Annotated in this window: 38 protein-coding genes and 2 tRNA genes (2 of these 40 cut by a window edge); 9 read left to right on the forward strand and 31 right to left on the reverse strand. The window is 41.1% G+C overall.

The window, feature by feature from the left end; all coding sequences use genetic code 11:
* Positions 1–162, forward strand: the 3' portion of a protein-coding gene (locus HMPREF1505_RS00315) for a hypothetical protein (protein ID WP_155948897.1). It extends 168 nt beyond the left edge of the window; only the last 162 of its 330 coding nucleotides appear in the window; the start codon falls outside the window, past its left edge; the stop codon is at positions 160–162.
* On the opposite strand, the gene HMPREF1505_RS00320 is transcribed toward HMPREF1505_RS00315, so the two are convergent.
* From HMPREF1505_RS00320 to HMPREF1505_RS00350, 7 genes are all read right to left on the reverse strand, one after another.
* Positions 153–569, reverse strand: coding sequence for a hypothetical protein (locus HMPREF1505_RS00320; protein WP_231480309.1), 417 nt, complete (start codon positions 567–569; stop codon positions 153–155). The genes HMPREF1505_RS00315 and HMPREF1505_RS00320 overlap by 10 nt on opposite strands.
* 864 nt (positions 570–1433) lie before the next feature.
* On the reverse strand, positions 1434–2435 hold the full coding sequence (locus tag HMPREF1505_RS00325; RefSeq protein WP_036920851.1) for a site-specific integrase: 1002 nt from the start codon (positions 2433–2435) through the stop codon (positions 1434–1436).
* 64 nt (positions 2436–2499) lie between these two features.
* Positions 2500–3690, reverse strand: coding sequence for a site-specific integrase (locus HMPREF1505_RS00330; RefSeq protein WP_036920855.1), 1191 nt, complete (start codon positions 3688–3690; stop codon positions 2500–2502).
* A gap of 135 nt (positions 3691–3825) precedes the next feature.
* Positions 3826–3898 (reverse strand) — tRNA-Pro (locus HMPREF1505_RS00335).
* A 75-nt stretch (positions 3899–3973) separates the two neighbouring features.
* Positions 3974–5296 (reverse strand): UDP-N-acetylmuramoyl-tripeptide--D-alanyl-D-alanine ligase, encoded by a 1323-nt coding sequence (gene murF / locus HMPREF1505_RS00340; protein ID WP_036920859.1) that lies wholly within the window; start codon positions 5294–5296, stop codon positions 3974–3976.
* A 266-nt stretch (positions 5297–5562) separates the two neighbouring features.
* Positions 5563–6534 carry a helix-hairpin-helix domain-containing protein gene (locus HMPREF1505_RS00345; RefSeq protein ID WP_036886876.1) on the reverse strand — a complete coding sequence of 324 codons (972 nt, stop codon included), beginning with the start codon at positions 6532–6534 and terminating at the stop codon, positions 5563–5565.
* 239 nt (positions 6535–6773) lie between these two features.
* Entirely contained in the window at positions 6774–8135 is a 1362-nt protein-coding gene (locus tag HMPREF1505_RS00350; protein ID WP_036920863.1) for a sodium-dependent transporter, read from the reverse strand.
* Positions 8136–8207: 72 nt separating this feature from the next.
* Here HMPREF1505_RS00350 and HMPREF1505_RS13235 point away from each other — a divergent pair, with 72 nt between their 5' ends.
* A complete protein-coding gene (locus HMPREF1505_RS13235; RefSeq protein ID WP_036920866.1) occupies positions 8208–8600 on the forward strand; it encodes a VanZ family protein in 393 nt (130 codons plus the stop codon).
* Here HMPREF1505_RS13235 and HMPREF1505_RS00360 read toward each other — a convergent pair.
* From HMPREF1505_RS00360 to HMPREF1505_RS00370, 4 genes are all read right to left on the reverse strand, one after another.
* Positions 8560–9057: a CYTH domain-containing protein gene (locus HMPREF1505_RS00360; protein ID WP_036920869.1), complete on the reverse strand. Its 498-nt coding sequence runs from the start codon at positions 9055–9057 to the stop codon at positions 8560–8562. The genes HMPREF1505_RS13235 and HMPREF1505_RS00360 overlap by 41 nt on opposite strands.
* An 81-nt stretch (positions 9058–9138) precedes the next feature.
* Positions 9139–9276 carry a hypothetical protein gene (locus HMPREF1505_RS13240; protein ID WP_197017480.1) on the reverse strand — a complete coding sequence of 46 codons (138 nt, stop codon included), beginning with the start codon at positions 9274–9276 and terminating at the stop codon, positions 9139–9141.
* A 185-nt stretch (positions 9277–9461) separates the two neighbouring features.
* Complete coding sequence (prfB, locus tag HMPREF1505_RS00365) at positions 9462–10577, reverse strand: peptide chain release factor 2 (RefSeq protein ID WP_004361424.1); 1116 nt, start codon at positions 10575–10577, stop codon at positions 9462–9464.
* 171 nt (positions 10578–10748) lie between these two features.
* A complete protein-coding gene (locus HMPREF1505_RS00370) occupies positions 10749–12557 on the reverse strand; it encodes a long-chain fatty acid--CoA ligase (protein WP_036920875.1) in 1809 nt (602 codons plus the stop codon).
* Between the two features lie 326 nt (positions 12558–12883).
* Here HMPREF1505_RS00370 and HMPREF1505_RS13605 point away from each other — a divergent pair, with 326 nt between their 5' ends.
* The gene (locus HMPREF1505_RS13605) at positions 12884–13009 is read left to right on the forward strand and encodes a hypothetical protein (protein WP_255326815.1); all 126 of its coding nucleotides are present in this window, start codon (positions 12884–12886) and stop codon (positions 13007–13009) included.
* Between the two features lie 268 nt (positions 13010–13277).
* Here HMPREF1505_RS13605 and HMPREF1505_RS00375 read toward each other — a convergent pair whose 3' ends face one another.
* Genes HMPREF1505_RS00375 through dut form a run of 4 tightly spaced genes read right to left on the reverse strand, consistent with a single transcriptional unit; the run spans position 13278 to position 18427 of the window.
* Positions 13278–15323, reverse strand: a complete 2046-nt coding sequence (locus HMPREF1505_RS00375) for a murein hydrolase activator EnvC (protein ID WP_036920878.1) — start codon at positions 15321–15323, stop codon at positions 13278–13280.
* A complete protein-coding gene (locus tag HMPREF1505_RS00380) occupies positions 15324–16235 on the reverse strand; it encodes a DUF4292 domain-containing protein (RefSeq protein WP_036920881.1) in 912 nt (303 codons plus the stop codon).
* On the reverse strand, positions 16232–17968 hold the full coding sequence (locus HMPREF1505_RS00385) for a tetratricopeptide repeat protein (RefSeq protein ID WP_036920883.1): 1737 nt from the start codon (positions 17966–17968) through the stop codon (positions 16232–16234). Before HMPREF1505_RS00385 ends, HMPREF1505_RS00380 begins: the two co-directional genes overlap by 4 nt.
* A gap of 21 nt (positions 17969–17989) precedes the next feature.
* On the reverse strand, positions 17990–18427 hold the full coding sequence (gene dut, locus HMPREF1505_RS00390; RefSeq protein WP_036863029.1) for a dUTP diphosphatase: 438 nt from the start codon (positions 18425–18427) through the stop codon (positions 17990–17992).
* Positions 18428–18628: 201 nt separating this feature from the next.
* On the opposite strand from dut, the gene dgt reads away from it, so the two are divergent.
* From dgt to HMPREF1505_RS13245, 3 genes are all read left to right on the forward strand, one after another.
* Positions 18629–19966 carry a dGTP triphosphohydrolase gene (gene dgt / locus HMPREF1505_RS00395; protein WP_036920886.1) on the forward strand — a complete coding sequence of 446 codons (1338 nt, stop codon included), beginning with the start codon at positions 18629–18631 and terminating at the stop codon, positions 19964–19966.
* 276 nt (positions 19967–20242) lie between these two features.
* The gene (locus HMPREF1505_RS00400; RefSeq protein ID WP_036920890.1) at positions 20243–21238 is read left to right on the forward strand and encodes a YqiA/YcfP family alpha/beta fold hydrolase; all 996 of its coding nucleotides are present in this window, start codon (positions 20243–20245) and stop codon (positions 21236–21238) included.
* Positions 21239–21505: 267 nt separating this feature from the next.
* Positions 21506–25549 carry a DUF559 domain-containing protein gene (locus HMPREF1505_RS13245; RefSeq protein WP_197017481.1) on the forward strand — a complete coding sequence of 1348 codons (4044 nt, stop codon included), beginning with the start codon at positions 21506–21508 and terminating at the stop codon, positions 25547–25549.
* Between the two features lie 184 nt (positions 25550–25733).
* On the opposite strand, the gene HMPREF1505_RS00410 is transcribed toward HMPREF1505_RS13245, so the two are convergent.
* Entirely contained in the window at positions 25734–26222 is a 489-nt protein-coding gene (locus HMPREF1505_RS00410) for a hypothetical protein (protein WP_036920893.1), read from the reverse strand.
* A 625-nt stretch (positions 26223–26847) separates the two neighbouring features.
* Here HMPREF1505_RS00410 and argS point away from each other — a divergent pair.
* Entirely contained in the window at positions 26848–28668 is a 1821-nt protein-coding gene (gene argS / locus HMPREF1505_RS00415; RefSeq protein ID WP_036920895.1) for an arginine--tRNA ligase, read from the forward strand.
* A 231-nt stretch (positions 28669–28899) separates the two neighbouring features.
* The gene (locus HMPREF1505_RS00420) at positions 28900–29367 is read left to right on the forward strand and encodes an RNase H family protein (RefSeq protein ID WP_036921051.1); all 468 of its coding nucleotides are present in this window, start codon (positions 28900–28902) and stop codon (positions 29365–29367) included.
* Positions 29368–29702: 335 nt separating this feature from the next.
* Here the strand turns inward: HMPREF1505_RS00420 and HMPREF1505_RS00425 are convergent, their stop codons facing one another.
* From HMPREF1505_RS00425 to HMPREF1505_RS00490, 14 genes are all read right to left on the reverse strand, one after another.
* A complete protein-coding gene (locus tag HMPREF1505_RS00425; protein ID WP_036920898.1) occupies positions 29703–30560 on the reverse strand; it encodes an enoyl-ACP reductase in 858 nt (285 codons plus the stop codon).
* Positions 30561–31020: 460 nt separating this feature from the next.
* Positions 31021–31641, reverse strand: a complete 621-nt coding sequence (locus HMPREF1505_RS00430) for a DUF2238 domain-containing protein (protein WP_036920901.1) — start codon at positions 31639–31641, stop codon at positions 31021–31023.
* Positions 31642–31840: 199 nt separating this feature from the next.
* Entirely contained in the window at positions 31841–32998 is a 1158-nt protein-coding gene (locus tag HMPREF1505_RS00435; RefSeq protein ID WP_036920904.1) for an FN3 domain-containing metallophosphoesterase family protein, read from the reverse strand.
* A 438-nt stretch (positions 32999–33436) separates the two neighbouring features.
* On the reverse strand, positions 33437–35701 hold the full coding sequence (gene bglX, locus HMPREF1505_RS00440) for a beta-glucosidase BglX (RefSeq protein ID WP_036920906.1): 2265 nt from the start codon (positions 35699–35701) through the stop codon (positions 33437–33439).
* An 18-nt stretch (positions 35702–35719) separates the two neighbouring features.
* Positions 35720–38227 carry a glycoside hydrolase family 2 TIM barrel-domain containing protein gene (locus HMPREF1505_RS00445; RefSeq protein ID WP_081722896.1) on the reverse strand — a complete coding sequence of 836 codons (2508 nt, stop codon included), beginning with the start codon at positions 38225–38227 and terminating at the stop codon, positions 35720–35722.
* Positions 38228–38484: 257 nt separating this feature from the next.
* On the reverse strand, positions 38485–40458 hold the full coding sequence (locus HMPREF1505_RS00450; protein ID WP_036920913.1) for a family 16 glycosylhydrolase: 1974 nt from the start codon (positions 40456–40458) through the stop codon (positions 38485–38487).
* Between the two features lie 143 nt (positions 40459–40601).
* Positions 40602–42620: a SusF/SusE family outer membrane protein gene (locus tag HMPREF1505_RS00455; RefSeq protein ID WP_051412280.1), complete on the reverse strand. Its 2019-nt coding sequence runs from the start codon at positions 42618–42620 to the stop codon at positions 40602–40604.
* Between the two features lie 194 nt (positions 42621–42814).
* Positions 42815–44503 carry a RagB/SusD family nutrient uptake outer membrane protein gene (locus HMPREF1505_RS00460; protein WP_036920916.1) on the reverse strand — a complete coding sequence of 563 codons (1689 nt, stop codon included), beginning with the start codon at positions 44501–44503 and terminating at the stop codon, positions 42815–42817.
* Between the two features lie 29 nt (positions 44504–44532).
* Complete coding sequence (locus HMPREF1505_RS00465; protein WP_036920919.1) at positions 44533–47343, reverse strand: SusC/RagA family TonB-linked outer membrane protein; 2811 nt, start codon at positions 47341–47343, stop codon at positions 44533–44535.
* A gap of 34 nt (positions 47344–47377) precedes the next feature.
* On the reverse strand, positions 47378–49138 hold the full coding sequence (locus tag HMPREF1505_RS00470; RefSeq protein WP_036920922.1) for a RagB/SusD family nutrient uptake outer membrane protein: 1761 nt from the start codon (positions 49136–49138) through the stop codon (positions 47378–47380).
* 11 nt (positions 49139–49149) lie between these two features.
* On the reverse strand, positions 49150–52584 hold the full coding sequence (locus HMPREF1505_RS00475; RefSeq protein WP_036920925.1) for a TonB-dependent receptor: 3435 nt from the start codon (positions 52582–52584) through the stop codon (positions 49150–49152).
* A gap of 39 nt (positions 52585–52623) precedes the next feature.
* The gene (locus HMPREF1505_RS00480) at positions 52624–53589 is read right to left on the reverse strand and encodes a FecR family protein (protein ID WP_036920928.1); all 966 of its coding nucleotides are present in this window, start codon (positions 53587–53589) and stop codon (positions 52624–52626) included.
* A gap of 613 nt (positions 53590–54202) precedes the next feature.
* A complete protein-coding gene (locus HMPREF1505_RS00485; protein WP_036920931.1) occupies positions 54203–54742 on the reverse strand; it encodes a sigma-70 family RNA polymerase sigma factor in 540 nt (179 codons plus the stop codon).
* 836 nt (positions 54743–55578) lie between these two features.
* A tRNA-Leu gene (locus tag HMPREF1505_RS00490) sits at positions 55579–55660 on the reverse strand.
* A 187-nt stretch (positions 55661–55847) separates the two neighbouring features.
* Between HMPREF1505_RS00490 and HMPREF1505_RS00495 the strand changes: the two genes are divergently transcribed.
* Positions 55848–56939: a mannose-1-phosphate guanylyltransferase gene (locus tag HMPREF1505_RS00495; RefSeq protein WP_036920935.1), complete on the forward strand. Its 1092-nt coding sequence runs from the start codon at positions 55848–55850 to the stop codon at positions 56937–56939.
* Positions 56940–57109: 170 nt separating this feature from the next.
* Here HMPREF1505_RS00495 and HMPREF1505_RS00500 read toward each other — a convergent pair whose 3' ends face one another.
* Positions 57110–57671, reverse strand: partial view of a hypothetical protein gene (locus tag HMPREF1505_RS00500; protein WP_155948898.1) — the 3' portion only. The gene runs 140 nt beyond the window's last position; 562 of the gene's 702 nt are visible here — the last part of the coding sequence; its start codon lies beyond the right edge, outside the window — the gene reads right to left on this strand; its stop codon occupies positions 57110–57112.

The following is a 57671-nucleotide window of genomic DNA, read 5'->3' on the forward strand; positions in this document are numbered from 1 at the left end:
ACTCCTCCTAAGAACACAGACCCTTCTGCATATTTCTTGTGGTTTGCTCATAAAGACACGACGCTATATGTTCCAGACGAAAGTGTTGAACTTTACAAACAGGTTCCTTTTTATAGCAAGTTCGCAAAAGCGATACTCCCTATGAGTAAGTATCATTCGTGATACTCGCTCATAGGACGAATAATAGATGTTCCGCTTAATGGAGAAGGGTTACTTGTAAAAGCCTTTTTATACACCTCTAAGCTCTCGTCTGGGACATAGAACTTGCACCCATTAGGTGTGCATGTATCGTAGGTTCCTGTTGTGTTAGAAAATGTCCAGTCGTGCCTTGGAGGAGTCTTTCCATGAAAAACGACAACTGTTGCTAAATTGAAACCTAACACAAAACGACCAAGCGATGTAACGTTCTCTGGTATATCTATTCTTTTCGTATTATAGAAGTATGAACGAGGAGCTGACGATACAGACGGAAGGGACTTGATGGATTTTAAATGCTTCAAGTCTGATAGGTTATCTGTTTTTATATTGTAGAAGATAGTCCCGATGGGATTAAAACACCATTTGAACACCGTTTTAATCCCATCGGGACTAAGTTTTATAATAATGATAAAATAGTAAGCTTAAAGGCTCTACGTTATTTCAATATTAAGGTTTTAAGCAATGACATATTCCGTAAAATGCCTAACTTAAGAGAGGTGTGGATTCCATCTACTGTTAAGTCTCATGCGTATCGAACATTTCTCGATAGCGTCAATATTAAGACAGTGGTAATTTGTAGTGAGATACCATTTACAGATAAAAACTTTTTCCATGTAAACACCTACGGTCATATACCTTCAGATTTAAAAGTATATGTACCAGACTCAGCATTATCAAGATACAAGGAAGCGTGGAAAAACTTTCCTTATCTATCTCGATTGCATCCCTTCAGTGAGTATCACGAATGATACTCGCTAAGGGGATAAATTCTATCTGCAACACGAGACCAGATGTCGGAATGTTTATAAACTTCTATTGCATCGTCGGGTACATATAGAAGGCCGTTACCTTCGAGCGAACGAACTCCAATTTTAGGAGGAGTTTTAGCTCTTAAAATAGTAATCTTTGCTCTCAAAGATGGTTGATACGCTCCAAAAGAAGATATTGTAGAAGGGTAGTCTACGACATCTTTTATAAGATTATCAAAACCTTCTGGTATATTTGACAATAAACCTTCTTCAATAAGGACCTTCTTAAGAGATTTAAGAGGATTATAACTCCAACCTCCGAAGGTGAACCAAGTTATAAGATTTACACTCTTAGGGATAGTAATTGATTCTAAAGAGTCACATCCCTTTAAGTTCTCATATCCAAGGCTTTTGATATTAGTAAAAGATAATATCTGTAGATTTCTTATTTTTCGATTTCCTGCAAATATAGTCCCGATGGAACCCTCACCTAAACGCTCTTCGTATCTCCTTATTAATCGTTGTGTCTTTCACAGCAGAATACACCTGAGTAGTCTTGATGCTCTGATGACCTAATATATGTTGTATAATCGGAAGACTCACACCCTTGCTCAATAGCACAGTAGCGCACGTATGTCTTGCGCAATGAAAAGTAATGTGCCTATGTATATTGAACCGCTTAAGCACACGCTTAAGTACCAAGTTACAGCGAGCGTTACAAGGCAACTGAAAGAGTTTACCTGTCGTAGTCTTGTTCTCTTGCACCAGCGCAGCAGCCTTTCCTCCAAACATCTTAGAGATAGGTATTCGCACCTCATGGTCAGTCTTCTGCATTCGCATTACAACCCACTTGTTCCGATATATGTTCTTGACGTGCTGCTTGGTTACCTGTATAATATCCGAGAAACGAAGACCTGAATAGACGCTGAATAGAAAACCTTTAACTACCTTCCTCTCCTCTTCTGTCAATTCTTCCTTCTTCTCCTTATCTTCTATCCTCCTCAGTTCTCTTTCTGTCAGCGATTGCTTCTGAACATTCTCCGTCTTGATATGATACTTGCGAAAAGGATAGACAGTCATCAGTTCCTCGTCGATAGCAAGATTGACAAATCGACGAAATATCTTCATAAACTTTGCAATGGTATTAATCGCATATCCAGCACCTTTCAGGAAATTTTCAAAATCGCAAATGCACTTGTAATCAACCTGAGTAAAGGGCATATCATTCTTAAATCGTCTCAGTACCGCTAATGCAGCCTTATGATTCGCAATCGTCCCTTCTGTATATGTTTCCTTGTCAATCTCACCTTCCATCCAGTCGAGGAAAGAACTATCCTCTTTGTATGCAATCAGAGTAGGGTTGTCGACCAATTTGTTGACGTCACCAATATGCTTGATAACGTATTGCCCATCTACTTGTATCTGTATTAGTGCATTATGCCCTTTTAATTCATTACTAAGTTCTCGGAGGATGTTCTGTATATTCATAATTGTAGGAAAGATGGACTGTAGGACGAGAAGTATCCATCCTACAGCCCTGCTTTTAATAGGATTAAAGCACTCCCTTGTAATTTAATAGCAGTTGATTAGCCTGCTGAATATCCTTGGGAGTGTATATATCTGTAATCAATATTGATGAATGTCGTGCCTGGTCTCTCACGGTAAGTATGTCGGTGTTCGCACGCAGCATATTCGTGATACCTGTGTCTTTGAGACTGTAGAACTTGTATCTGTCGGTCAGATTCAAGCTCGTACGGATATAACGACTCCAGTAATCTCTGAACGCCTTTTCTGTTCGTCGTTCCTTTCCTGGTCTGAAATCATTACTAAAGAGAAAATACTGTCCAGGACTATTGAAGATACGCAGGTCTATCATTAATTTAATGACATGATCAGGAAGCGTTAAGAGAGCGTCGTTATGATTCTTTGCAATTGAACCATGAAGATATAATGTTTTCTTTGCTATATTAAAGTCTCCTACCTTAATATAACTCATCTCTTTTGGGCGCACGAATAAATAATGTAGAATATAGCAGGCAAGCAGGTAATGCTTGTTGTGTTTCATCAACCACCCCTTTATTCGCTCCAGGACATCATCAGGAATAACATCACGGTTCTTAAGCTGACCTCGACGCTGCACGATAGAAAAGTGTTCTGTAGGGTCTGAAGAAATATAGCCTCGCTCCAATAGATACTTACAGAACGTCTTAATCCAAGAGAGGTAATTGTTTCTCGTTCGAAGCGTGTTGTTTCTATCAACAAAAACATACTCTAAGAATTGCCCTACCATCTTGCTATCGAATTGATAAGTGTAATACAGATTGACGTTCTGCTTCTCCTTCCACTCTTTCAGTATCTTAATCCTACTGCAATACGAAACAACAGACTCCTCACGCATGTTGTGTTCCTTAAGGAGTTTGAATAGATAAACCTCGTACTTTGTGCACGCATCATCGAATGATGTGTACTCAAGAGGTTGTACGAGTTCCACCCATGGGTTCCAGCCTTGCATAAGTTTTTCAGTCAACCTTTTTATAAGGGCTTCTCCATATTCTCTCTGATTACGCTTGCCCTTGACGTGGTCGAGCATAAACTTCTTGATACGAAACTTTCCTCTCTCTGGGTCAAATGCAGAGAGAGATACATAACATTCAGAGGCTTGATGAAACTTGGGTGTTTTCCATCCTACAATCTCATTAATAGCCGTTTGTCTGTTTTTTGAAGAAAAATTTTTTTTAGGCATTTTCTAACTTTTGCGTGAAATGCCCTATCGAATACTGTTTGTTCTATTAAATTAAAGTTCACCGACTTTTCGCCGACCACTTTACCGACGACCAAAGATAATTACTTGAAGTTCTGTATCTTCGATTTATTTTAGTCGGGATGACCAGAGTCGAACTGGCGACCCCTACGTCCCGAACGTAGTGCGCTACCAACTGCGCTACATCCCGATAGCTTAAAAGCAAGTGCAAAGTTAACTATTTTCTCGGAACTAACACAAACTTTCTCGCCGTTTTTCTTTCTTGTTATAGCAAGGCTGGAAGCTCAAAAAGCTTGATGCCATTACTACCTTTTATCAAGATATAATGATCCTCTGGACGATGAAGAGCTATCTCCTTTTTCACCTCATCAATGTCGCGGAACTTGCGGAAATCGGTTTGTGTCTTTCCAAACTCCTCTCCAACAAGCCATACATTACGAATGTCTGTAGCCTTAAGCAATTCCACAACCTTCTGATGTTCTTCTGCAGACGCTTCTCCAAGTTCACGCATATCACCGAGGATAGCCATCTTATTCTCTACCTCCATCAGTTGGAAGTTCTCTATCGCAGCAGCCATACTGGATGGATTAGCATTGTAAGCATCCACAATAAGCTTGTTATGTGCTGTCTCAGTCAACTGCGAACGATTGTTATGAGGCACATAGTTCTCCAAAGCATAGTTGATTTGCTGTGGCGTAACACCAAGGTGAAGACCAATAGCAATGGCTGCCAGCATATTATCTAAGTTGTAAGAACCAATGAGATGGGTTTGCACTTCGTAGATAGTAGGTGCTGGCTGATGGGTGTTAAGGCTTGATGACTGCCACTCAAACTTCAAACACGGAGCGCAGCTAACAACATAACCTTGCACATCAGCAGTTTCATCTTGTCCGTAAGTTATGATACGATCAAACGCTCGCTGTTCTGCCATTTCCGTCAAATCGGGATTGCTCTCGTTGAGAAAAAGTAAACAACCATGAGCTTTAAGGAAATCATAAAGTTCACCCTTGGTCTTCTTTACGCCCTCAAAACTACCAAAACCCTGAAGATGTGCACGACCGACATTAGTAATCAAACCACAAGTTGGCTCTACGTATGTAACCAATTTTTCAATGTCACCAGGGTGAGAAGCACCCATCTCGATAACTGCAATCTCATGTTCTGGACGAATACCTAACAACGTACGAGGCACACCTACATCGTTGTTATAGTTCGCCTCCGTATGATGTACATTAAACTTCTCAGCCAATACGGCAGAGATAAGTTCTTTACTTGTCGTCTTTCCGTTTGTTCCTGTAATACCAATCACAGGGATTGAGAACTGACGACGATGCTCGCGTGCCAATTCTTTATAAGTTACAAGGGCGTCATCAACGAGGATATAACGCTCGTCGCCTGCCTTTGCATATTCCTTTTCGTCAATGATCGCATAGCTACAGCCCTTTTCTAAGGCTGCTTCTGCAAACTTATTACCATCGAATGATGCTCCCTTCAATGCCACGAAAATACTTCCTTCAGGACAGTTACGGCTGTCTGTGGTCACAACAGGGTGCGCTTGGTAAATCTTGTAAATCTCCTGTATATCCATTGCGTTTACTTTATTCTTTATGCAAAGGTAAGCTAAATGAAAGACAATGCAAAGCAATGAATGTCTTTTTTTATTATCAGAAATCATCTTCAAGCTGTTGGAATGATTGCTATTAGATTCCACACAACGATAGATAGCAAGGGAATTAACGCCCCGCACCATTGGTGCGGATGGTGAGCACCAATGGTGCGGAGCATCAACACAACGAAAAAAGATAGTAAAGAGTTTCTATCAGAACCCTATAATCGCACATAAAACATGCCTACCTAAAACGCGACATACGGCCGCAGACGTTCGATTGCTTCAGGCGTAAAGTCCTTTAATAAGTGGAGTTGTGAGAGACTGGTTAGTTTTCCTTTCAGCCGTCTATAGTCGCAAATAGCCTTAGCCTGATAGAAATTCACATAAGGATGCTTACGAAGTTGTGCGAGAGTTGCAGTATTTAGGTTTATCTTCTCTGTCTGTGGGTTAGCGATAGAGAAGTAAGGTAGGCTTTCTTCTGGGAATCCTTCAATCTCTTGCAGTTGTCCCACAGCAACGTATCCACCTAATCGTTTACCGTAGTTAAGAATGGCACGTGCCCACCCTGAGCCTATACCGGGGACTTTCTTTAGCTGGGTTGTATCAGCAGTAACGAGATTGATATGTTCACCAACTTTTAGCTTCAATGGATAGCGAAGGGTGTCACGGTCATTCCCTCTGTTAGGTTTATACGTGTTTTGTGCCTTATAGGCCTCATAAGCTGCATGAGCAGCCTGCTTATCAGCTTCTTTTTGAGCAATATAAGCTTGTACAGAGGCGAGCGTGGAGGCTGGTTCGTAATCATCACCAATCGTTATATAGGGTTCTAACGCTCGATACTGTTTGCGCGTAAGACCATAGAGGCGGGCAAAGTCCATCGGTGAATGATAGACTCCTCCTTTAGAACGATACTTGATGATATTACGTACTTGGAAAGGAGCTAAACCTAACTGCTGCAGCTGCTCGGCTGTAGCTGTATTTGGATCGAAAGGAAATAGGTGTTTACCTTCAGCTGTTTCAACTATAGGAAGTTGCTCTTTACGGGAGAAAGAAGTGGGTTTATTCTTACTTATACTATCGCTTTTCACAGCAGAAGTTTCCGTTGTTTGATTGCCAACAAAGATAATCAAACCAATGCTACCAACGATAAACAGCAAGAGTAGCAACAGCACTTTTCGATCGGAACGATGAAGATAGAAAATTGATTTTAGGTTCATAGTATACAATGTTTAAACTCTGATGAATCCTTCAAAAGAAGAAATCATTATATATATAAGGGAGGGTTAGAGGATTATTAAGTATTAGTTGGTAATAATAGGTTGTAAATTAATGTTGGAAGTTAATACTTCGTTTTTTCTTACCCATCCCCTCTCCTATTGGAGAAGGGTGGGTATAGGATTTCTTCTCATACTTTTCAAGGATAGAGAAGATAGAGGAAAATTGCTTACCTAATGGCTTAGAACACACCTAACTGATGTAGGAAGATTGCGAGAATAGCCAATGGACAAACAAAACGGATGAGGATGTAATAGGCACCAAAGAAGATACCACGTGTGGTTCCCCAGTTGGTAAACTCGTCCTTCACCAGTTTCTTTGGTACATACCAGCCTATGAATAGGCAGGTGAGAAGTCCTCCTATAGGTAGGAAGATTTGTCCTGTCACAAAGTCGAAGACATCGAAGAGGTCGACACCTGCCACCTTGAGGAAACTCCAATCGCCCAATGACAGCGAGCAGACTGCACCAATAAGCGAACATCCAGCCGTAACAATCATTGCAGCACGTGGACGGCTGATGTGTAACTCCTCTTGGAAGAAGGCTGTACTCACTTCGTGTAGGGATATCAACGAGGTCAACGCTGCCATTGAAAGCAGCAGATAGAATGCCATTGAAATGATATAGCCAACTATAGGCATACTTGCAAAGGCCTGCTCAAAGACATTTGGAAGGGTGATGAAGATAAGAGATGGTCCACTATCAGGACTTACTCCCACAGAAAATGCAGCTGGGAAAATCATCAAACCTGCAAGAATAGCAACGCAGGTGTCAATGAAACCAATCTGTACTGCTGAGTTCAATAACTTTGTATGACGACTATAATAAGAGGCGTATGTACAGATACACCCCATCGCAATACTCATCGAATAGAATGATTGCCCTAAAGCGCCCAAGAATACATCGCCTGTTACCTTACTGAAGTCGGGCTTCAATAGGAATTCTACGCCCTTACTTGCGCCTGGAAGAAGGCAAGATGCAACGACAATAGCCACCAAAAGCACAAAGAGGGCTGGCATCAGAATCTTTGAAGCACGCTCGATACCATTCCTAACACCATGAATAATAATGTAGTGGGTGAGAAACAGAATAGCTACGGTCCATAAAACAGGTTTCCAAGGATTGGTAGAGAAGTCTGTAAAATAAGACTTGAAATAATCTGGTGTACCGTGCAGATGATTCATTACGGAGGCTACTCCATATTGCAAACACCAACCCGAAACGACAGCGTAATAGCCCGTAATGAGGAAACCAGTGAGCACTCCTAAGTAACCTACCCACTTCCAAGCACTCCCATTAGATAACTTTGTATAGGCTCGTGCCGTATTTGAGGCTGCATGACGACCGATAATGAACTCGCTAATCATACAAGGCAAGCCCAATAACAAGATACAACCAATATAAATAAGAATGAAAGCAGCACCACCATTCTGACCTGCCATATAAGGGAAACGCCATACATTACCCAAACCAACAGCACCGCCTGCAGTGGCAAGAATCATACCTAACTTGCTTCCAAACTTTGCTCTTTTTTGTTCACTCATAGAAATTTGATTTGAATATATGCGCAAATTTACGAAAAAATATCTACTTTTGTGTCAAATTAGAAGTAAAATATGAGTATAACAAAACACATCTTAACTAAATACCCATTTAGTTGTATTATTGTAATCGGAACTTGGATATTGTGTTTTATGACTATTCCAGAAACGCCACTGAGCTCTGTTCGGTTTATAGATAAGTGGACACATAGTCTTATTTACTTAGTTTTAGGCCTAAGTATAAGCCTCGAATACTTACGCAATACAAAGCAGCCCAGCCCCAAATTCATCATTGTATGGGTCTGGTTTCTACCTATTATCATGGGAGGACTCATTGAAGTTCTTCAATCCTACTGTACAAATGGGAATCGAAGTGGTGAATGGCTCGACTTCTTCGCAGATGCTATTGGCTCGACAATAGCCCTGCTTATCGGTATTCTTCTGGTACGATATCGCGCCAAAGCTTAAATGGATTGCGACGCATCTGGGAATTATAGAAGTGGCGATTACCCGTAACTTCTAAGCCAATAAAGTCTGGCTTATCAAACGATTCATCCTCACTTCCTAACTCCACTTCAGCCAAGACGAGTCCATCATTATCACCATGAAACTCATCTATCTCAAAGGTATGACCTTCAAAAGGTACAAGATAGCGATGCTTATCAATCACACCTGGCTCGCATAAAAGCATTAATTGCTGTGCTTCTTCCAGTGTAATCTCTTTTTCAAACTCATAACGTGATAGCCCACCTGTACGTGATGGACCTTTGATTGTCAGATATCCCTTATCGTCCCTGATACGAACACGAACGGTATTAACAGCTGCAAAATATCCTTGTTGTATGTGACTACAACTACTTGCATGCTTTTTCCAGTCCATATTCTTATGAACTAAGAACTTTCTTTCAATCTCTAATCCACTCATGAGATCCCTATTGTTAATACAATAAGCGACTGTCACGATCTAAGAGATAACAGTCGCGTATCATTTATATCCTGTTTACTATTAGCTATTTGATGCTATAATGATTGTAAGAACGCCCAAAGCGACTAAAATCACAGCCAACCAAGCAACGACACGATTAGCCTGCTTTTCTTGTTTAAGTTCTCTTTCCTTACGCTTTACTTTACTTCTTTCACTCATAGTTATATTATTTTAAAAGGTTGTATATCATTATTAATAAGGGAATAAACCTCCCTAAGTTCCGCAAAAGGAGGAGAAATATTGGATTACAGTGGGATAATCGCAGTTTTTTCTTTCGATAATCTTTACCCAATCCACTTTTCCTTAGGCTCTTTACTCCCCTCAGAGAAGACAGAAGAAGCTTTCTATTCCTCCGTTGGAAACTCCATCAGATAAGCTTTGATGAAGTCATCAATCTTACCATCCATCACACCATCCACATCAGAAGTCTGATAATTAGTGCGGTGATCCTTCACACGACGGTCATCAAAGACATAACTTCGAATCTGACTACCCCATTCTATCTTCTTCTTACCAGCCTCAATCTTAGCCTGTTCTTCCATGCGTTTCTTCATTGCACGGTCATACAACTGCGACTTCAAGAGCTGCATAGCCTTAGCACGGTTCTTTGGTTGGTCGCGAGTTTCCGTATTCTCAATGAGGATTTCCTCCTGTTCTCCAGTGTCAGGATCTTCATATTGATAGCGCAAACGTACACCTGACTCCACCTTGTTGACGTTCTGTCCACCCGCACCACTCGAACGGAAGGTGTCCCAACTGACGCGAGCAGGGTCAACATATACCTCTATCGTATCATCAACCAATGGCGTAACGAAGACGCTGGCAAAGCTTGTCATACGCTTACCTTGGGCATTGAACGGACTAACACGTACCAAACGGTGCACACCATTCTCACTCTTCAAGTAGCCATAAGCGTATTCTCCACCCTCAAACTTCATTGTCACACTCTTAATACCAGCCTCATCGCCTTCCTGTATATCAGAGATAGTAACTCTATATCCCTGTGCTTCACCCCAACGCATATACATACGCATCAGCATAGAAGCCCAGTCTTGACTCTCCGTACCGCCCGCTCCAGAGTTAATTTTCATCACACACTCCATCGGATCTTCCTCCTGACGTAGCATATTCTTAAGCTCTAATCCTTCGATTACCTTAAGAACCTTAGCGTATGCGGTATCAACTTCCTCCTCAGTGACAAGTTCATCTTTATAGAAATCGAACGCCAACTGTACTTCATCAGCCAACGCACGTGCCTTATCATAGTCTTTAACCCATTTCTCGATATCCTTAACTTTCTTCATCTGCTCCTGTGCACGAGCTGGGTCATCCCAAAAATCTGGGGCTTGTGTACGGAGTTGTTCCTCCTCAAACTCTATTCGTTTCTTGTCAATATCAAGGTAACGGTGCAACGCTTCAGTGCGTTCTTGAATATCTTTTAGCTGATCTGCTGTTATCATCTTTATTCTTTTATCGTTGGAATGGGGTTAGAAGAACTGGTAGAACGAGTAAGACTATCAAAAATAGCAAGCCGAATGAAACTGTTAAAGCTGATAAAACCCAGCCTAATTCGTCTTAATAACTAACCTGTCTACACGTCAACACGTCTACTCGTCAACTCATTTACTTCCCTACTCCTCGTACATCTTTTCTATCACATCATGATAGCGGCGGTTTACAACCGAACGCTTTAGCTTCAACGTATTCGTTAACTCTCCGTTTTCCATTGAGAAATGGTGAGCGAGAAGGGTGAAACGTTTAATCTTCTCGTATGATGCCAAACGCTGCTGTAAGGTTTCGATACGCTCACGCATCATCTCGTTTACACGCTTATCTTGGCATAACTCCTCACGATCTTTGAACTCTATGTGATTCTCACTTGCCCACTCTTCCAATACAGAATACTCTGGAACAATCAGAGCAGAAACAAACTTACGTTGGTCAGCAATCACTGAAACCTGCTCAATAAACTTATCTACTAACAGCATCGCCTCCACCATCTGTGGTGCAATATACTTACCATTAGAAGTCTTGAAGAGGTCCTTGATACGCTCTTTTAAGAATAACTCACCATCCTTCATATAACCGGCATCACCAGTATGGAAGTAACCATCCTTATCAAATGCTTCTGCATTAGCAGTATCACGACGGAAGTAACCTGGCATAATCGTTGGACCTTTCAGCATTACTTCACCCTCATCGCTAATCTTTATATTAATACCCTCAAGCGGTCTACCCACAGAACCAACGGTATAAGGCAGTCCTACATGGTCACAGGTAACGGTTGCCAAGCTCTCAGTCAAGCCATAACCAACAATCATGTTAATACCGATGCTATGTACAAACTCCTCTACCTCTGGAGAGACATAGGCTCCAGCTGTTGGAAAGAGATGTGGATTCTCCAAGCCTAACTGTTTGCGAACAAGACTCAAAACAGTCTTATTAACAAACTTATACTCCATCTCCAACGTCAAAGGAACACGCTTTCCACGTGCAAGATACTGTATATTGCGCTTTCTTCCAACATTCAAAGCATGATAGAAAAGCTTACGCTGAACGATGCTTGACTTATCCATACGCTCCTTTACAGCCACATAGACCTTCTCCCAGAAACGAGGTACGGAAGCCATACTTGTTGGATGCGTCTCACGCATACTCTGCTGAATCTCCTTTGGATAAGTGTTGACAATCAATTCTGCACCCGCAGCGAGAGACAAACAAGCCCAACCACGCTCGAAGACATGACTGAACGGCAGGAAGTTGATAACACGGTCTTTTTCATTTACAGGCACACTCTTTCTATTGGCATCCATAGCAGCCTGATACATCTTATAAGTCAAGATAACTCCCTTGCTCTCACCTGTAGTACCACTTGTGTAAAGAATATTACAAATATCATCATAGTTTGCCTGCGCCAAACGCTCTTCTACCTCTGCTTCACGTGGAAAGCCTTCACCTAACTTTAAGAAGTCTGCGAAATAGATAGAGTTTGGATCATGCTGACTAAGGCGTACACTTGAGTCGAAGACAATAATACGTTCCAATGTAGGGCAAAGAGATTGAATACGACGCGCCTTGTCATATTGCTCCTGTTCGCCAACGAAAAGAAACTTTACATTGGCATCTTGAATCATATACTGTATCTGTTGTTCAGAACTTGTTGCATAGAACGGAATGCTAATCACGCGTACTCCGTATGCACCATAATCTGTATAGAGATGATGAATACAGTTTTGTGAGAACACAGCAATAGTCTCTTGTGGCTTCATTCCGAGGTTCAAGAGCGCATTTGACACTTCCTTTACGCGCATTGAGAACTGGTTCCATGACACTGTCTTCCAGTCCAGACTGCCAAAGTTACGGAAAGTGATAGCTGGTTTTGCTCCGTATTTTTTTGCTTGTTCGTGAATAAGAACAGAGAGATGTCCGATTGTCTGCATTGTTTCCTAATTTATCTTCGACCAATCAGCACATATAAAAAAGCCTGAAAGTCTTTTATTCAAATAGCTGATTGTACTTTATTTTCTGCAAATATAAACATTTATCCGCAAAGCAAAAAATAAATTAGATATTAAATTGCAATTTTACCCTTTTGCTTTTCCTCTACCAAACAGAGAAGAACAGGACAATTATTTTCTTTTATAGAACAAAATGAATTCCACATGAGTACCTATTAGAAAGCTAAAAGTCTACGATAAGAATCCACAATAATATCTTCTATGCAATTTTCATTAATTAGTTGAGTCCATTTACATAACATATTTCGATGTATTTAGTACTCCGCACCATTGGTGTTTACCATCCGCACGATATGTGCGAAGCCTTAGCACGACATGTGCGAAGCATCAACACATCAGCTAAAGATGAGAAGAAAGGGGCATTGTGGATATAACAAAGAAGACTGTAAGGTATTGAAAGCTAACCATTAGGAGGAAAAGATTTACCTGACAGCTGCCGAAGAAGGTTTTTCTTCATGATAAAAAACAATCTTCTTCATGATAAAAAAGAATTATCTTCATGAAAAGAAATATTCCTTCTCATGAAGATAATTTAGTTATAACGTACTTATTGAACTTGGAAAGATGCTAAAACACGAAACGAATTATCGTCACTTTCAACTCAATAAGCCCACATTATTAATATATAAGAGAGGATGCTTATTAGCGCAACCACTGCTCTGGATTCAGTTTAGCTGTCTCCTTACGCAACTGGAACTGAAGAATACCAGTCCTACCAACGGTTCCGATGGTCTGTCCCGTACCAACCTTCTGACCCTTGCTGACACCGACAGAACCCAAATTAGCATAAACAGTGATGTAAATACCATGACGAATCATCACGACACTCATGCCGCCTGCCATGAAGACACCGCTCACCTCGCCCATAAAGACACTGCGAACAGCACTGCCAGGAGCACCCTTGATATTGATACCATCATTGTTCAAGCGAATATTTGACATACCAGCCACATTGTACTGACCAAAGTGACTAACTATCTGACCCGACAATGGCATTGGCAATCTACCACGGTTATTGGCAAAGTTACCTGTTATCGCACGATCGGCAGAACTGAGCATATCATTGTTTTCAGCAGCAGAAGCTCTTGCAGCTTCAGCCTCACGAGCAGCACGTTCACGGTCGGCATCAGCCTTGCGTTCGGCAGCCACACGATTTGCTTCAGCCTCACGCGCCATCTGGTCGGCACGAGCCTTCTCAGCAGCAGCACGAGCCTCAGCCTTTTCTTGTGCAGCCGTAGCAGCAGCTTCCTGCTCTTCAGCCTTACGAATAGCACGCTCACGAGCAGCAGCACGCTCCTTCTGCAAAGCCTCTTGACGTGCCTTTTCTGCAGCAGCTCTGGCTGCAGCAGCACGAGCAGCGGCTTCCTGACGAGCCTTCTCGGCAGCCTCAGCAGCAGCACGAGCGGCAGCCTTTGCCTTTGCTTCACGCTCTTTCGCCTCTGCAATACGGCGCGCATTCTCTCGAGCGGCAGCCTCTGCAGCGGCTTTCTTACGTGCCAATTCTTCTGCACGTTTCTTAGCGGCAGCAGCACGAGCGGCAGCCTGCGCCTTTGCTTCTGCAATAGCACGTTCACGTGCCTTCTGTATTTCAATCTGAATAAGTCGGTCAATCTGTGCATTCAGAGCCTGCTGCTGTTGACGACGCTGTGCGATAACACCCTGCAACACCTTTTGGTCGTTTTGCAAAGAACTTACAACCGTCTGCTGTTCAACACGCTTACGCTCCATCTGAGCATGTACCTGACGGTCTTTATAGAGAAGATTACTCTTATTGACACGCACCTGTTTCAGCTGTGTATGCTTCTCATCTACCTGCATCTGCTTAGCCTTGAGCTGTTCACCCTGCGCACGCTGATAGGCAGCATACTCACGTACGAAACGAAGACGACGATACATCTGCGTCAAGTTCTTTGCAGAGAAAACGAACATCAACTTGTCTTGAATACTACGATGACGTGCCATGTAACGCATAGAGCGGATGAAACGAGCACGACGTTCACCCAACTGTGACTCAAGAGAAGCTAACTGACCTTTCAGAATACCGATATTCGAATCCAATCCTTTGATATCTGTGGCGATTGTATCAATCGTTCTTTGGTGCTGACCGATTTCAGTATCAAGGCGTACAATCTTCTGCAGACGGTCATCAACGTCCTTCTGCTTTACTTTCATTTCCTCTTCGTGCTCTGAAATCTCTTTTTGCAACTTCAGGTTTTGCTGTTGCAAGCCTTTGATTTCCTCTGTCGTCACGTATGCAGGACCCTTTGCTCCCTTCTTACCAACATGAGCGTTGCGTACAGCACCCTTACCACGGACAACTTGCTGACCCTTCACTTGAGCAGGTTGACCCTTGAGTTGAGTCTGTTGTCCCTTCACTTGAGGTTGTTGTCCCTTGAGTTGTTGCTGCTGTTGTAACTTACCCTGCTGCTGTTTTCCCTTCGGTTGGGGTTGCGTTTGCAATTTCTCAACTATTGGCTTCTGCCCTTTTATAGGAGTAGCAGGTGCTACAGCGTGGTTGTTATTAATCGCATTTACAGCTTTCTTACCCTTACCTTTTACGGTAGTTTGGGGTTCAACGGATTGAGCCACAGCTGTTTTTTGCTGTTTCCTATGCTTACGTGAATGCTGTGCAGAAACACTCAGCATACACATGATTGACAATATGAATAATAAAGAAAGACGTTTCATTTAAAAGTTCATTAGTTTGCCGAGGATATCCTCTACGCTTACTTTTGTATACTTATCAGATGGTGTGGTAAAAACTTCCCAATCGCTGGCATCGCTGAAGCTCTCAAGATCAAAGCTTGCCTTAAGTGTCTTTGCTGGCTTCTGCCCAAACTTTGGTGTATTGATTGTCAACATCTGACTTGCAGGGAAGAGCTTTGAGCCAAACGCTTTAAAGTCATCATAACTCCATGAGAGCTTTGAAGCACCATGCGTATTGCTATTATAAGTAACAGTTGTTAGGACAATCTGATTGCTCTTAGGATTAACTGACCACTTATAATCCATCTTTCCGTCTTTAAGACTTATCAGAGTAGAACCCTCTGTCTGTGCTTTACTCTCATCAACAGCAAACTGTGAGAGGTCTGCTTCGCTCACCTTTTGTTGACGAGGGATGAACACTTGATTCCAGAAAAGCGACTGGAGTGAATAGAAGTTGATCCCATTATCACGCAAGAAGCCTACCTCATCGTAGCTTGCTTTTACATACTGCTTATGGATGCGATCGATGAAGAGGACATAATCCTTTGCAAACTCGATACGTCCCACCTCACTACGAAGAATTGGAATCAGCAACTGTAGACGGATAACCTCATCTTTACGCATACGCAAAATGCCTGGTACGGTAATATCCTTACGCCCATCATTGAGCGTAAAAGTAAGATTTGAAACGAGGTTCTTTTGGTAAAGTGCATTGTCTGCAACACGCTGCATGACAACAACACTCTGCATCTTGCTATCCTTTGTAGCAGGTGCTGTCTGCTGTGCTACCTTGTTATCCTGGACTGGTTTCTGTTGAATCACAGCTTTCTTTGTACCACATGATGCCAATAGCAGGGCAGTCATGCTTACAAGTAATATCTTTGTTTTCTTCATTCTGCTATGTATTTCTTTAGTTCTATCTTCTTTCTCAATGTCGCATTCTCCTTATTTCCTTCGAGCGCTTTCCTCCAGAACTCAAGAGCTTTCTCTATATCGCCTGTCTGTGCATAGATATCACCAGCGTGTTCCTTGACTACGTTGCTCAGTGTAGAGTCATTACGAATCGCTTGTTCGATATATATCTTAGCCTCTTCGTAGCGCTTTTGCTGGAAAAGAATCCATGCGTAGGTATCAAGATAAGTACTATTATTTGGCTCAGCCTTAATAGTCTTATAGCTCATCTGCTCTGCCTTTGTGAGGTTTTCGTTCGCCTCACTGAGGTAATAGGCATAGTTGTTCAATGCAGCAACATTGTCTGCTTTCCACTGCAAACAGCTGTCATAGGCTTGAAAAGCTTCTTTATTGAGTCCTTTCTCATGCAGGATATCACCCATGATACCGTAGAAGTCTGACACAATACTTGGATCACTGTCTTGCTTTATCTGCCCAACTCCCTTGCGGAAGGTCTCCAGTGCCGCGTCACCGTCGTGCTTTTGGAACTGAGCCATACCTTGGAAGTAATAGAATGCCATCTCATCTGGGTTGTATTCTATGGCTGGTCGGCAAATAGCGATGACCTTATCGTAGTCTTGTGTATCCCAAATATTCTGTATCAATGCTATTCTTGCACGCGAATTATCGGGTTCTACCTCAAGAGCTTGCTCATAAATGCGATTGATTGCAGCCTTTGGTTGCTTGCGAAGTGTCATATATGCGGCTTTAAGCATATAGATATCGGCATCTTCTTGAGGAACAGCTAAGGCTACAGAGAAGAGCCTCATCACCTCAGTACTATCTGGAGTATTATCTTTCTGACTGCTTGTAATGACCTGACGGAGTAACTCTAACTTCGCTTCCTTTTCTGTTTTTGGCGATTGCAAGAGTTCCTGTAGGATTGTTTTTACAGTAGCCTTGTCTCCAATATTATTATAATAATCCATCATGGAAAGCTTGGCAAGCGAGTTATCAGGGTCTTCTTTCAGTACATCACGATACTTTTGAAGTGCTTCCTTCTTCTTTCCATTCTGCAAAAGCCAGTTTCCGAACATCACACGATAGTTAAGATCGAGCGGATGACTGTCAACGAGTGACTTCAATTCATCATACTCCTTGCGCTTTTCTCCCATCTGTTCGTAGAGTTGCATCTTACTAAGTGAAATCTGCTCATTGGTTCCTTCCAGTGTTTCCAGACGTTCCAAGCATTTAATCATCATCTTGTAATCATTCTGGGAACCGTAGAGTTGATAGAGAATTTGCAGTATGTCAGAACGCGTTTTATTGGATTCATAAAGGCGTTCGAAGGCTTTTATTGCATTAGGATAGTCTTTCTGTGACACATAAAGCTTTCCTAATTTCTCTTGATAAGCTGAGTTTTCGGGGTCAAGACTTGCTGCCTTCTCGAAGTATTCACGTGCCACCGCATCCTTCTTCATATCCACATAAAAAGCAGCTAACTGATAATAAACCTCTGGAGCTTGTGGATTGAGGTCGCGTGCATGGCACAGAAGGTCGAAAGCAGCCGTAAGGTTGCCCATTTCTTGCTGCCGTATCGCCTCAAGGAAGAAGTAGTTATAACTTTGAAGGCTATCCTCTCGATCAGCATGCACCGCCAAAGAGCCGCCCAACAAAGCAAGAGCAAGGAGGGTACGGCGCATCTTTGTGACTTTCAATATAACGTTATTGAACATTTATCGTTTCTTTCTTTGTCTTTATTTCACGCCCGTATGGCCATATCCGCCTTCACCACGTTCGGTCTCATCGAGTTCTTCTACCTCAACAAACTCTGCTTGTTCGTGACGTGCAATGACCATCTGCGCAATGCGTTCACCATCATTGATGGTAAAAGGTTCATCTGAGAAGTTAATGAGTAGTACCATGATTTCACCACGATAGTCGGCATCAATCGTACCAGGAGAGTTGAGAACAGTCAGTCCATGCTTCAAAGCAAGACCGCTACGAGGGCGCACCTGTGCTTCAAAACCTACTGGAAGTGCAATATGAAGACCAGTTGGAATAAGTCTTCTCTCCATGGGTTGCAGTACGATAGGTGCATCGATATTAGCGCGGAGGTCCATCCCCGCACTCTGTGAAGTAGCATAAGCAGGAAGCTGCTGATGCCCTTTATTAATTACTTTTATCTGTATCATTGCCATATAATAAGGTACAAAATTAAGCATTTAAAGCCACATTCATACATTTTATGAAGTAAAAAACTTGTTTTTAGCCAATTTTAATTACTTTTGTGTGTAGCTTTCAAGCCCCCAATAAATCATAAACAGAAATCATCAACACCCAACATTCAACATCCAACACCCAATATTCAACACCCATCACCCAAAAATCCCGCAATGAACTGGCAACAACTCATATCCAACAAGCGTCTCGGACAGGAAGAGCGTCACGCCCTTCGACACGATGACCGCTCTGAATTTAAGCGTGACAGCGACCGTTTGATTTACTCTGCACCGTTCCGACGACTGCAGAACAAGACTCAAGTCTTCCCTCTTCCGGGTAGTGTCTTTGTGCACAACCGCCTAACTCATTCTTTAGAGGTGGCTTCCTTGGGTAAATCTTTAGGTGATGACGTTGCAAAAAGACTCATCGAAATACACCCAGAGTTGCGTGGTACGCTCTTTGAAGAGATTGGAACCATCGTACAGACAGCTTGTTATGCACACGACATGGGTAATCCTCCCTTCGGGCATAGTGGCGAAAAGGCTATGCAGGCATTCTTCACAGAGGGGCCAGGGATTAGCTTGAAGGAGAAAGTTAGCCCACACTTCTGGGAAGATATTACTCATTTTGAGGGCAATGCCAATGCCTTCCGCTTACTGACCCATCGTTTCTTAGGCCGAAGAGAAGGTGGTTTTGTGATGACTTATAGCACTTTAGCGAGTATCGTAAAGTATCCTTTCAGTTCTACTTATGCCAGCAAACACGGCAAGTTCGGTTTCTTTGCTACGGAAGAAGAAACCTATAAGAAGATTGCTGATGAATTAGGTATCATTCAAAAGGATAGCTCTGAGGATGGTATCTGTTATGTTCGTCATCCGTTGACCTATCTTATGGAGGCTGCAGACGATATCTGTTACGAGATTATGGATATCGAAGACTCCCACAAACTCAAACTTCTTTCGTTTGAGGAGACTGCCGATTTGCTCCTTGGCTTCTTCGATGAAGAAACCAGAAAGAGCATTAGAAAGCGCATAGAAGACGAGGGTGTGACCGACCAAAACGAACAAGTTGTTTACTTCCGTGCCTGTGCTGTAGGACTATTGGAGGCTGAATGTGTCAATGTCTTTGTAGAACACGAAGAGGAGATACTCAATGGAACCTTCGAAGGGTCGCTCATCAAGCATATTTCTGAGCTTCCCCGACAGGCTTACAAACACTGTACAGAGGTCTCAGTGGATAGGATTTACCGCAGTAAAGCAGTCCTCGACGTTGAGTTATCAGGCTATAAGATTATGGAAACACTGATGGAAGCACTCATTGGTGCTGCTGTTGAGCCTGAACACTTCCACAGTCAGCAGCTCATCCGACGTTTCTCAAGCCAGTATGATATTCAAAGTCCTTGCCTTGAAACACGCATCATGGCAGTCCTCGACTTCATCAGTGGAATGACAGATATCTATGCACTCGACATCTATCAGAAGATAAATGGTATCAGTTTGCCACTGATATAGGAAGCCTCCCCCGACCCCTCCGAAGGGAGGGGAGGCAAAGAGGGGAAAAGAGGGGGTATAGTTATCACACTATTATCTCACAAATAATCATTTAAAAGGGCTTGAAAAAGAGTTCCAAATGGCAAGATTTGAAGTTGTTTTTAATATGGGAAATCAACATAAAGACACCCACAACACATTTGTCTTAACTCCATTTCACTCCTTTAACTCCTTTAACTCCAGATTTATCTCCCTCCATTTCACTCCTTCAACTCCTTTAACTCCTAAAAAGAATCAATGGAAAATCAATATAAAAAGACCTTTCCCGACCTTATGGTAGGAAAGAAGATTATCTACGTTCACGGCTTTATGTCAGCCGGTTCAAGTCATACGGTACAGATACTGAGGGACTATATGCCCGAAGCTACAGTCATTGCGCCCGACCTCCCCATACATCCTAAGGAGGCAATGGAACTATTGCGCAACCTTGTTAATACCGAAAAACCCGACCTTATCATTGGTACTTCAATGGGAGGTATGTACACCGAGATGCTTTATGGTGTCGACCGTATCTGCGTGAATCCTGCTTTTCAAATGGGAACAACCATCAGCGAGACGAATATGATGGGTAAACAGGTGTTCCAAAATCCACGACAAGATGGCGTACAAGAGGTTATCGTAACCAAAGCATTGGTAAAGGAATACAAAGAGATAACTGAAAAGTGTTTCTCACAAGTGACAGAGGAAGAGCAGCAACGCGTCTTCGGACTCTTTGGTGATGCAGACCCTGTTGTCCACACCTTCGACCTTTTCAACGAACATTACCCTCAGGCGATCCGTTTTCATGGTGAACACCGACTCATCGAGAAAGCTGTTTTCCATTACCTCATGCCTGTTATCCGATGGATTGACGACCGACAAGAAGGCCGCGAGCGTCGTACGGTACTCATTGACCAGAACACCCTCGCTGATGGATACGGCAAACCGAAATCAAGTTTAAACAAAACTTACGAGTTCTTACTTGATAACTACAACGTATTCTTCGTGTGTCCTGCACCAACCAACTATCCGTCAGCCATCACTGAACAGCAGGCATGGATAGAAGATGCCTTCAGTGCACCAGCGTGGAACCATACGATCTTCACCAACCAGCCTCAACTTCTCTATGGCGACTACTTCATCAGTAGTACTGAACACGATGACTTCCTCGGCACAAGCCTACTTTTCGGTAGCGAAGAGTTCAAGACTTGGGAGGAAATTTTCACTTTCTTTGAACGCTTAGGAGGACAGTAAGCGAGCTAAAAAGCTTCGCTTTGGTGAATTATTTTCATGAAAAGAAATATTTTTCATCGTGAAAAGAAATATTTATTTTCATGAAAATAAATTCTTCTCTTCATGAAAATAATTCACAACAATAGGCTTTTTACAATAAAGAACGCTCACAACCAACTGATAACTAAGCAATAACACCCACTCAAAACATAACCCAACGAATTAGTCCTCACGCATAGTATAAAAACAATTCTTCTTTATTAAGAGGACTGGGGAAACATTATCATAATGGCACACGAACTTTTCTCACGTATCGCTGACATCCTTTCGGCACCATCTGAAGCACAGGCACTCATCATGCACGAGACGCTCGTCATTGCTTGTCATGAAGGATTAAAGAATACCCGACATGGTTTCGGCAACCTTTCTTCGCAGGTGGAGTCGCTCTGTAGGCAGCATAACATCGCCCCACAGGATATTGTGGCAATCCAGAAAATGCGCCGACATAGTAACTCTTACGCCCCGATTCTCCCTGAAGACGTGGCTTACGACTGTCGTGCCTTGGCTATTTTCGTTTCTGCTGTTGTGCAGGAGGCTATTCCTTCGTTCCTTGTTGGGAAAATTCCAGCACGTGGACGCACAACGGAGAATATACAGATTACGAATTATCGTTACATTCGTTGTATCGTAAGAGAGTGGGACGACAGTACTATTCAGGTAGCTGTAACCAATCAAGACAGTAGCGAAGAACTCTTGATGGTGGACTATATGAACACACCAGACTACATTGATTTCAGCTACTTACGCCCGATGCTACGCGAAGGAATGCAGCTGAATCTTCTTGACTGTACTGTCACCCGAAAGAAGGTCATACCGCGCCTTATCGTCGTTGAGCCAGACTATCTGATAGATATCTCTACCATTGCTAATTGTTTTGAAAGTTATGGACACCATCCGCTGCTTTTCACTGTCAACAGACTTACTCCCCGCCTGAGCAATAAACACATTGTATTAGGTAACTTCGCTGGTTCTGCACTCGATGATATCATCAATCATCCTGCAGGATACGACATTAAAGAAACCTTCCGTTCTAACTTCAAAGAGAAGGCTTTGGACTATGCGACCTGTCCCGACTTTGATGCAGCATCTTTCAAACAAGATGCAGAACGACAGGTGGAGAATATCAAGGAAATTGTTGATGAAATCTTCCAAACTTTCGACCGTGAGAAAGCGATTCTTGAACCTTCCTTTGTATGCGAACGATTGGGCATACAGGGTCGTGTCGACTTGATGACAACCGACTTAAAACTACTTGTTGAGCAGAAGTCGGGAAAGAATACTTTTATTGAACGCAAATATAAAAATCCGCATGGCTCACTCCATGTTGAGAAACACTACGTGCAGGTGTTGCTCTACTACGGTATCTTGCAATATAACTTCCAACTCAGTCCGAAGAATGCACACATCCAACTCTTATATTCTAAATATCCCCTACCCGACGGACTCCTCGAAGTGGAGCCACTGCAAAAGCTGATTCGTGAAGCTATCCGCTTCCGTAATCAAGCCGTGGCAACGGAGTTCTGGATGGCTGAAAATGGCTTTGATAGGATGTTGCCATTGCTCACACCGCAGACATTGAACATTGAGAAGCAAAACGATAACTTCTACAACAGATACCTCTTACCACAACTCACTGAGACACTGGCACCACTTCACCAACTCAACGACCTCGAACGTGCTTATTTCACACGTATGATGACCTTTGTTATCAAAGAACAATTAGTGTCGAAGGTGGGTGTACAGGAAGGTGTAGGAAACAGCAATGCCGACCTTTGGAACATGCCTCTTGTAGAGAAGAAAGAGACAGGAAACATCTATACAGGACTGACTATCATAGAGAAAGAGCGTAGCAGCTCGTTCAACGGCTATGATACGATTACACTCGCTGTACCCCAACAGGGCGAAGATTTCCTCCCTAACTTTCGCCGAGGAGATATGATTTATCTCTATTCGTACAAGAAGAACGACGCTCCTGACGTGAGAATGAGTATCCTTTTCAAAGGTTCACTGCAGGAGATACATGGTGACAGACTTGTTATACACCTCAATGATGGACAGCAAAACCCTGACCTTATCAGCGGAGATTACTTCGCTATTGAGCATACTGGTAGTGACATCGGTGGTACATCGTCTATCAGAAGTCTTTACACCTTCATCACCTCAAACGAAGAACGCCGTCAGCTACTTTTGGGACAGCGTGTGCCATGCGTCGATAAGTCGCTGACCTTATCCCACAGCTACCATCCCGATTATGACGAAATCATCTTGAAAGCAAAGCAGGCACAGGACTATTTCCTTCTTATCGGTCCTCCCGGCACTGGCAAAACCTCGCAGGCTCTGCAATTCCTTGTACGTGAGCAGTTGGCAGAAAAGCCTAAAGTTCAAAACTCAAAGTTCAAAGTTCAAAGTTCAATCCTCCTCCTTGCCTACACAAATCGTGCTGTTGACGAGATTTGTAATATGCTGACAGAGAACGAACTTGACTATATCCGCATCGGTAATGAGTTCAGTTGCGACCCGAAATATAGTGACCATCTGTTGAAGGAAGTGTTAGATGACAACGCAACCCTCAACAGCATAAAGTCTACCTTAGCAGATGCGCGCATCGTTGTAGCCACAACCTCAACAATGAACAGCAATGCTGCACTCTTTAATATCAAGCAGTTCGACCTCGCCATCATTGACGAAGCAAGTCAAATATTAGAACCAAATATTATTGGTTTACTTACAGCCTCACCCCCCGCCCTCTCCTTCAGAGAGGGAGCTGCTGCTAACAACTCCCTCAAAGGATTACAGCGGGGGGACTATAATATGGTAAATAAATATTCTGCAAACATACAACAAAACCTCACCAATCTTGCAACTCACTCTCTCAAGGAGAGCGCAGGGACTAAGACGTCTCCCCTTCGTACAGCCCACCCTGACATCTATCAGATTCTTAAAAACAATGCTGTTAATAACCGTAAGACACCGACTGACGCAGAGACCTTACTCTGGCAGTGTATAAGAGACCGACAGTTAGGATTGAAATTCAGACGACAGCATGCCATTGGGGACTATATAGCAGATTTTATCTGCTTAGAAATTAGTCTTATCATTGAAGTTGATGGTGAGTATCATAATAGTGAAGAACAGCAAGAAAAGGATACTATCCGTACAAAATATCTTAATGAACAAGGTTTTTATGTACTACGATTCACCAATAACGAGGTAATAAACCAGACAGAATGGGTGCTAAAAAGAATTATAGCCTCACCCCCCGCCCTCTCCTTCAGAGAGGGAGCTGCTGCTAACAACTCCCTCAAAGGATTACAGCAGGGGGACTATAATATGGAAAATAAACATTCTGCAAACATACAGCAAAACCTCACCAATCTTGCAGCTCCCTCTCTGAAGGAGAGGGCGGGGGGTGAGGCCATCGGTAAGTTTATACTAATTGGCGACCATAAACAGCTGCCAGCGGTGGTACAACAGGATGATACGGAAGTGCTTGTTGAAGACGAAACACTGAAAGCAATCCACCTTAACTCTTGCGCAAACTCCCTCTTTGAACGCCTTATCCTAACCGAGCGGGCAGCAGGGAGAACTGATTTCATTGGTACACTGCACAAACAAGGGCGAATGCATCCGGATATTGCAGACTTTGCAAACCGTAAGTTCTACGCACGCGAACAACTTGAATGCGTACCATTAGCGCATCAGTTGGAGCAGACATTAGCTTATAACGAAACGAGTGAGGACGAGACGGATAATGTCTTGAAGGCGCATCGTATGATTTTCATCCCTTCAAAGCCGTGTCGACAACTGAATATTTCAGAAAAGGTAAACACGGAAGAGGCGCGTATCATTACCGACCTGCTAAGACGTTTATACCGACAACTCGGCAAAAACTTCGACCCACAGAAGTCTGTTGGTGTCATTGTGCCTTACCGCAATCAGATTGCAATGATTAGAAAGGAGATTGAGAAGCTCGGTATTCCCGAACTGGAAGAAATCAGTATTGATACCGTTGAACGCTATCAAGGTAGCCAACGTGACATCATTCTTTATTCTTTCACCATTCAAAGTCGCTATCAACTCGATTTCCTCACCGCCAACACATTCTACGAAGATGGTCAACCCATCGACCGTAAACTGAATGTTGCCATCACAAGAGCCCGCAAACAGCTGATTCTTACAGGTAATGAGCCGACATTAAGACAAAACCAAATCTTTGCAGAACTCATTGATTATATCAAAGAAAAGGGTGGATATTATACAGAAAAGGCATAGTCTGAACAAGAGGGGATTTACAAACAAGACACACGTTTTCATCTTTTCTCCCTTATCACCTCCTTAATGCGCAGTAAGAGAAAGCAAAAAATAAAAGGAGATTATGCCAGAAATATCAATGGTAGAACCTGATACTCTGGTACAATCTCCTTTTATGATTTCTTCTGAAAAAGCTAATTAGACTTTAATTCAAGCCCTGCCTATGTGCCCAATCAATCGCATCTTGATGCGTTGTCATCTTTACGTTCTTATAGTTTCCCTCTACTGTACGAGTTGCTGTACCTTCTTTCCAAATATATTTATAACGGAGTTCTATCTCATTTGCACCCGTCCTGAGAAGATAAACATAACTTCCCTTCTGGAAGAAATGGTTATCATACCTATACAAACCACCAACGACAGAACCACCAGCTACCCAATCGCCGCCCTTTGTTAAGTCAACAATCTTTCCTGCCTGGCTCTTAGGAATAGAGAAACCAACAAATTTACCTGAGATACCCAATGGATAGTTGACACCGATTTCACCTCCAAAATCACTGTAAAGAACAGGACTTATCCCATTATTTACATCATTGTCATCATCACTACCGCAAGCACTAAGGCTAAAACACATTACCAATGCAAAAACACTGGCTACAAGGGCATAAGTCCACTTCTGAATACTTTTACGCATATGATCTATTTTTTTATAGTTAATCTAATCGCAAAGATAGCGTAAATATTGCAAATAAACAAGAAATAAAACTATTTTTCAACAGAACTCAACACACATAAATACAAGACTTTACAACTAAAAGTAAGCATTATAGCCGATAAAACTTAAATCATATATCCTCTATTATCATCGTTTTAAACTTAAAAAAGTAAGCCCCTACATCGAATAACCATTAATTACTTTTTGACAGTATGATTCTTTTTTAACAACAAGTTGATATCTCCCCCCGTCATACATTGCATGGCGATTAGCGCTCAACACCATTGGTGCTTACCAATAACACCACTCGTGCTGAGCAACAACACGACCGCAAAACACTACTAACAAGCTTACACAAGATTGTTTATTAGACTGCATAAAAGGGCAAACATAATTACAACTGACAAACAATAAAATTATAAAGAATAAGATATAAATTTTGAATTAAAACTAATCATAATTATGAATTATGGTTCATAAATTGAGAGTTAAAACTAATCATAATTATGAATTATGAATTATGAATTATGAATTAACCACCCTCCTCCTGCCGTTATTCAGCTGATTTTCCGTAACTTTGCAGACAGATAAAAAGAAACAAAAGATGAAGATAGAAGAGCAAATTACCGTTGCTGCACTTGCAGCTGTAAAGGAATTGTATGGAACAGAAGTTCCTGAAAAGATGATTCAGCTGCAGAAGACACGCAGCGACTTTGAGGGTAACCTCACACTCGTCACCTTCCCATTGCTGAAGACTTCACACAAGAAGCCTGAAGATACGGCACAGGATTTAGGTGAATACCTGAAGAAGAACTGTAAGGCTGTAGCCGACTTCAACGTTGTAAAGGGCTTCCTCAACCTCGTTATTGCGCAAGCAGCATGGACAGGTCTGTTGAATGATATCAACGCTGACGAGAAGTTTGGCGAGAAGCGTGTGACAGACGAGAGTCCATTGGTGATGATTGAATACTCTTCACCTAACACAAATAAGCCACTTCACCTTGGTCACGTACGTAACAACCTCCTCGGTTGGTCGTTGGCACAGATTATGGAGGCTAACGGTAACAAGGTGGTTAAGACAAATATCGTGAATGACCGTGGTATCCACATCTGTAAGTCTATGTTGGCTTGGCTGAAGTGGGGCAATGGTATCACACCAGAGCAGGCTGGCAAGAAGGGCGATCACTTGATTGGTGACTTCTACGTACTCTTCGACAAGCACTACAAAGAGGAGTGCAAGCAACTGCAGGAGCAGTATGAGAAAGAGGGTATGACAGCCGATGAGGCAAAGGAAAAGGCTGAACATGAGGCTCCGTTGATTAAGGAGGCACACGACATGCTCGTGAAGTGGGAAGCTAACGACCCAGAGATTCGTGCTTTGTGGGAGAAGATGAACAACTGGGTATATGCTGGTTTCAACGAGACTTACAAAGCGTTGGGCGTTGGATTCGATAAGATTTACTACGAATCAAACACTTATCTTGTTGGTAAGAAGAAGGTGGAAGAAGGTCTTGCGAAGGGTCTTTTTATCCGCAAGGAAGACAACTCTGTATGGGCTGACCTCACCGATGAGGGCTTAGATCAGAAACTCTTGTTGCGTAAGGACGGTACATCGGTTTATATGACACAAGATATTGGTACGGCAGAGATGCGTTTCAACGACTACCCTATCGACAAGATGATCTATGTCGTTGGTAACGAGCAGAACTACCACTTCCAAGTTCTCTCTATCCTCTTGGACCGTTTAGGCTTCAAGTGGGGTAAAGACCTTGTGCACTTCTCATATGGTATGGTTGAATTGCCAAACGGTAAGATGAAGAGTCGTGAGGGAACAGTTGTCGATGCAGACGATCTTGTTGCATCAATGATTGAGAATGCAAAGAGTCTTAGCGAGGATAAGGTGAACAAGTTGGAAGGTATCACAGAGGAAGAGAAGAACGAGATTGCACGTATCGTGGGTATGGGTGCACTGAAGTACTTCATCCTTAAAGTTGATGCGCGCAAGAATATGCTCTTTAACCCAGAGGAGTCTATTGACTTTAATGGTAATACAGGACCATTCATCCAGTACACTTACGCACGTATCCGCAGTATCCTTCGTAAAGCTGAGGCACAGAACATCACCTTGCCAGCATCACTTAACGACGATGCTCCACTCAATGAGAAGGAGATTGCACTCATCCAGAAGCTCAATGACTTCGGTGCTGCAGTTGCACAGGCTGGCATCGACTATAGCCCAAGTGGTATTGCAAACTACTGCTATGAGCTGACTAAGGAGTTCAACCAGTTCTATCATGACTACAGCATCCTTAACGCTGACACCGAAGCAGAGAAGATTACCCGTCTGATGATTGCCAAGAATGTGGCTAAGGTCATCAAGAATGGAATGGCATTGCTCGGTATTGAGGTGCCAGAGAGGATGTAGCCCCACCTCCCCCAACCCCTCCAAAGGAGGGGAGACCTAATGGGATATAGATTAATACACCTTGCAAAAAACTTAGTATACAAAAGAATATTAGTCTATTTCTCTCTTTTGGTTTACCTATAACAAAGAGAAAATAGCCATTTGTAGGAAGCAATAAATAAGATTAAGCAGACTATAATGGCTTTGGAGTCAAAGAACAATACAAGACAACAGCATCAAATAGCAAATCCAATGAAGGAACTTGTAAACCCTCCTACCAACCGTAACGATACCGTATTACCGTTGCCACTTGAGGTGCGATGCCCCTCTTGGGCTGTTGACGCTGCTTGTTCTGGCAATCCAGGACCTATGGAGTATCAATGTGTCGACCTACAAACAGGGGCGAGAGTCTTCCATTTTGGTCCAGTTATGGGAACGAACAACATTGGTGAGTTCCTCGCTATTGTTCATGCTTTGGCACTGATGGAGAAGCAAGGTATCAAGGATAAGGTTATTTATAGCGACTCCTACAATGCTATCTTATGGGTAAACAAAAAGCGTTGTAAGACTACTTTTGTCCGCAATGCAGAAACTGAAGAACTCCATCAAGTCATCGCTCGCGCGGAACATTGGCTCCAAACGCATAAGGTTACAACACCTATTATAAAGTGGGAAACAAAGCAGTGGGGTGAGATTCCTGCCGACTTTGGAAGGAAATAAAGCCCCACCCCAACCCTCCCCGAAGGGGGAGGGAGACAAATTAGCGTATGGTTTGGTATGGAAAATGATTTGAGGGAGGCAAACTTGCTTAAGATTTGGTACAATAAGCTATTTCGAGAATAACGATAGAAATAAAAAGCTCCAATAAGTTTTCACTTACTGGAGCTTTTTATTATTTTCCTTAGAACCTTCCTCATCGTAATCATAAAGAGGATTTATATTCGATAGTAGTGGAAAACTATCATAATAAAGATAATCCCTTTATTCCTACCCACCTTTTATTTGCACTCCCCTCCTTTCGGAGGGGTTGGGGGAGGCTTCTGTCGGAGGCTTTACTATCCGTAGATAATATTACCGTTCTCGTCCTTATACTCATCGAGACCCTTCTCGTATGTAGCCATAGCGCGAAGACTCATACCTACATTTGAGAAACCACCATCGTGGTAAAGGTTCTGCATTGTCACCTTACGGGTGAGGTCAGAGAACATTACGATACAATAGTCAGCACACTCATCAGCACTTGCGTTGCCCAATGGAGACATACGATCAGCGAAGTCGAAGAGCTTATCCATACCCTTCACACCTGAACCAGCAGTTGTCATTGTTGGTGACTGAGAAATAGTATTGATACGTACGTGCTTCTCACGACCATAAATATAACCGAAGCTACGACCGATACTCTCCAACAATGCCTTAGCATCAGCCATATCATTGTAACCGTAGAAGGTACGCTGAGCAGCTACGTAAGAGAGTGCAAGGATTGAACCATAGTCGTTGATAGCATCAAGTTTCTTAGCACTCTGAATCATCTTGTGGAATGAAACAGCTGAGATATCCAGTGTAGTGTCAAGCATCTTATAGTCCAAGTCATCGTATGTACGGTGCTTACGCACGTTTGGTGACATACCGATAGAGTGCAGAACGAAGTCAATCTTACCACCCAAAACCTCCATTGAGCGCTTGAATACGTTCTCCAAGTCCTCAACGTTAGTTGCATCAGCAGGAATAACCTCGCAGTTTAACTTCTCTGACAGTGCATTTACTGTACCCATTCTTACTGCGATTGGAGTATTTGACAAAGTGATCATTGCACCTTCCTCAACAGCTCTTTCAGCAACTTTCCATGCGATTGACATCTCGTTGAGGGCTCCAAAAATAACACCTCTTTTACCTTTTAATAAGTTGTAACTCATAATCTTCGTTATTCAAATTTGGTGTAAAGGTAAGCAAAAAAGGTTGATTTGCCAAGAAAATACACATAATTTACATCTAAATGCTATCCACAAGTGACAATTTGCACCTTTTCACATTCCCTCACAAGCCGAACTAAGCAAAACACATCACCCTCTTTTCAAACCATCCTAAGCCTATTTTCAACTTCTCAGAACTATCAATATTCAAAAGACTGTCCCCCTTCTTTCACCATCAGAATAATCCTTTCTCAAATTATTTTCATGAAAATAATTATTTTTCTTCATGAACATAAATATTTCTTTTCATGAAAATAAATTCTTCTTGTCGTGAAAATAATTCCGAAGTGATAATTATCTGTAGTTGCACTGCAATGCTTTCTAATTAATTCAAGGCGTAAAATATATTTTATTTTATGCCCACAAGCCTATGCAGCGATGTAACCTTTCATCTCAGTTTGTCCTATTTGCCCCTTCTAATAAGGCTACGAACCGCATATACTAAGAACATTCCAGTAGACCCAACCAGTGCCAAAGCCATATCCTTCTGTGCATCCCACATATCACCTTGCTGACCATTATAATAGTCAGCTTCCTCTGCAGTCATGACTATCGTCAGTAACCATTCAAACAGTTCGTAAATTAAACTACCCGTTTGAATCATCATCCATGCCATCACAACAGCTACAAACGATTGCTGTTTTACCCATTTCCGACAAAGATAGACGAAGTAAGGGAACAACAACGCACCAAAAGAGAAATGTACTAACCGATCATAATGATTACGTGGGTCATGGAAGAAACCTTTTTCAACCAAACCTAACGATACAGCCCACTCTTTATAAGGCACGTATGAATAAATATAACGTGCGCCAATAACATGAAGCAGCGTAAAACCAACAATACCAATAAACGCCGACATCGGAAGTTGTTTTCTAAAGACATCCATCGTCAGAGGTATCAATAACAGCACAGTACCGATATGCTGCAGCGTCTGTTCATTCGGATAGATTGGATGAATACAAGTAATGACCGTCACAATCACTACCAACAGAACAAGCATCAGTTTCGTTTTATCAATCATTTTACAATTCTATTTTATACGATATCTGAAGGACAAAGATAAGTCTTTTTTTTATAGATTTGGTAATATCCAATTATTATTTACCAAAAGACGATACTCGATTTTGATATCTGAATAAAAAAGTGGATTACAAAATGATAATAAAATATTATCAAATCTGTAATCCACATAAAACCTATATTTAACCTAAAAGAAGAATTTATTTCATTAGGAACGTGAAATGCTTCTTATCCTTATCAGTAAGTCCCACATAATCCACCTCCATCTTGCCGTTTGCAATACGACATAACAAATAGGTGTTATTACTATTAGCCAAGTTAGGGAAGTTTATTATCTCATTTGGTTTCTGATAGCCAAAGGCATGAAGATGACCGGAAAGCATAACAGACACATTCATCTTATTAAGTTCTGGTGTCAATGTTTCCTGCATGTGATATGGACCATGCCAGTTCTCAAGTGTTGGTGGCATGTGCGAAAACACAACCAATGGGTATTTACCCACTTTCTTCTCCTCTCGAAGTTGACGCAACCAACGAGCCTGCTCAACACGATATTGATCATAATCCACAATGCCACTATATTCTATATCCTCATCAGGCTTATCCTCTCCAGAGTCTATGAACAAGAAATCAACACCTGCTACATGTTGCAGACGATAGTATTTACCTGAATTAGTCGGGAAATAACGATAGAGATAATCAGCAAACTGACCACGGAGTTCATGATTTCCACGATTGAAGAATAAAGGAGTATGAGTAGCAAACATGCTCACACAAGTATCCAAATAAGCCTCCATCATGTGTTGCTGACTTCTCAAACGATTTGACATATCGCCATTAAGCAGTACAAAATCAAGTTTTTTGAAGTCGATATTCTTACATAAATCCTTCATAAACTTGGCACGTTCATGAATATCATTTAGTACTAAGAATGTTATTTCACGTGATTGTGCAGGGAAGGTTGTAAACTCATGAGGTTTTCCACGCCATACATCAGTACAAGCTGTCTTACCAAATGTCACCCAATCATCATAACGCCACTCAGCAACTTCCTGTGTGAAAACGCGGTAACGATATTTTGTATTAGGCTTCAAACCTTCAATATGAATGCGGTGAACACTATCGGTGAGCACCTTACGCCCCTCAAGAATATCATAATAACGAGGACGAGCCTTACCATAGAAATGGTCAGGGCCATCTGGTGCTATCTCAACCCACGACTTTCCAGGCTTGTCTGTCACCCAAACAATTGTAACACTTGTACTATCCATGTCGCAAATCCAAGGGCCATGAGTTACCTCAATGCCCTTGGCACTAAATGAAAGCAGCAACAATAAACCTAACAATACATGTTTCATCTACTTTTACTTAAAATCATTAATCGTTTTTCCTAAAAAAAGAATCTATAAATAATACGCAAGACAGCATACAAAGTACTATGTTTTATACAACTTTTTTGATATAAAAAGGTCACTGCACAATCAGCCACAACTATTATACTGGCTTTTCTTCACAAACAAATAGAACTTTATATACCATCTTTTCGTATTAAAGCTGTCCAATATAAATCCGTCCTAACGCAAAGTTTAATCTCCTTTGGAGACATCCTGCATTATGCTTAACCCTCCGCACCATTGGTGTTAACCACAAACACCAATGGTGCTGGGCAACAACACAACTATAGAAGATGATATGTGAGTATCTTGAATGTCATTATAACCCATCATACTATAAGCCACCAAAGATGAACCTATACATAAGAACCTTACCGAACAATTCCTTTACGCTTCTTTTATTTACTTATCTCCTTTCCAAATAGCTTCTTTCTTCTGCAAATCCTCACTGCTACTTCCCACCATAATCTCAAAGATTCCTGGCTCAACTACATATTGCATCTCATTATTCCAGAAACCTAAGTCACGAGCATTGAGAGTGAAGTCTACGCGCACAGTCTCACCCTTTGGTATGAAAACCTTTTTAAAGCCTTTCAACTCCTTCACTGGACGAACCATAGAAGCATGCTTATCTGCTACATAAAGTTGTACGATTTCCTCGCCATCATAACCACCAGTGTTGGTAACATCAACCGAAACCTGTAGTGTACCATCAACATTAAACTCGTTTGCACATTGTATCTCACCATAAGAGAACTTCGTATAACTCAAGCCATAACCGAAAGGATAGAGGTTTCTGTTAGGAACATCAATATGACGAACCGTTGAACTATAAGGCATATCACCTGGTCTTCCTGAACGCTTATAATTATAATAATTTGGAATCTGTCCCTCAGAGAGAGGGAAAGAGGTTGTCAACTTACCTGCAGGAACAGCATCACCGAAGAGAATATCAGCTACTGCATTACCGCATTGTGTACCAGGGAACCAAGCTTCAAGCAAAGCATCTGCCTGCTTATCAACCTTTTCCAAACAGAGAGGACGACCATTCATCAACACAACAACAAGCGGCTTACCAGCCTTTTGTAGTGTGTCAAGGAGTGCTTCTTGCTGACCTGGCAAGCGAAGGACTGCTCTACTGCGTGATTCTCCACTCATCAAAGCCTTTTCACCGACAACAGCTATCACTACATCACTTTGCTTTGCTGCTTCAAAGGCTTTTGAAAACTCCTGCGTTGAAGGGTCTAAGAAGTCGCAACCTTGTACGTAATTGATAGCTACACCACTACCCAACTTATTCTTAATACCCTCTAATACTGTCACAACATCTTTGTCTTCACCACGTGCCTTCCACGATCCCATCACCTCAGAACGATTATTAACCAAAGGACCGATGAGAGCAATGCGGTTTGTATGCTTAGAAAGAGGAAGTGTACTTTGACTGTTTTTCAACAAAACCATTGACGATGCAGCAACTTTTCGAGCCAAATTCATAGCACTATTAGAACGAACTTCAGTACGTTCGCGCTTAGAATCAAGGAAACGATAGGGATCTTCAAAAAGGCCTAAGGCATATTTCGCACGCAGAATACGCTCAACTGATGCGTCAATAGCCTTTATATCGACACGTCCCTCACGTAAGGCTTTTTCCAAACAACGATTATATAAACCGTCTGTCATATTCATGTCTACACCAGCATTAAAAGCCAAAAGGGAAGCTTCTTCATCCGTTGCAGCTACACCATGGTCTTTCAACTCTTGTACAGCATTCCAATCGCTTACTACAAAACCTTGGAATTTCCATTGATTGCGCAGTAGATTGGTCATCAACCAACGATTACCAGTTGCAGGAACACCATTAAGACTATTAAAAGCTGACATAAAAGTCTTCACACCTGCATCAACACAAGCCTTGAATGGAGGCAGGTAAACCTCAGCCAAAGTAGACATTGAAATATCTACTGGTGCATAATCACGTCCTGCTTGTGGAGCACCATAGGCTACAAAATGCTTGGCACAAGCATAAACTGAGTTTGGTTTACCAAGATTCCATTGGAAACCACGCACACGTGCTTCAGCTATCTTACAAGCCAGATAGGTATCTTCACCAGCACCTTCTACGATTCTACCCCATCGTGGGTCACGTGCAATGTCAACCATTGGGGCAAATGTCCAATGAATACCTGATGCAGAAGCCTCTATAGCTGCAGCTTTGGAGGTCTCATACATAAAATCTAAATCCCACGTACATGATTCTGCCAAAGGCGTTGGAAATATCGTTTTATAACCATGAATAACATCGAAAGCAAAGAGAATTGGTATCTTCAAACGTGATAACTGCATATTCTTCTCCTGCAACTTTCGCAGATTATCAACCCCTCCGACATTGAGTATTGACCCCACCATGCCACGAATAAAGAGCGAATCAGAAAGAGCTCCACTCTGAGGACCTGTCAAAAGCGTTCCTCCTACATATTGAGACAATTGTCCTATCTTCTCTGTAAGCGTCATCTTCTGCATAAGTTCATGCACAAACTTTGTCTCATTATCTCCCACCTTAACTTCTTTTTTCTCTCGTTTCTGAGGAAGTTGAGAATTTACATTATGTGCATTACCTACACAGAAACAGCCCATTGCACAGGCAATAGCTACGATAGTTCGTTTCATATAATTGCAGTTGTTATATTATTCAGACTTAATATTTATTGTTTGTGGAGCTAAATCAACTCCCTTAGCAGTGAGTTGAATATTAGAAGGCTTCTTTCCTGCCTGCACCACAACCAAACATTTGCCAAAGAAAGCACGACGTTCATTAGCTTGGAAACGCTCTAATGAGAACGGACTTCCATTGTCTACACCTGCTATCTTCGCATCTCCTGATAATGAAAAATGGATATTATTCTCTGCCCATGGACAAAGGTTACCATCCTTATCAACCACCTCTACCGATACAAACGATAAGCTTCTACCATTCGCTTTTAGCACCTGACGATTTGGAGTCAAACGAATGTGATGAGGACTACCTGCTGTCTTCCGTGTCTGTTCACCAACAACCTTACCATTCTTTCTTGCTACAACGCGTGCTTCACCAGGTTCAAAGGTTACACGCCAAGCCACATGATACTCATGATCATTGCGCTTCTGGCGTACCCCCTGCGACTTTCCATTGATGAATAACTCAACTTCATCAGCTTGATTATAATAACACCAGAGGTCGATTGTCTGTCCTTCTATCCAATTCCAATGTGGGAAAAGATGCAAAACAGGTTTGTCGGTCCACTCACTCTGATACATATAGTAGCAGTCCTTAGGGAAACCTGCTAAGTCGACTATTCCAAAATAGCTACTACGAGCAGGGAAATTGAAAGGCGTAGGTTCACCGATATAATCAAAGCCTGTCCATATAAACTGTCCTGCACAATATGGAGTATGCTTCACAACATCCCATGTTTGCTCATGTGTAGAACCCCAATAAGCGCAAGAATTGTCATAAGAAGAACAAAGGAAAGTAGGATCTGTGAACGGTCGTTTCTTGCCCGGCATGCGGAAAAGAGAATCACTTGGCATCTTATAATAGCCACGTGTTTGCAAAGCAGAAACCGTTTCGGTCATCAGGAAAGGCTTACCAGGGAAATTCTGTGGTACATCTTTCACCTTTTTCTGATGATAGTTAAAGCCTATCACATCTAAGGCTCCGCTCTTAAATAAGTTGTTATTAGGCGATACTTCATTACATCCAGCTGTAATCATTCGGGTCGGGTCATAACGACGAACTATAGCAGCCAAAGCCTGGGTAAGCTTTGAATTAAGATTGAGGGTATCACCCTGTGAGAGAGCGGACTTATCCCTTGTATTATTCAATAGGATATTAACATCCTCCAATGCCATTCCTGAGTTATTTACCTTATTCCATTGCTCCAAGACCTCGTTACCAATACTCCAAAGAATAATCGAAGGATGATTGCGATCACGCAGCACCATATCTCTCAGATCACGCTCAAACCATGACTTGAAATACAATGAATAGTCATAAGGGGTCTTTCCTTGTAACCAACTATCAAAGGACTCATCAACAACCAACACACCCAAACTATCACAGAGATTCAGTAACTCTGGAGCTGGAGGATTGTGTGAGCATCTTATCGCATTAACACCCATCTCCATCATCATTTTAACCTGACGATGAAGAGCATCTTCGTTAATCGCTGCACCTAAACAACCCAAGTCACCATGCAGACAAACACCATTAATCTTGATATTCTCACCATTCAAGAAGAATCCCTTTTGAACATCAAACTTTACAGTACGAAGACCTAAATTGAAAGTGTCACAATCGATGACTCGGTTATTCTCAAGAACTTCTGTTGTAACAGTGTAGAGATAAGGAGAAGAAAGCGACCACAACTTAGGTTTCTGCACACGCATTTGCTGACTAACCATTGTAACTGGAGCCACAACATTAATAGCCTTGGAACTTTGAGCTACAACTTCATGATTCTTATTCCAAACCTTTTGACGAACCATCAAACGACGATTACGACCACTAAGATTCTCTATCTGCGTATTAAGCATTACATTTCCAACACCTTTCTTCACTTCTGTGATAGCTTGTACACCCCATTGGGCTACGCGAACATCCGTTGATTTCATGAGATAGACATGGCGATAAATACCACATCCCGTATACCAACGACTGTTAGGCTGTTGGGAGTTATCAACCTTCACTGCAATAACATTATCTCCCTGCTTATTAAGATAAGGTGTAAGGTCAAAGCTAAAACTAATAAATCCATAAGGTCGAGTACCCACAAGCTGACTGTTTACATAAACAGAAGTGTTCATATATGCACCATCGAAATGAAGCGCATAACGTGAACTTGCATCCTTATCTTGTAAGACTAAGTGTTTTCTATACCATCCCTTACCACCAGGAAGGGCTCCTCCATTAGCCCCCGATGGGTATAGAGCATGGAAGTCTTCTTCTATAGCCCAATCATGTGGGAGGTCTAATAACCGCCAAGCACTATCATCGAATACTGATTGCTGAGGACTATCATCTTGACAAATGGCAAATCGCCAACCATCATCCCATAAGTTACGTTCAAAAGCATGTCCTTCTAAACGATATAAACACAGTAGTAATAGCAGAACAAAACTGCTACGACGCACGAGAGAGAAGGTGGATTTTCTCATATTTTATTAAGTACATTTTTTATATTCTGCTATTGTGTAAAAACTTCTCTTAAAGGGAAACATTAGTATCTTACTATGTACATAATGACATTAATGGTCCTTTCATACAATTTCCTACCTATGTATTGATGCTTAGCACCAATGGTGTTGACGCCCAGCACCAATGGTGCGGAGCCTTACACACATTGCAATTTGTCACCAAGAAAAAAGCACTTCACTTATAGCAATTATATTTATAGAATGTTTATTTTCACAAGTTATTTAATGATTACCTTACGTCCATCAACAATATAGACCCCACGTGTAAGCGTGTTTGTCCCCAACCGATCGGCTACCTTAATCCCATCAAGGGTATAAACAGCACCATCATGCTGAGCTGTGGTTATTATATTGTTCACAGCCGTACTGGCATTATTAATCAGACGAACACTACGCAAGTAATATCCATTACCTGTCACAGCTAAACCGTTATTCTTCAGTTCCTGTGCAGCAGCAGCGTTAATCGTAAACACATAGGCCATCTCGTCAGCACCCTCTGTCAGGTTGATAATATTACCGTATGGTTTATCAGATGAAAGAGCTGGTCTGTCACGCTGTCCCTCCTCTGGATTCTTGTTTTGACGTAAGAAAACTTTTGCATTTGGCTTAACATCTCTTACAATGACTTCTAACTGGTACTTATCTTCTACATCCTTAAATTGCTCTTTAGGGATGAGTGTTTCACCCCAACTAATTTGCTTAAAACCAAGCCATTTTGCAATATCTTTAGAAGAACGGCAAACGGAGAATAGTCGAAGATTCTCACCCTTCAACATACACCCCTCGCTTTTTAGCTTATTGCAAAGTTCTTCTGTATTGACAACAAAAGTCACCTGTGCATCGAGTTGAGCAAGTTCAGGTCTTACTGCAATAATATTTTCACCTTTTTTATCATAGATATCAAGCTTTATTTTACCAGATTCACGATGCTCTGATGCACTCAGCGTATCAATATCCATCACCAGCTGGTCGCCAACTTTCAGATTAGTAAAGCGTTCTGCAGGAATTACTAACTCAACCGTTTTGGTCTTCCAATCCCAACTAACAGGTTTAGAGCCTAGCCACAATGGTTGATTAGCACGTTTATATATACGCATCCAATCAACATTCATCTCATAATTATGAGGAACTTTATTAGGGTCACCACCATACTTAGGATCCATGTGTGGATAAAGAATACCACCACCATCCTCATCAGGCGTACCACCAATTCCACCATTTATAGCTACATCCCAAACACTATCAATGTCTGCGGTATATTTTGTCTTTAGAAATTCATTGTATTTATAAATAGAAGTTCCGTCAATAACATAATCTTTTGTAGAGAATACCGACCGTACTCTTCCATCTAATAAGAAGCTTATAGCAATATGTTTAGACGAATCACCCGGTACAGGGTCCATTTGTACACCGTACACATGGAAATCAGCAGCAGGATCAAAAGAGATTTCTCTTACACGCTCAGAGAAAGGATTATAGTTATATTTGTTTGTGAGCGTGAGCTTTTTATCTTTGTCTTGAAACCAACCCAATCCATGCACAGACTGATGAAGCGTTCTCTTACCCTTGAATTTATAAGTATGCTGTTCCCAATTATTCCATTTATCAGCATTGTCATCATTCACAAAGAACTCTAAAAGGTCTACCTCAAAAGTACTTGCACCTAAGCGATGACGAAGCCATAATGCCATCCAAGTTCCAATTTCATAAGGTACCTTTGCCTTTATTTCGATGCGAGAATAAAGTGGGTAATACCGCTTAACATCCCTACTGGACAAGAAACCTGACCACCATCCTAAGTTTGTACCATTGTGATTAGGCTTTAGTGGATAACGAGGAATAACTCCATAATCCACATAAGGATCTGGAACTTCTGGTTTACTGATTCCCGTATTAATTGGGTCACGTGTAGCTCGAATAGTTAGAATACCATCCTTTACCGTAACCATTTGCTCACGATAAGTCTGTGCCATACCCTGTCCAGGGTTATTACCATAGGCATCATTGGCATAGTTTCGTTTAGGGTCACCATATAGTCCCCATATCTTTTTGTTTACAGAAGTACCATTAAACTCATCACCAGGCAAATTCTTCCACCCTGGTAAAGTAGGAACCTCAGATACTTCCGACTGCGCTCTTACATTGATTACACCCATACTTAGGACGCAAATCATTGAAATAAGAATCCTCATAAGCTTGTTTTATTTTATTTGAAAAGTTTCTTTTTACTTTTATTTTAAGCGACTCTATCCCAATAACAGGGGGAATTTAATGTTATAGGATAGAGTTCGCTTAATCATTTGATAGAGAGTATAAGTTCGTTACATTAAGAACCTTAAGGCTCTACGATGGTAGCTTTCTTTGTTACGAAGTCAATAGTAACCTTTGTTCCTGCTTTCCAAACATAATCCTTATTAGGTTCTCCCTCACCATTCTTACGATAGAGAAAATCCTTTGTTTCTGGATTAACATATACCTCACGTTTCCATGAGCTAAACTTCTTCGCCTTCTTGAACGCAGGAATATCTGGATAAATACGCATTCTACCTCCATTCGTAATCGTTGCACTCATAGTTCTACCATCAGCATTCGCTGCAAATTCTACTGGAGCACCGCCACAATCGCCCGATAACTTAAGTGGCTGAATAGCGATATCACGAGAATCCAAGGCTACAAAGACAATATAAATACCATCACTTGGAACGACTGCACGATTGTTAGCAACAGTATAGTCTGTCAGTGTCTTCAATTGTGCAAAGTTTCCTTTACCGAATGCCTTTTCTGTTGAGAACTCAAGTGCAGTCCCTCCACGAAGATAAGTGATATAGAACCAACGAGAGTCACCCGCATAACCATTCTCAAATGATGCTACCTCTGGAGAACTCCAATCCCAATTACCAAAGTCATCACCAGTCATATAGAGGTGTTTAACACCTTCTGGAATAAGATTCTCAGGAGTTGTACCACCAAAGTCAGCTGTATTATTAGCAATATCAAGGCTTACCTTTGTACCCTTCGCTACAGGCAATACACTTGCTTCACTCGTTGCTACACCAGGATATTCCACCTTTCCATTACGAATTGTGAACATCATAGTTGACCAATCACGTGCATTCTGTTCAGAATTAGCAAAGAAGTTAAGCTGTCCTGTCTCAGTTGTCTCAACAGATAAGTTGCTACCATTGAGTTCTAAAGCCTGTTCCTTATCTCCTAATGCAGTACCCGAAGCATACACCTTCGGTGTTTCAAAAGAAATCAACTTACGGTCTAAATTAACATAAACCAAATAAAGTCCAGAGGTATTTACAGTTGCCTTACCACTACCATCCACAGTAACTCCCTGCATTGTTGCCAATGAAGAGAAAGCCTGTGAACCATCTTTTGACATAGCCCACTCTACTGTTTGTCCTGCCTGCAGATAGCATAAACGCCAGAACTCACCATTGCCAACAGCACCTACAGGCGCCATCTTTACAACTCCATTCGTGTTCCAAGCACCGAAGTTAGAACCACCCATATAGAGTTCGTTGGAAAGTCCAGTAACTTCAACACCCTTACCACCCATACGTGCAGTAAACTTACCAGTCAAAACACTATATTGCACCTGAACACTGTACTGCCCTTTCAAAGGGAACTTCAACTTAACATTTGACTTATTTGTCAATGGCTGATAACTATCATTGAGCTGATTGGCACGTTCAGCCAAAGCAGTACCAGTGAAAACAGCTGACAAAGTGTCAACCTCTGTTTCGCTATCACGCAGATACAAAGTTGTACCATCATTCATATTGAAGACATACTTACTTGGCAAGAGCTGCTGAGTTGAGTCAGCATTGCTCCATGTCACAACGTGTGTAAGCTTGTCATAAGTAACATTATTAAGTGGAATAGCCGTACTTCCATCTGCTGTAAGCGCATTATCACCCTTCATTGTAAACTGAATAGGAATTATGGTCAATTCCTTTCGTTGCTGATTAACAACAATCTGATACAGTCCTTCTGAAGGAACAGAGAAGCCTTCACCACCTTCTGTCAAACTATAAGCTGCCGCCTGAGCGTTAGAAAGCGGAATCTCACTTCCCTTTCCATAAGCAATAGGTTTTCCATCAGTACCCACAAAGGAAATCTGAAAGCGACCATCTTTCTTCAACCAAGCCTTAAGACTTAACATATTAGCATGAGAGCCAGCAATCAGTCGTCCTGTTTCAATTGGGATAGAGAACTCTGATGAAGAACCTGAAAGATAGATTCCCTCTGGCACATTCACAACCTCATCGTAGGCTATATTATTTTCTGTACAAGCTGCAACGCCTAAGACGCACAACATAGTAAAGATATTCTTTAACTTTATCATGATGCTCTAATTTTGTTATAGTGCTGTCCAACAAACCATGTCCTTGTAAGTTAGTTGTTAGTGTCTTACTCTATTTTTAATGTAAGTAATGACCCTATCTTACCATCTTATATCGTGGAGCTGGTGCTCAGCACGTGTGGTGTTCATGCCCAACACCAATCGTGTTAAGGCTTTATCGGACAGCAGTAATTATATTACCAATCTCTATTTTGACTCCATTTCTTCAGCTTGAGTAGCTCAGACTCTGGAATTGGATACCAATACATTTTAGGTTGGAAAACTCTCTGTTCTACTTCTGTAGGCGCATAGGTAAATCCACCTGTAGCCTTCTTGACAATCTGTACTCCCATAAGTGGAGAACCAAGTGTAGAAGAAGCAATTTTCCAACGGCGTACATCCCAAGAACGATGCTCCTCGAAAGCCAACTCCACACGACGCTCATGCTGTATAACCTTACGCATCTCATCTTGTGAAAGTCCACTTACGACATCTGGAAGTGAAGCACGATTACGAACCTTATTCAAATAAATAGCAATATTAGGATTAGAAGGGTCATATTCATTGAGTGCCTCAGCATAGTTCAAATAGATTTCAGCCAAGCGGAACAATGGGACAACATGACCACCGCTACTTCCTCCAGTCTGAATATTAACATCCTCATTGAGGTACTTACGCAAGTAATATCCAGTCTTGGTTGCATTTGGATTAGGACTTGCATCTGCACCTCCAGGGAAAGTAGTTACATTCTTTCCCTTGAAAGAAGCTACATTCATCAAGATTGTTGCAGCCAATCGTGCGTCCCTATTTATGTAAGGCTGTGCTGCTTTAGCAGGATCGTTCCAATCAAAGGCTGTTCCGTCAAGCATCTCATACTCATCAACTAAGTTTTGTGAAGGATTAGTTCCTCCCTTTCCACCAAAGCTAATAGGGAAGTTACTCTTTTCAAAACTTGAGTTTGCACCATATCTACGTACGAAGATATATTCCTTATTTTGGAAGTCATTCTTAAACAAATCGCCATAAGAGGTAGCCAACTCATATTGATTGAGGTCGATAACAGCCTTAGCCGCATCAGCTGCAGCCTTCCAAAGAGAAGCATCAGACGGCTTATTAGATTCGTTTAAATCACCAAAATTAACGTAAAGAGGACTGGCAGCATAAAGTAACACACGACTCTTCAAAGCCAACGCTGCGCCCTTCGTTGCACGACCAAAAGCATCATTATTATTACGCCATGGTGTAAGTTCAAGTGTGTCTGCAGCCGTGTCGCACTCTTTAACGATGAAGTCTACAACCTCCTTCATGTTTGGACGTGGAGTATTCTCATAATTCTCATTGAGACTGAGCGTAGAGGTAACAATTGGAGTTGGACCATAACGCTTCAACAATTCAAATTGGAAGTAGGCACGAAGGAAACGAGCCTCTGCTCGCCACATACGGATATCCTTCAAGTTATTAGCATACTCAACCTGCTTATTAGGGTCCAATCGTGTAATATCAAGATTGACATGATTGGTGTTTTCCAGTAGAGTACAACACTTAGAGATTCCAGCATAGTAACGATTCCAATGGTCATCAGGATTGCTCAAAGCACTCCAAGAGCCATTATTAAACTGTTGAACATTTGCTGTTTCTATAGCAAACTCGGCATCATCTGTTGCAGCATCTAACATAGCTCCATCTGACAAACGGTTCAATCCCTCTGGAAGCAGTGAGTAAGCATAGGTAAGATATTGCTTTGTTCTATTGTAAGAATCAAACGTTGCAGTCTTATCTATAAACGAATCTTCCTCACGGTCCAAAAGACTATTACATGAACTTAGAACCAGTGCTGTGCTGATAGACACTGGGATGATAATATTTGAAAAAAACTTTGTTTTCATAGAATAAAGTTTCTAATATAAGACATAAATTAGAATGCAAGCTTTAAACCTACACTAACAGTACGCATAAGTGGATAACTTAAGAGGTTATCTTGCTCAGCATCACCCAATTTTCCAAGATGATCCAGTGTGAACAGGTTGGTAGCATTCACGTAGAAATAAACACTACTTAATCGCAATGCACGTGTAACGGAATTTGCAAGTTCATATCCTACCTGAACATTACGTAGACGCAAGAAGCTTCCATTACGACGCCAGAAGGTTGAAGTGCGATAGTTATTGCTGAAATTCATCGTTGACAAACGTGGGTAGGAAGCATCTGTATGTGTTGGAGTCCAACTGTCAAGTGCTAAATTAGATGCTGTACCGTTGTTTTGGAAAGAGTAGATATTCGCTCCACGGAGATAGATATCACGTTGCGCAATACCTTGGAACATTACACTGAAATCAAAACCTTTGTACTTAAAGCCTCCACTAAACATGTAATTCCATGCAGGGACAGTACTATTACCAATAGGATGAGCATCATTCTCATCAACTACCTGGTCATTGTTATAGTCTTTATACTTGATATCTCCAGGTGCAACACGTCCAAAACGAGGTTGCGGAAGATTAGCATTAAGTTTTCCATTGCTATCGAAATCATTTGCTGTATAGTAGCCATCAGCCTCTAAAACAATAGGTTTCCACACAGAATTACCCTTCTTATAAAGGTAGCTTTCTGGCTTAACATCTTCTCCCTGCTCATCAACACGACTCATAGCATACCATGTTCCAGCCTCAGCAAAGTAAGAAAAGTTATCACGAACCTTACCCTGATAACGTGCTTTGAGCTCGAAACCATGGTTTGTCACTTTACCCACATTCATCAAAGGTAGTATACCACCATAAGAAGCTCCAACAATACCCAATACCTGCGCATAAGGATAAGCAAGGATATCAGACTGCACCTCATGGAAGACATCAAAGTTGACAGAAAGATTTTTCCAAAGTGTAGCATCAATACCAACATTGAACATACGCTTCTTTTCCCATGTTACAAATGGGTTTGCCAAAGTCTTTTCTGTGAAACCAGAAGACTGCGAGCTACCTGTGCCGAATAGATAACTACCACTACCACCGTATGACTCATCATACATATAGCGAGCAGAAGTCTGATTGTTACCAGTAAGACCATAAGAAGTACGCAACTTCAAGAAATCAACCCATGACAAAGACTTCATAAACGATTCGCTACTAACGACCCATGCTGCTGACATTGCTGGGAATACTCCAAAACGACGACCACGTGCATAGTTATCTGTACCCATATAAGAAGCTACAACTTCAGCAATATAACGTTTCTGATAATCATAGGACAGACGGCCTGCAAAGTTCACATAACATTCGTCATCACGTACATCATACACCTGATAACGGTCATTGTGCATCAACAACATAGCATGAATACCATGATCTCCAAACTGACGCTGATAATCAATCTGACCTTGTAAACCTATACGTGACTGACTGGTTCTGAAGCCTTCTGTAGCTGTCAAAGCTGCATCTGAGCCATACTGAGTATAATTGTAAACAGGGTTATTTTGTGCATCAACACCTGTTTGAGCCAGAGAATAACGTGCGTAGTCACGTGTCTTTGGAGATGATTCAGCCATAAAGTTGTGATAACCAAACATTACCTTGGCACGCAAACCGCGAACGAGCGCACTGAAGTCATACTGCAAACCAAAGATAACCTGCAACGAACGAGAGTTCTCCTTATACAAGCCTCTGTTCAAAAGATTTGCAACAGGATTGGTATACAATGATGTTCCACCAAAACTTCCATTCGGATTGTAAACAGGGAAAGCATTAGGAGGAGTCGTCCAAACAGACTTCAAATAATCATCTGCACCACCAGCACCCGGTGTTGTCTTCTCTGCAAAGCTCACACCTGAATAAAGGAACGTGCGGAAATACTTTGTGATATCAACATCTAAATTTGCTCTGAAGTTATAACGTGCATAGTTTACATTGGCATTCTCTCGTTGCTTTGAATCTGTTCCACGATAAATACCATCATTATGCATTAATCCAGCCATTACATAGTAGTTCAGACCACCGCCACCACCACGGAAAGACAATTCGCTCATCGTCAGTGGTGTGGTATTCTTATACAACTGATTCTTCCAATTTACATTTGGATAAAGGTATTGATTACTTCCTGACTGATAAGCAGCAAGTGCTTCATTCGTATATAAAGCCGCTTTTCCATCATTCTCAAGTGCTTGATTATACAGGCGTGCATAATTGTAAGCATCCATCGGTGTATCCATGATTGTTGGCATTTGGATACCCGTCTGCATACGAAAACCTATCTTAGGAGAAGAATGATAACCCTTCTTTGTAGTAATCAACAAAACACCATTTGCACCTCTTGAACCGTAGATAGCCAAGGCTGCAGCATCCTTCAATAAAGATACCGACTCTATTTCTTCGGCAGAGATGTTATCTAATGGAGCTTCAAAACCATCAACAAAGACAAGCATCTGCTGCTTGCTGTTGAACGAACTTACACCACGTGTGAACATATTCTCCATATAGAAGTCGTAACCAGGCTCACCCGATTTCTGTAGAATCGATAGTCCAGGAAGCATTCCCTTTAACGAGTTACCCACCGTTGGTGATGTAATCTCCATGAGGCGCTCACCCTTTACGGTAGAAATAGCAGCCGACTGTGTTTTTGAAGACTGTACACCATAAGCTACATTTACGACTGTTGTATCAGTGATTTCTTGTGCATATCCAGAAAGACTGGATAGCATAAGAGCACCTCCTATGATATGAATCTTATATTTCATTGTTCAATTATTTTACATTAAGGTTTACACGTTATTACCATCCAGGGTTCTGAATGAGATAGCCCTTATTGACTTCTTTCTGGTCAATAGCATACAAGTAGCAGTTATCATTCCAAAAACGGTGTTCAAACACATATGGTTGATAATGGATATGTGTCTTATTACCGTCTGTTGAATTAATCTTCAAGCCATAGAATTTACCCTTCATAACTCCTTCGTCACCAGCGATAAGCCATCTTCTGATATCCCAGAAACGATGATCTTCAAATGCCAACTCTACTGCACGTTCATTACGAAGCTTTGTTCGGAAAGCCTCCTGCGACATACCTGCAGGGAAGTCTGGCATACCTGCACGTGCACGAACAAGGTTAACAGCATCGTAAGCTGCTTGTGAAGGTGTACTTTCATATTCGTTAAGTGCCTCAGCATAATTCAAATAAAGTTCTGCCAAACGGAAAACAGGCCACTGTACATTGGTAGAATTACTGCCATTTACATGTAAACTACGTGGAACCCACTTATGAAGCAAATGAGCTGTACGGTCCATAGCAGACTTCTCAGAACCTCCGTCGAGGAAGTTGATAAATGGGATTTCATCATTCCAGCTACTGCTATGATAAGCAATAGTCTGCTTGAAACGTGGGTCAAGACTGTTATAAATATCAATGAGGTTATCACCACCATTCATATTCCAATCAGCAGGCTGACCATCTGCGCGCTTCTCATAACGCTGAACAAAATTGAATGTTACATATAAACCTGCATCTCCCCATGCCTTGTTCATAGCCCAAGTAGGCAAGTTTGCAACCAAAGGACGATTTGTTGTCTTGAAGTTTCTGTACTTCATATTACCTAAAATGATTTCCTCATTATTAGGAATAGTCCATACATCTTCATAGTCTTTCTCTGGGTTACCAGTATTATGAATCTTATAATGTCCTGAAGAAACTGCTGCATCAATAGCTGCCTTAGCTGCATCAGCTGCCTTCTTCCAACGCTCTCTATCATAGTTTCCATAACCAATGAGATCTTCGTGACCAGGGAATGCCATATAAGGTCTGTTCGTATTGAACAATGGACTTGCTGCATAAAGTAGAACCCTTGCCTTCAAAGCTAAGGCTGCTATGCGTGTAGCACGACCTAACTTTGACTCATCAGTATAGTAATCAGGGAGAAATCGTGTTGCTCTATCACAGTCAACAAGAATAGAATCAACACAATCAGAGAACGAGTTACGAGGACGTTCTGAGAAGTCTGTTGGATCAATCACCTCTCTTACGATTGGCATACCACCATATCGATAGACACCTTCCCATAACAGCATGGCTCTCATAAAATAAGCTTCGCCAGTAGCACGCTTATTAAATTCAGGGTCACCTTCATCAAAAGGCACTTCATTAATACGCTTTAAGATAAGATTTGCAACACGTGTTGTATGGTTTCTTAAATAAAAGCGACAATCTTCATCCCATGTAAAGTTACTATTTGTATGGTTGCCTGCATTCCATGCAGCATTGCCCATCGCCCAAGTTGCAACATCTTCTCCCTCATCACAAGCTGAAGCTAAGGTGGAAGAAGACAACAAACGACGATCTGTATTAGAACTACTCATACAAAAGCCATAGGGCATTCCTTCTGCATAGAGCGTTGTTAATAAACTCTCTGCATCTGCTCGAGTTGAGAAAACTTCATTCTCTCCATAGTCGACAGAGGGTGGAGTCTCTAAGTAGTCAGAACAGGATGCGAGCAAAATAGAAGCACAACTACATGCTATATATAAAAATTTCTTCTTCATACGAAAGGTTTTTAGAATTGAATATTTATACCCATGTTATAGATTTTCTGCAATGGGTAGGTGTTAATCTCAGTTGCTCCTCCTCTTGATGGAGCCTCTGGATCCAAGTCAATAACATCTGTCCAAGTAAACAAGTTTGTTCCACTAATGAACACTCTCAGACTTTCCAATCCCAATGCCTTGAGCTGCTTCTTATTAAAGGTATAACCTAACTCTAAGTTTTTCAGACGCAAATAGTTAGCATTGCGAATCCAAAAGTCTGAATCCTGATAGTTGTTATCAGTATCACGTGATGGACTCATTGACAAACGAGGGAAACTAATGTTTTCACCACGGTCATAACGGTCTTGTGTCCAACGTTCCAAAATCAAAGTCTTAGCACTATTATGGGCATTGATGAATGGCCACAATGCACGACCAAAGTACTTAATAGAAACGTGTGAGGCACCCTGGAAGAGTGCTGAACAGTCAAAGCCACGCCAGTTAAATCCAGCAGAGAATCCATAGATTATCTCTGGAGTAGGTGAATAACCGATTGGCACCATATCATACATATCAATCTTTCCATCCTTATTTACGTCAACATAGCGGATATCACCAGGCTGCAAACGATTACCATTCCAACTGCTTACAGGGCGGTCGAGCGCATTGATTTCTTCCCAAGAATTATAAAAGCCATTAGAGAGAAGACCAAAGAACTGACCTACACGACGACCTGTACGCATCTGATAAGCATACTTTTCTGGAACTTCATCTTGGAAGAGAATCTTATTGCGCGCAAAAGAATAGTTGAAACGCCCCCAGTAGTTGAAGTCGCGTATCTTATTACGATAGTTTACATCAAATTCAAAACCAGAGTTCTCCATCTCACCCATGTTGTAAGCTGGCAAAGAAGCACCAATCAACATTGGCGCACTGTTTCGATTTGAGAGGATGTTATTACGCCGCTCCTTAAAGTAATCAAACGAAACTGTCAAATGATTCTTGAGGAAGTTCATATCAACACCAAGATTCAACTTACGAGCTTTCTCCCATGTCAACAATGGGTTACCCAAACGTTTTTCCTCTATCATCTGCGAATAAACAGGGTTAGCTGATGAACCAAAGTTATAACCAGAAAGGTTTCCACTTGTTGAGCCATAAACAGAAGGCAGATATAAGAAGCGGTCACCACCAATCTTATCATTACCTACTTCACCATAGGTTGCTCTCAATTTCATATAAACAAGCCAATCATTCTTTGGAAAGAAAGGTTCTTCACTGACTACCCAACCTGCAGATACAGCAGGGAAGAAACCAAATCGACGACCTGCAGCAAAGTTCTCTGTACCATTATAACCCATGTTAAACTCTGCCAAGTAGCGACTGGCATAACCATAGGTCACACGACCTACAATACCTTGATAGGCATTAGGCACATGATAGGCAAGGCTTGGTGAGTAATATTTACTCTGATTATAGAGCAAGAGAGCAGTGGCATGATGCTTTCCAAATGTACGATCAAAGTGGATTCCAGCCTCGAAATAAACCTTTCTGTTCTTTCCGTAATTGAATCCTCCACCCCAAGTACTTTCTTCGTTTTGTGGTACAAGGATGATATTCGTTGGATCACTTGGGTCTACCTTAGGAACGAAAGTCTGCATGGTTTTCACCGAGAGACGTTTACTGTAGTAATAGCTGTCATAAGAAGTACTTGCATGAACTGAAAGACCTTTCAACAATAAACGTGACAAATCATAGTCAAAACGCAAAGTTGAGTTAATGGTGTTAGCATAGGTATTGTTATAACCATTGTTCAACAATGCCTGCCATGGATTCTCATCATCAATAGTATTCTCAAGACGTACCAACTTTCCATCTACCATACCTGGAGTACCCAATGGTGTTGCCCAAGAAATCTCTTTCCAAAGTTCACTATTACCAATACCTGGAGTACGGATATTATTGATTTGTGTTGACAGTTGTACAGTTGCCTTAAAGTCCTGTGTAATATTAAAATCGAGATTTGAACGGAAGTTATAACGTGTGTCAGAAGCATTTACATCGTGATTACGATCTATCTTCGTATATTTGTACATACCTCCTTGATTGAAGAAACCAGCAGAGATAAAGTACTTCATACGATCTGTACCACCTGAAATATTGAAGTTGTGCTGTGTACGGAGAGAAGCCTTACGCAAGAACTTACCCACCCAGTCAGTACTTGGATGCATAATAGGGTCTGTTCCATCACGATAGAGCTGAATATCTGCTTCGGTAAAGCGTGGAACATAAGATGTACCCTTTGTGTAAGCATCATTTTTCAAAGCTTCATTATACATCTCACAATACTCTGCACTATTTAAATAATGTGGTAAAGCTGTAGGTGATTGAACTGCGAAATTACCAGAATAACTCAAGTGTGGCTTACCTTTCTGACCTTTTCGAGTTGTTATTAAGATAACACCATTCGCACCACGTACACCATAGATAGCAGTAGCAGAAGCATCCTTAAGAATACTTACCGACTCAATTTCATTAGGGTCGAGTCCATTGTAATTTGGACGCTCTACACCATCAATCATTACTAAAGGGGCTGTGTTGTCTGAGAACGTACTCACACCACGAATCAAAAGGGTTGAGTTGTCTTCACCCGGCGCACCACTTCTCTGCATAGCAATAAGTCCTGGCATCTTACCGACTAACATATTACTAATATTTGCCTGTGGGGTTTGTACCAAGTCTTTTGTTGACACTGATGCAATAGCACCTGTTACGGTTGCCTTCTTCTGTGTACCATAACCTACGACAACAACTTCATTAAGGGCTTGTGCTTCATCTTCCTTTAAGGTAATCTTCAGATTGGCACCACTCTTCGCAGCTACCTCACGAGTAGCAAAACCAATGTATGAAATAGAAAGTACGCTATTTGCTGGAGCTTCTATCGTAAACTCTCCATCGGTATTCGTAGCTGTTCCTATCGTTGTTCCTTTTACAAAGACACTCGCACCGATGATTGGATCACCATTGGCCTCAAGAACAACACCCGAGATTTTATGCTTCTCTGGTGTATATTGTTCCCGCTCATTAATAGCTACTGCCTTTTTTTGTTCAGAACTCTCAACTCTTTCCTTTGCTACAGGGGCAAGGCTTAATACAATAGTATTATTGTTGAAAGAATATTGAATTCCATGAGGAGAAAACACATGTGTAAGGGCTTTCTCTAAAGGCCAATTCTTACATACCAATGTTACTTTCGTCTTAGAGTTAAGTACATTGTTACGATACACAAATGTGTAATTCGTTTGTTGTTCAACTTGCCGAATAAACCGACTGATTTCTTCGTTTTGGAGATTTAGGCTCACATTACCACGCTGCGCCAACAACATTGTCGGTATAAGTGATAATACCATAACCAACAAGCAACGCAGAAGGAATCTCCTTCTTGTTTTTAGATTGTTTGCCATATACTATGTTTTTAGTTATAAGGGTTTAGATATAAAGATTTATTCTATGATTATTGTTCCATTATCTGTATGATAATTAAATTTATACTGCATCTTCAACGAACTAAGTACACTTTCCAATGATTCATTATAGAAGGTACCCGTGAGGAGGTCGTTAGCTAACTTCTTATTACGAAGCTGAATGCGTACGCCATACCAATCCTCAATTTCATGTAATACCTCAGCCAACGGCTTACTATTAAATGCCAGATAGCCTTCTTTCCAACGTGCATCGGTTGTCGTATCATTGTCACAGATTTTAAACTGATGCGAAGCAAGCTTATAGATTGATTTCTTTCCTGGATAAAGACGATAATCTTCTTTCAGCGCCTCTGATGTAAGTCGAACGGCACCAGAGAACAAGGCTGTCTCAATGGCATCTGCGTGATAGCGTACATTGAACTCGGTACCCAAGACTTCAATTTGCATATCGTTTACCTTTACACGAAATGGGCAAGAGGCATCTTTCGTTACATCAAAAAAAGCTTCACCTTTTGTCAACACCACTTCACGATGTTTTTGAGGTACTACATTATAACATAATTGGCTATTTCCGTTGAGGGTTACTCGCGTACCATCAGGCAAGGTTATCGTACGCTTACTACCCGCCTTAACACTTACATAAGTATAAACCGGAGCCGAAGGAGCCAATGAGTTTATCCACCAATAACTGCCACCTACCAATGACAACATCAAAACGAACATCGCCGCATAGCGCAAGAATCTGCGAACACGTGTCTGACGTTTCTCTTCTTTCACATTAGCATAGATATTTTGCAAGATTCTTTGCTGTGACTCACTACTCATCTTTACAGACTCTGACGATGTAGATAAATCATCACACATTAAATCCCACAACTCCTCATCTGATGTGAGCGGAACCTTATTTTTCAATAGCTCAAAATCCATTTGAGATATTTGTCCCGATAAATATTGCTTATATAATTCTTCGAATTTCTTTTCCATACGTTTTTAGCTTATAAAATGTATACGTATAGATACGAAGATAATACCTGAAAATAACTTTTATTAACAAACAGTCTATTTAGCCTCCTTTATTATGAGAAAACAAAAAAGGTTCTTCCGTTAAATGTGTGAATGCTTTTCGTATTGCTTTAATGGAAGAAACGAAGTTACTCTTAAAAAAAACATTGCTAAAACAGTCATCTATCTATCCTATTATCATCCTCTAACATTGAAAACCATTTCATTTTAAAACCTCGAAAATCGACATATAAGTACTTGAAAAAACATTACATGCTTTCGGGTAAAACATCTATAAAGCACGGCAAAAACACATATAAAAAGCAAGTTTGCAATCAACAGATAATCAATTAGTTACAGAGCAGTAAAACAAGAGGCGCTTAATTGGACTTCAAAAGGGCGTTAGTAAGACCTCAAAAGGGCACCTATTGCAACTCAATTGGGCGTTTTTTAGAAACCAAAAGAGCATATATAGGTTACGAATCAGATGAAAATATTTTACATATATCGATTAATAAGAGAATATGCCGTTTGGTAAAGCCGGATAGAAATAATATATATTCATTTTCTGCATTTTATCTTGTAGTTTTGAATGCTATCTTGACAACTCTCTTCTGAATATTTTTAAAGTAGATGTAAGATAGTTTTTTACAGTCTGTGAAGATAAGTTCAGGGACTCTGCAATCTCTTGAATGGGCATATTCTTTTCACGACTCATCTCGTAAATCTGACAAGCACGCTTTGATAACAGTTTCTTTACCTGCCGAATTCGATCAACCGACTCATGGTAATCAAGCTGTTCTTCTGGTGTTGCAAATGAAGATACTTTATCACATGCTTGACGATAGTCCTCAAAATCAAGCTGTGCCACCTGCTTCCTAAAACTATCAATAATTAAATTACGAGCAATGGTAAATATCAAGGCATTTACATTACCATAGCAATCTAATTGTTCACGCATATTCCACAATTTCATAAAAGTTTCTTGAACGATATCTTCTGAAAGTGAAACATTCTTTGTCTGCGCCAATATGAAGCTATATAACTTGTTCGAGTAATACATATACAATTCTGAGAAAGCCTCGTAAGAACCTTCTCTCAACTGCATTACCCACTTATCATAAATGTCTTCCATTGCAATAGAACTTATTTGTCTTCGCACTATTCCAACACTTCTCACTCATACTAATTAGCCATTTAAATTACTATTTTTGGAGATAGGTTGATTAGTACTTAATATTGCTTAGCGATGCAAATATATACATATTCTTTTACAATCTATCACATTTCATCTTATTTTTTTAATTATATCGTAGACGAAAAGTTAATTAGCAACAAAGAATAAAGTTTTATATCTAAAACTAATTATCTGAAAATAAATGCGTTACACAATCCACCAAGTTATCTTCAGCACATTTACAAATCAAAAAATAAAATCATCCAATGAGCCTTGACTCAATCTTTAATAGAAAGCACCTCCCTTTAAGTCATCTCCCCTTCAACCTATCATCAGATACTTTCGCCTTTCTATCATCCCCTTTCTCTTATCTCGAATTATTTTCAAGCAAAAAACAACGCCCCTTAAGTTATCTTTAAGTAGTTTTATATTCGCATTAAAGGATTCAGCAGCTGCGGAGAAAAAAGACAAGTTCTTGGTATTTTTTTAAATTTCTGCAACTTTTATATTCCTATTAACAGCAACTTATCACTTTGTATAGACAATAATTTAATTTCCTGTCACTACTGTCACTACCAAAAGAGATACAAGTTATTCATTATCAAAGCCTTTACAAACAATGTTAAAATGACAGGAAATAAATTTTAAACTTAATAGTATGATTAAAGATGAAAGTGAGTTCTGAATAAAGGTTTGAGTGAGTTCTGATTTTATCCATTAATCACAAAGTACACTTTAAGTACCCCTACAAAGAAAAATCCCTTGCAAATCATCGATTCACAAGGGATTTATAGTACCCAGACCCGGGCTCGAACCGGGATGGGTTGCCCCACTGGTGTTTGAGACCAGCGCGTCTACCTATTCCGCCATCTGGGCATGGCTGTTGTTTGAACAACGGGTGCAAAGGTAGAGAGAAAATCTGGATTTGGCAAATTTTTGAGGAATTATTTAATGACAATACTTTGAATAATGCATATTTGTAGTATTTTACAATAAAAGATTTGGAGGTATGAGTTATAAAAGGTATCTTTGGAGAAACAAATTCGGTTAGCTTAAATAGATAATGACTACGAAACAGAACAACTATTGCGTAATTCTTGCCGGTGGCAAGGGACGAAGACTATGGCCTTGCAGTAGAGATAAGCATCCAAAGCAATTTATAGATTTCTTTGGCGTGGGTCGTACTCAGCTTCAACAAACATTTGACCGCTTTGCAAATATTCTTCCAAAAGAGAACATTTATATTAATACCAGCTGTGATTATCTTGACCTTGTCAGAGAGCAGTTGCCTGAAGTGGCAGCCGACCATATCATGGCTGAACCAATCCACAGAAACACTGCGCCAAGTGTTGCATGGGCAGTGCATCGTATTATGATGTTTGATCCCAAAGCGAACATCATTATATCACCTTCTGATCATAATATTGTTAATGATGATGCTTTCTTTCGTAATATCAAAGAGGGATTATCGTTTGTTGAGAAGAATGATGCTATACTGACGATGGGGGTTAGCCCTACCCGACCAGAACCTGGATACGGATATATTCAGAAGGGCGTCTACACTGGTAATGGCGATATATATAAGGTGCAAGCCTTTACCGAAAAGCCAGATCGAGAATTTGCACAAATGTTCATGGATAGTAAGGAATGGTGTTGGAATACAGGTCTCTTCCTCTCTAACACAAACTACCTTCGTCAATGTCTCTATGGCTTCCTTCCTTCTGTTTTGCGTGAAGGTGAAATGAGCAGTAAGATAACAACGATAGAGGATGAAGAGGCTTTCATACATGATAATTTCCCACGCTATCCTAACATTTCATTAGATTATGGTATCTTAGAGAAGTCGGAGAATGTCTATGTGATGAGGTGCGACTTTGGTTGGGCAGACCTTGGAACGTGGCATGGTGTTTATGAGTCTCTAAGCAAGCGAGATGGCGATAATGTTATCATTGACTCGGATGTTATCCTTGAAGATGCAGCTAATAATATTATAAAGCTTTCTAAAGGTAAATTAGGTGTTATCAACGGACTTGATGGCTATATCATTGCAGAAAAGGACAATGTATTACTTATCTGTAAGAAAGAAGATTCTTCTGCATTGGTAAGGAAATATGTGAATGAAGTACAGATAAAGAAGGGGGATGAGTTTGTATAAATAAAAACCTCCCCCAACCCCTCCAAAGGAGGGGAGCTACAAATTGGATAAAATGGGGAACTACTTTGTTAAATGATTCTTCCATATATAAAGACAGGGATATGCTATGACAGTATATCCCTGTTTGATAAAATCACAACCGTATATAAAATCTTGCTGCTACCTTCTAACTACTTCATATATTTATATTGATCGATAACAAAGACTTCTGACCTATTGTCAGAACTAATTCTTAAACTATCCACAGCATACATTCCGAACCATCCTTTATGCATATAAAGTAAGCCAGGAGTATTCTTTGAGGATTCAATATCATCAGATGTGCAAAAAACAAATTCTTCATTTGTCCCAAGTATCTTTATACGATAAAACAATTTCGTTCCCTTTCGCATTGATATACCAAGATACTCTTTTACAACAGCATCCCTTTGCACTACCTCTTTTTCACCAAAATTTCGATTCACATAGCAGATTACAGGAGTAGTCACAGCTACCATTGATAGTATAAGAAAAGAATAGATAAGCATAAAAATAAAGAAAAAAAGAACTCTCTCCCCTGTGTTATCCTTCCTACACTTATATATCACTGTAGCAAGACTAAGGACAAGATCAATACACGGAAACAGATACTTGTCATCACTATATAAAAAGGAAAAAGGCAGAATTGTGTTACTTCCTATCGTTTCGAGATCAACGGCATGCAGAATTAACATGGAAAGCCCTGCAAAGATT

Source organism: Prevotella sp. ICM33 (genome assembly GCF_000517825.1).
GTDB lineage: Bacteria > Bacteroidota > Bacteroidia > Bacteroidales > Bacteroidaceae > Prevotella > Prevotella melaninogenica.

Coding starts and splice junctions, on each gene's coding strand:
- HMPREF1505_RS00325 (WP_036920851.1), bottom strand. CDS start 2,435: ATGAATATACAGAACATCCTCCGAGAACTTAGTAATGAATTAAAAGGG.
- HMPREF1505_RS00330 (WP_036920855.1), bottom strand. CDS start 3,690: ATGCCTAAAAAAAATTTTTCTTCAAAAAACAGACAAACGGCTATTAAT.
- murF (WP_036920859.1), bottom strand. CDS start 5,296: ATGGATATACAGGAGATTTACAAGATTTACCAAGCGCACCCTGTTGTG.
- HMPREF1505_RS00345 (WP_036886876.1), bottom strand. CDS start 6,534: ATGAACCTAAAATCAATTTTCTATCTTCATCGTTCCGATCGAAAAGTG.
- HMPREF1505_RS00350 (WP_036920863.1), bottom strand. CDS start 8,135: ATGAGTGAACAAAAAAGAGCAAAGTTTGGAAGCAAGTTAGGTATGATT.
- HMPREF1505_RS13235 (WP_036920866.1), top strand. CDS start 8,208: ATGAGTATAACAAAACACATCTTAACTAAATACCCATTTAGTTGTATT.
- HMPREF1505_RS00360 (WP_036920869.1), bottom strand. CDS start 9,057: ATGAGTGGATTAGAGATTGAAAGAAAGTTCTTAGTTCATAAGAATATG.
- HMPREF1505_RS13240 (WP_197017480.1), bottom strand. CDS start 9,276: ATGAGTGAAAGAAGTAAAGTAAAGCGTAAGGAAAGAGAACTTAAACAA.
- prfB (WP_004361424.1), bottom strand. CDS start 10,577: ATGATAACAGCAGATCAGCTAAAAGATATTCAAGAACGCACTGAAGCG.
- HMPREF1505_RS00370 (WP_036920875.1), bottom strand. CDS start 12,557: ATGCAGACAATCGGACATCTCTCTGTTCTTATTCACGAACAAGCAAAA.
- HMPREF1505_RS13605 (WP_255326815.1), top strand. CDS start 12,884: ATGTATTTAGTACTCCGCACCATTGGTGTTTACCATCCGCACGATATG.
- HMPREF1505_RS00375 (WP_036920878.1), bottom strand. CDS start 15,323: ATGAAACGTCTTTCTTTATTATTCATATTGTCAATCATGTGTATGCTG.
- HMPREF1505_RS00380 (WP_036920881.1), bottom strand. CDS start 16,235: ATGAAGAAAACAAAGATATTACTTGTAAGCATGACTGCCCTGCTATTG.
- HMPREF1505_RS00385 (WP_036920883.1), bottom strand. CDS start 17,968: ATGTTCAATAACGTTATATTGAAAGTCACAAAGATGCGCCGTACCCTC.
- dut (WP_036863029.1), bottom strand. CDS start 18,427: ATGATACAGATAAAAGTAATTAATAAAGGGCATCAGCAGCTTCCTGCT.
- dgt (WP_036920886.1), top strand. CDS start 18,629: ATGAACTGGCAACAACTCATATCCAACAAGCGTCTCGGACAGGAAGAG.
- HMPREF1505_RS00400 (WP_036920890.1), top strand. CDS start 20,243: ATGGAAAATCAATATAAAAAGACCTTTCCCGACCTTATGGTAGGAAAG.
- HMPREF1505_RS13245 (WP_197017481.1), top strand. CDS start 21,506: ATGGCACACGAACTTTTCTCACGTATCGCTGACATCCTTTCGGCACCA.
- HMPREF1505_RS00410 (WP_036920893.1), bottom strand. CDS start 26,222: ATGCGTAAAAGTATTCAGAAGTGGACTTATGCCCTTGTAGCCAGTGTT.
- argS (WP_036920895.1), top strand. CDS start 26,848: ATGAAGATAGAAGAGCAAATTACCGTTGCTGCACTTGCAGCTGTAAAG.
- HMPREF1505_RS00420 (WP_036921051.1), top strand. CDS start 28,900: ATGAAGGAACTTGTAAACCCTCCTACCAACCGTAACGATACCGTATTA.
- HMPREF1505_RS00425 (WP_036920898.1), bottom strand. CDS start 30,560: ATGAGTTACAACTTATTAAAAGGTAAAAGAGGTGTTATTTTTGGAGCC.
- HMPREF1505_RS00430 (WP_036920901.1), bottom strand. CDS start 31,641: ATGATTGATAAAACGAAACTGATGCTTGTTCTGTTGGTAGTGATTGTG.
- HMPREF1505_RS00435 (WP_036920904.1), bottom strand. CDS start 32,998: ATGAAACATGTATTGTTAGGTTTATTGTTGCTGCTTTCATTTAGTGCC.
- bglX (WP_036920906.1), bottom strand. CDS start 35,701: ATGAAACGAACTATCGTAGCTATTGCCTGTGCAATGGGCTGTTTCTGT.
- HMPREF1505_RS00445 (WP_081722896.1), bottom strand. CDS start 38,227: ATGAGAAAATCCACCTTCTCTCTCGTGCGTCGTAGCAGTTTTGTTCTG.
- HMPREF1505_RS00450 (WP_036920913.1), bottom strand. CDS start 40,458: ATGAGGATTCTTATTTCAATGATTTGCGTCCTAAGTATGGGTGTAATC.
- HMPREF1505_RS00455 (WP_051412280.1), bottom strand. CDS start 42,620: ATGATAAAGTTAAAGAATATCTTTACTATGTTGTGCGTCTTAGGCGTT.
- HMPREF1505_RS00460 (WP_036920916.1), bottom strand. CDS start 44,503: ATGAAAACAAAGTTTTTTTCAAATATTATCATCCCAGTGTCTATCAGC.
- HMPREF1505_RS00465 (WP_036920919.1), bottom strand. CDS start 47,343: ATGAAATATAAGATTCATATCATAGGAGGTGCTCTTATGCTATCCAGT.
- HMPREF1505_RS00470 (WP_036920922.1), bottom strand. CDS start 49,138: ATGAAGAAGAAATTTTTATATATAGCATGTAGTTGTGCTTCTATTTTG.
- HMPREF1505_RS00475 (WP_036920925.1), bottom strand. CDS start 52,584: ATGGCAAACAATCTAAAAACAAGAAGGAGATTCCTTCTGCGTTGCTTG.
- HMPREF1505_RS00480 (WP_036920928.1), bottom strand. CDS start 53,589: ATGGAAAAGAAATTCGAAGAATTATATAAGCAATATTTATCGGGACAA.
- HMPREF1505_RS00485 (WP_036920931.1), bottom strand. CDS start 54,742: ATGGAAGACATTTATGATAAGTGGGTAATGCAGTTGAGAGAAGGTTCT.
- HMPREF1505_RS00495 (WP_036920935.1), top strand. CDS start 55,848: ATGACTACGAAACAGAACAACTATTGCGTAATTCTTGCCGGTGGCAAG.